This is a genomic window from Cellvibrio sp. PSBB023 (assembly GCF_002007605.1).
GTDB lineage: Bacteria > Pseudomonadota > Gammaproteobacteria > Pseudomonadales > Cellvibrionaceae > Cellvibrio.
Genome location: NZ_CP019799.1, coordinates 1384117 through 1441787 on the forward strand (window position 1 = coordinate 1384117; position 57671 = coordinate 1441787).

Annotated in this window: 59 protein-coding genes (2 of these 59 only partly in view); 25 read left to right on the top strand and 34 right to left on the bottom strand. The window is 49.2% G+C overall.

The annotated features are described in order from the left end of the window. The 3 genes in view from B0D95_RS06150 to B0D95_RS06160 are tightly spaced (at most 24 nt apart) and all read right to left on the bottom strand, a layout consistent with a single transcriptional unit that may run on beyond the window. A protein-coding gene (locus B0D95_RS06150; protein WP_078043075.1) for a DHA2 family efflux MFS transporter permease subunit crosses the window boundary here: on the bottom strand, position 1 shows a 1-nt sliver of it. The gene continues 1556 nt to the left of window position 1, outside the view; just 1 of its 1557 coding nucleotides falls inside the window; only part of the start codon is in view: it crosses the left edge, with 1 base visible at position 1; its stop codon lies beyond the left edge, outside the window. Between the two features lie 24 nt (positions 2–25). Continuing rightward, complete coding sequence (locus tag B0D95_RS06155) at positions 26–1057, bottom strand: HlyD family secretion protein (RefSeq protein WP_210403687.1); 1032 nt, start codon at positions 1055–1057, stop codon at positions 26–28. Further along, positions 1050–1601: a MarR family winged helix-turn-helix transcriptional regulator gene (locus tag B0D95_RS06160; RefSeq protein ID WP_078043077.1), complete on the bottom strand. Its 552-nt coding sequence runs from the start codon at positions 1599–1601 to the stop codon at positions 1050–1052. Before B0D95_RS06160 ends, B0D95_RS06155 begins: the two co-directional genes overlap by 8 nt. A 206-nt stretch (positions 1602–1807) precedes the next feature. Between B0D95_RS06160 and B0D95_RS06165 the strand changes: the two genes are divergently transcribed. Then, positions 1808–3172 (top strand): DEAD/DEAH box helicase, encoded by a 1365-nt coding sequence (locus tag B0D95_RS06165; protein ID WP_078043078.1) that lies wholly within the window; start codon positions 1808–1810, stop codon positions 3170–3172. 64 nt (positions 3173–3236) lie between these two features. On the opposite strand, the gene B0D95_RS06170 is transcribed toward B0D95_RS06165, so the two are convergent. Both B0D95_RS06170 and B0D95_RS06175 read right to left on the bottom strand, forming a co-directional pair. Continuing rightward, on the bottom strand, positions 3237–4073 hold the full coding sequence (locus B0D95_RS06170; protein WP_078043079.1) for a hypothetical protein: 837 nt from the start codon (positions 4071–4073) through the stop codon (positions 3237–3239). A gap of 129 nt (positions 4074–4202) precedes the next feature. Beyond that, positions 4203–4535 carry a DUF6172 family protein gene (locus tag B0D95_RS06175; protein ID WP_078043080.1) on the bottom strand — a complete coding sequence of 111 codons (333 nt, stop codon included), beginning with the start codon at positions 4533–4535 and terminating at the stop codon, positions 4203–4205. Between the two features lie 203 nt (positions 4536–4738). Here B0D95_RS06175 and miaB point away from each other — a divergent pair, with 203 nt between their 5' ends. Continuing rightward, positions 4739–6112 (top strand): tRNA (N6-isopentenyl adenosine(37)-C2)-methylthiotransferase MiaB, encoded by a 1374-nt coding sequence (gene miaB, locus B0D95_RS06180; protein ID WP_078043081.1) that lies wholly within the window; start codon positions 4739–4741, stop codon positions 6110–6112. 91 nt (positions 6113–6203) lie between these two features. On the opposite strand, the gene B0D95_RS06185 is transcribed toward miaB, so the two are convergent. The 12 genes from B0D95_RS06185 to B0D95_RS06235 all read right to left on the bottom strand — a co-directional run bounded on the left by B0D95_RS06185 (position 6204) and on the right by B0D95_RS06235 (position 14963). Continuing rightward, positions 6204–6410, bottom strand: coding sequence for a hypothetical protein (locus tag B0D95_RS06185; RefSeq protein WP_078043082.1), 207 nt, complete (start codon positions 6408–6410; stop codon positions 6204–6206). A 183-nt stretch (positions 6411–6593) separates the two neighbouring features. Then, on the bottom strand, positions 6594–8522 hold the full coding sequence (locus tag B0D95_RS06190) for a response regulator (RefSeq protein WP_078043083.1): 1929 nt from the start codon (positions 8520–8522) through the stop codon (positions 6594–6596). Between the two features lie 22 nt (positions 8523–8544). Continuing rightward, the gene (locus B0D95_RS06195) at positions 8545–8988 is read right to left on the bottom strand and encodes a response regulator (RefSeq protein ID WP_078043084.1); all 444 of its coding nucleotides are present in this window, start codon (positions 8986–8988) and stop codon (positions 8545–8547) included. Between the two features lie 36 nt (positions 8989–9024). After that, positions 9025–10554: a CHASE3 domain-containing protein gene (locus B0D95_RS06200; protein ID WP_078043085.1), complete on the bottom strand. Its 1530-nt coding sequence runs from the start codon at positions 10552–10554 to the stop codon at positions 9025–9027. Continuing rightward, positions 10551–10781, bottom strand: coding sequence for a histidine kinase dimerization/phospho-acceptor domain-containing protein (locus B0D95_RS06205; RefSeq protein ID WP_078043086.1), 231 nt, complete (start codon positions 10779–10781; stop codon positions 10551–10553). The genes B0D95_RS06200 and B0D95_RS06205 overlap by 4 nt, the downstream gene beginning before the upstream one ends. Before the next feature lie 10 nt (positions 10782–10791). Further along, on the bottom strand, positions 10792–11166 hold the full coding sequence (locus B0D95_RS20780; RefSeq protein ID WP_246841740.1) for a helix-turn-helix domain-containing protein: 375 nt from the start codon (positions 11164–11166) through the stop codon (positions 10792–10794). 11 nt (positions 11167–11177) lie between these two features. Further along, a complete protein-coding gene (locus B0D95_RS06210; protein WP_246841741.1) occupies positions 11178–12116 on the bottom strand; it encodes a sigma-54 dependent transcriptional regulator in 939 nt (312 codons plus the stop codon). 112 nt (positions 12117–12228) lie between these two features. Beyond that, the gene (locus tag B0D95_RS06215) at positions 12229–12471 is read right to left on the bottom strand and encodes a hypothetical protein (protein ID WP_078043087.1); all 243 of its coding nucleotides are present in this window, start codon (positions 12469–12471) and stop codon (positions 12229–12231) included. Continuing rightward, positions 12437–12919, bottom strand: a complete 483-nt coding sequence (locus tag B0D95_RS06220) for a hypothetical protein (RefSeq protein ID WP_078043088.1) — start codon at positions 12917–12919, stop codon at positions 12437–12439. Before B0D95_RS06220 ends, B0D95_RS06215 begins: the two co-directional genes overlap by 35 nt. A 10-nt stretch (positions 12920–12929) precedes the next feature. Then, on the bottom strand, positions 12930–13226 hold the full coding sequence (locus tag B0D95_RS06225; protein WP_078043089.1) for a hypothetical protein: 297 nt from the start codon (positions 13224–13226) through the stop codon (positions 12930–12932). A 108-nt stretch (positions 13227–13334) separates the two neighbouring features. After that, positions 13335–13496, bottom strand: coding sequence for a DUF1328 domain-containing protein (locus B0D95_RS06230; RefSeq protein WP_078043090.1), 162 nt, complete (start codon positions 13494–13496; stop codon positions 13335–13337). 348 nt (positions 13497–13844) lie between these two features. Further along, positions 13845–14963, bottom strand: coding sequence for an AI-2E family transporter (locus B0D95_RS06235; protein ID WP_246841742.1), 1119 nt, complete (start codon positions 14961–14963; stop codon positions 13845–13847). Between the two features lie 362 nt (positions 14964–15325). On the opposite strand from B0D95_RS06235, the gene B0D95_RS06245 reads away from it, so the two are divergent. The 11 genes from B0D95_RS06245 (at position 15326) to B0D95_RS06300 (ending at position 28326) form a co-directional block, all read left to right on the top strand. Further along, positions 15326–16003 carry a BON domain-containing protein gene (locus B0D95_RS06245; RefSeq protein ID WP_078043094.1) on the top strand — a complete coding sequence of 226 codons (678 nt, stop codon included), beginning with the start codon at positions 15326–15328 and terminating at the stop codon, positions 16001–16003. 321 nt (positions 16004–16324) lie between these two features. Further along, positions 16325–17395 (top strand): PhoH family protein, encoded by a 1071-nt coding sequence (locus B0D95_RS06250; protein ID WP_170941677.1) that lies wholly within the window; start codon positions 16325–16327, stop codon positions 17393–17395. Positions 17396–17397: 2 nt separating this feature from the next. Continuing rightward, positions 17398–17865 carry an rRNA maturation RNase YbeY gene (gene ybeY / locus B0D95_RS06255; RefSeq protein WP_078043096.1) on the top strand — a complete coding sequence of 156 codons (468 nt, stop codon included), beginning with the start codon at positions 17398–17400 and terminating at the stop codon, positions 17863–17865. Positions 17866–17885: 20 nt separating this feature from the next. Continuing rightward, positions 17886–18761, top strand: a complete 876-nt coding sequence (locus tag B0D95_RS06260) for an HlyC/CorC family transporter (RefSeq protein ID WP_170941593.1) — start codon at positions 17886–17888, stop codon at positions 18759–18761. An 84-nt stretch (positions 18762–18845) separates the two neighbouring features. Further along, positions 18846–20384: an apolipoprotein N-acyltransferase gene (gene lnt / locus B0D95_RS06265; RefSeq protein ID WP_078043098.1), complete on the top strand. Its 1539-nt coding sequence runs from the start codon at positions 18846–18848 to the stop codon at positions 20382–20384. A gap of 698 nt (positions 20385–21082) precedes the next feature. Next, a complete protein-coding gene (locus B0D95_RS06270) occupies positions 21083–24028 on the top strand; it encodes a ribonucleoside-diphosphate reductase subunit alpha (RefSeq protein WP_078043100.1) in 2946 nt (981 codons plus the stop codon). 130 nt (positions 24029–24158) lie between these two features. Beyond that, positions 24159–25469 (top strand): ribonucleotide-diphosphate reductase subunit beta, encoded by a 1311-nt coding sequence (locus B0D95_RS06275; RefSeq protein WP_078043103.1) that lies wholly within the window; start codon positions 24159–24161, stop codon positions 25467–25469. A gap of 303 nt (positions 25470–25772) precedes the next feature. After that, a complete protein-coding gene (locus B0D95_RS06280) occupies positions 25773–25958 on the top strand; it encodes a hypothetical protein (protein ID WP_078043105.1) in 186 nt (61 codons plus the stop codon). An 883-nt stretch (positions 25959–26841) separates the two neighbouring features. Continuing rightward, on the top strand, positions 26842–27303 hold the full coding sequence (locus B0D95_RS06290) for a transposase (protein ID WP_078043107.1): 462 nt from the start codon (positions 26842–26844) through the stop codon (positions 27301–27303). A 200-nt stretch (positions 27304–27503) separates the two neighbouring features. Further along, positions 27504–27923 carry a nucleotidyltransferase domain-containing protein gene (locus B0D95_RS06295; protein WP_078043108.1) on the top strand — a complete coding sequence of 140 codons (420 nt, stop codon included), beginning with the start codon at positions 27504–27506 and terminating at the stop codon, positions 27921–27923. Then, complete coding sequence (locus B0D95_RS06300) at positions 27913–28326, top strand: DUF86 domain-containing protein (protein WP_078043109.1); 414 nt, start codon at positions 27913–27915, stop codon at positions 28324–28326. The genes B0D95_RS06295 and B0D95_RS06300 overlap by 11 nt, the downstream gene beginning before the upstream one ends. A 129-nt stretch (positions 28327–28455) precedes the next feature. Here the strand turns inward: B0D95_RS06300 and B0D95_RS06305 are convergent, their stop codons facing one another. Continuing rightward, positions 28456–28758 carry a hypothetical protein gene (locus B0D95_RS06305; protein WP_078043110.1) on the bottom strand — a complete coding sequence of 101 codons (303 nt, stop codon included), beginning with the start codon at positions 28756–28758 and terminating at the stop codon, positions 28456–28458. Positions 28759–29251: 493 nt separating this feature from the next. On the opposite strand from B0D95_RS06305, the gene B0D95_RS06310 reads away from it, so the two are divergent. The 5 genes from B0D95_RS06310 (at position 29252) to B0D95_RS06330 (ending at position 33165) form a co-directional block, all read left to right on the top strand. Continuing rightward, entirely contained in the window at positions 29252–29515 is a 264-nt protein-coding gene (locus tag B0D95_RS06310) for a hypothetical protein (RefSeq protein WP_078043111.1), read from the top strand. A gap of 106 nt (positions 29516–29621) precedes the next feature. Continuing rightward, the gene (locus B0D95_RS06315; protein ID WP_078043112.1) at positions 29622–30365 is read left to right on the top strand and encodes a class I SAM-dependent methyltransferase; all 744 of its coding nucleotides are present in this window, start codon (positions 29622–29624) and stop codon (positions 30363–30365) included. A 32-nt stretch (positions 30366–30397) separates the two neighbouring features. After that, positions 30398–31045, top strand: coding sequence for a sulfotransferase family protein (locus B0D95_RS06320; protein ID WP_078043113.1), 648 nt, complete (start codon positions 30398–30400; stop codon positions 31043–31045). Between the two features lie 8 nt (positions 31046–31053). Continuing rightward, on the top strand, positions 31054–31437 hold the full coding sequence (locus B0D95_RS06325; protein ID WP_078043114.1) for an MmcQ/YjbR family DNA-binding protein: 384 nt from the start codon (positions 31054–31056) through the stop codon (positions 31435–31437). A gap of 90 nt (positions 31438–31527) precedes the next feature. Then, positions 31528–33165, top strand: coding sequence for a glycosyltransferase family 39 protein (locus B0D95_RS06330; RefSeq protein WP_078043115.1), 1638 nt, complete (start codon positions 31528–31530; stop codon positions 33163–33165). On the opposite strand, the gene glp is transcribed toward B0D95_RS06330, so the two are convergent. Next, a complete protein-coding gene (gene glp, locus B0D95_RS06335) occupies positions 33155–34378 on the bottom strand; it encodes a gephyrin-like molybdotransferase Glp (RefSeq protein ID WP_078043116.1) in 1224 nt (407 codons plus the stop codon). The two genes, B0D95_RS06330 and glp, sit on opposite strands and share 11 nt — an antisense overlap. A 171-nt stretch (positions 34379–34549) precedes the next feature. On the opposite strand from glp, the gene B0D95_RS06340 reads away from it, so the two are divergent. Both B0D95_RS06340 and B0D95_RS06345 read left to right on the top strand, forming a co-directional pair. Next, a complete protein-coding gene (locus tag B0D95_RS06340; RefSeq protein WP_078043117.1) occupies positions 34550–34939 on the top strand; it encodes a transmembrane 220 family protein in 390 nt (129 codons plus the stop codon). Positions 34940–35004: 65 nt separating this feature from the next. Next, complete coding sequence (locus tag B0D95_RS06345) at positions 35005–35238, top strand: hypothetical protein (RefSeq protein ID WP_078043118.1); 234 nt, start codon at positions 35005–35007, stop codon at positions 35236–35238. Between the two features lie 40 nt (positions 35239–35278). On the opposite strand, the gene B0D95_RS06350 is transcribed toward B0D95_RS06345, so the two are convergent. Beyond that, complete coding sequence (locus B0D95_RS06350) at positions 35279–37690, bottom strand: DNA internalization-related competence protein ComEC/Rec2 (RefSeq protein ID WP_078043119.1); 2412 nt, start codon at positions 37688–37690, stop codon at positions 35279–35281. 196 nt (positions 37691–37886) lie between these two features. Here B0D95_RS06350 and B0D95_RS06355 point away from each other — a divergent pair, with 196 nt between their 5' ends. Continuing rightward, entirely contained in the window at positions 37887–38426 is a 540-nt protein-coding gene (locus tag B0D95_RS06355; protein WP_078043120.1) for a DUF2062 domain-containing protein, read from the top strand. A 55-nt stretch (positions 38427–38481) separates the two neighbouring features. Here B0D95_RS06355 and B0D95_RS06360 read toward each other — a convergent pair whose 3' ends face one another. From B0D95_RS06360 to B0D95_RS06370, 3 genes are read right to left on the bottom strand one after another with little or no spacing between them, the layout of a single operon-like run. Next, positions 38482–39711: a lipoprotein-releasing ABC transporter permease subunit gene (locus B0D95_RS06360; protein ID WP_078043121.1), complete on the bottom strand. Its 1230-nt coding sequence runs from the start codon at positions 39709–39711 to the stop codon at positions 38482–38484. Beyond that, complete coding sequence (gene lolD, locus B0D95_RS06365) at positions 39711–40424, bottom strand: lipoprotein-releasing ABC transporter ATP-binding protein LolD (protein WP_078045643.1); 714 nt, start codon at positions 40422–40424, stop codon at positions 39711–39713. The genes B0D95_RS06360 and lolD overlap by 1 nt, the downstream gene beginning before the upstream one ends. Positions 40425–40458: 34 nt before the next feature. Then, entirely contained in the window at positions 40459–41700 is a 1242-nt protein-coding gene (locus tag B0D95_RS06370; RefSeq protein WP_078045644.1) for a lipoprotein-releasing ABC transporter permease subunit, read from the bottom strand. A 126-nt stretch (positions 41701–41826) separates the two neighbouring features. Between B0D95_RS06370 and B0D95_RS06375 the strand changes: the two genes are divergently transcribed. Continuing rightward, entirely contained in the window at positions 41827–42399 is a 573-nt protein-coding gene (locus B0D95_RS06375; protein WP_078043122.1) for a PilZ domain-containing protein, read from the top strand. Positions 42400–42435: 36 nt separating this feature from the next. Further along, positions 42436–42765 (top strand): hypothetical protein, encoded by a 330-nt coding sequence (locus B0D95_RS06380; RefSeq protein WP_210403688.1) that lies wholly within the window; start codon positions 42436–42438, stop codon positions 42763–42765. 67 nt (positions 42766–42832) lie between these two features. On the opposite strand, the gene sthA is transcribed toward B0D95_RS06380, so the two are convergent. From sthA to B0D95_RS06420, 8 genes are all read right to left on the bottom strand, one after another. Further along, positions 42833–44248 carry a Si-specific NAD(P)(+) transhydrogenase gene (gene sthA, locus B0D95_RS06385; protein ID WP_078043123.1) on the bottom strand — a complete coding sequence of 472 codons (1416 nt, stop codon included), beginning with the start codon at positions 44246–44248 and terminating at the stop codon, positions 42833–42835. Between the two features lie 57 nt (positions 44249–44305). After that, positions 44306–44557 (bottom strand): (Na+)-NQR maturation NqrM, encoded by a 252-nt coding sequence (gene nqrM / locus B0D95_RS06390; protein ID WP_168172411.1) that lies wholly within the window; start codon positions 44555–44557, stop codon positions 44306–44308. A 93-nt stretch (positions 44558–44650) separates the two neighbouring features. Beyond that, on the bottom strand, positions 44651–45874 hold the full coding sequence (nqrF, locus tag B0D95_RS06395) for an NADH:ubiquinone reductase (Na(+)-transporting) subunit F (protein ID WP_078043124.1): 1224 nt from the start codon (positions 45872–45874) through the stop codon (positions 44651–44653). 22 nt (positions 45875–45896) lie between these two features. Next, the gene (gene nqrE, locus B0D95_RS06400; RefSeq protein WP_078043125.1) at positions 45897–46505 is read right to left on the bottom strand and encodes an NADH:ubiquinone reductase (Na(+)-transporting) subunit E; all 609 of its coding nucleotides are present in this window, start codon (positions 46503–46505) and stop codon (positions 45897–45899) included. Beyond that, positions 46505–47173 carry an NADH:ubiquinone reductase (Na(+)-transporting) subunit D gene (locus tag B0D95_RS06405; protein WP_078043126.1) on the bottom strand — a complete coding sequence of 223 codons (669 nt, stop codon included), beginning with the start codon at positions 47171–47173 and terminating at the stop codon, positions 46505–46507. The genes nqrE and B0D95_RS06405 overlap by 1 nt, the downstream gene beginning before the upstream one ends. A gap of 2 nt (positions 47174–47175) precedes the next feature. After that, positions 47176–47955: a Na(+)-translocating NADH-quinone reductase subunit C gene (locus tag B0D95_RS06410; RefSeq protein ID WP_078043127.1), complete on the bottom strand. Its 780-nt coding sequence runs from the start codon at positions 47953–47955 to the stop codon at positions 47176–47178. Beyond that, on the bottom strand, positions 47948–49150 hold the full coding sequence (locus B0D95_RS06415) for an NADH:ubiquinone reductase (Na(+)-transporting) subunit B (protein ID WP_078043128.1): 1203 nt from the start codon (positions 49148–49150) through the stop codon (positions 47948–47950). The genes B0D95_RS06410 and B0D95_RS06415 overlap by 8 nt, the downstream gene beginning before the upstream one ends. Positions 49151–49153: 3 nt before the next feature. Next, entirely contained in the window at positions 49154–50497 is a 1344-nt protein-coding gene (locus B0D95_RS06420) for a Na(+)-translocating NADH-quinone reductase subunit A (RefSeq protein WP_078043129.1), read from the bottom strand. Between the two features lie 596 nt (positions 50498–51093). Between B0D95_RS06420 and mfd the strand changes: the two genes are divergently transcribed. Together mfd and B0D95_RS06430 are read left to right on the top strand one after the other, a co-directional pair. Continuing rightward, the gene (mfd, locus tag B0D95_RS06425) at positions 51094–54555 is read left to right on the top strand and encodes a transcription-repair coupling factor (RefSeq protein ID WP_078045647.1); all 3462 of its coding nucleotides are present in this window, start codon (positions 51094–51096) and stop codon (positions 54553–54555) included. Between the two features lie 35 nt (positions 54556–54590). Continuing rightward, positions 54591–55448 (top strand): CsiV family protein, encoded by an 858-nt coding sequence (locus tag B0D95_RS06430; RefSeq protein WP_078043130.1) that lies wholly within the window; start codon positions 54591–54593, stop codon positions 55446–55448. 68 nt (positions 55449–55516) lie between these two features. On the opposite strand, the gene B0D95_RS06435 is transcribed toward B0D95_RS06430, so the two are convergent. The 3 genes from B0D95_RS06435 to htpG all read right to left on the bottom strand — a co-directional run. Further along, positions 55517–55735, bottom strand: a complete 219-nt coding sequence (locus B0D95_RS06435; protein ID WP_078043131.1) for a cold-shock protein — start codon at positions 55733–55735, stop codon at positions 55517–55519. A gap of 177 nt (positions 55736–55912) precedes the next feature. Continuing rightward, entirely contained in the window at positions 55913–56380 is a 468-nt protein-coding gene (locus tag B0D95_RS06440; RefSeq protein WP_078043132.1) for a methylglyoxal synthase, read from the bottom strand. Between the two features lie 116 nt (positions 56381–56496). Continuing rightward, positions 56497–57671, bottom strand: partial view of a molecular chaperone HtpG gene (gene htpG, locus B0D95_RS06445; RefSeq protein ID WP_078043133.1) — the 3' portion only. It continues 730 nt past the right edge of the window; only the last 1175 of its 1905 coding nucleotides appear in the window; the start codon falls outside the window, past its right edge — the gene reads right to left on this strand; it ends in the stop codon at positions 56497–56499.

Sequence of the window (57671 nt, forward strand, 5' to 3'; positions counted from 1 at the left end):
TGAATCCCCCTCACCCCTTACCGGCTTAAATGGAAATACCGAACAGTGAACGTTTGTAATGGGTATCTATCGCCACATGGCTGCTCAGTCCAGCCTGTAAGGGTGGTGCATCATCCTGGGGCTGCAAGCGAATGCGGACTGGTACGCGCTGGGCGATTTTCACCCAATTGCCCGTGGCATTTTGCGCCGGAATAACCGAGAACTCGGCGCCCGTTGCGGGGCTGATACTTTGCACTTCGCCCTGCCAAACGCGCCCGGGGTAGATATCCAGGGTCACATCAACCACCTGCCCTACGCGCACATGGGTTAAATCGGTTTCAACAAAGTTGGCCTCTACCCACAGGTTATCGCTCGCTACCAGCGACATGGCTGCCGCGCCGACAGGTAAAAACTCGCCCACTTCTGGTGGTTTAGTGACAATACCGTCCCGCGCGGCCACCACGCGGGTGTAACCCAGATTCAATTGCGCCTGTTCAACCTCGGCAATGGCGGCGCGGTAACTGGGGTGTTGTTCCAGCGGCAAATCCACATCGCCCCCCAATGATTCGGCGATGCGCGCCAAATCGCGCTCCAGTGTGATGACCTGCTGCTCCGCGATACGGCGGTTATGACTGACTTCATCGTAGGCGGCTTTTGCCACCAGCTTGCGGCTGGCCAAATCGGCCTGACGCGCTTGCTCGCGGGTGGCATAGTCCTGATTCTCGCGGGCCAATTGCAATTCCGACTGTTTTTCACGATAGCTCGCTTGTAAGGCCGCCAGACTGGTACGCACTTCATCGAGCTTGGCCCCGGCCTTGGCGAGGGCGACCTGATAGGGAGCCGGGTCCACTACAAACAGCAGATCACCGGCGTTGACCTGATCGTTCTCTGCTACCCGTCGCTCGCTCACTACACCTGCCACCTGTGGCCGAACACTGATGACATCGGCCTTGGTATAGGCATTTTCAGTGGTGGCATAACGGCCACCGACCAGATAAATAATCAACCCTGCGAACAACGCCAGGGTGGGAATTACCACCAGCAGCAACAGGCGGCGCGATGGTTGTTTATCACTCATGATTGGATACCTCATTGGAATCTACTGATGTTTTGCTTGCTGTGCGATTAAGTACGGTCAGGTTGTCGCGCAATTGATTCATGCCTACAAACAGCGCTTCCACCTGTGCAGGCGAGAAACCTGCCAGCGCACGCTGCTGGAATTCACGGGTGGCGGCATTGATCAACCTAATCACCGGTGCCGCTGCCGGCGTTAAATAAAGCTGGAAAGCGCGACGATCCTTGGGGTCGGGGCGGCGCTCAATCAGCCCACTTGCCGCCAACTGATCCAGCAGGCGAGCCAGACTGATGGGTTGAATCTCCATAAAATCTGCCAAATCCACCTGCCGGATTCCCTGCCAGCGATAAACCCCTAAAAGCGCGCGCACTTGCGCCAGGGTCAGTTGGTGCTGCTCAAAGTAAGGCGCCGCAATGCGTCGCGTTAAACGCAGCGAATCTGCCAGTAAAAACGCCAGGCTTTCCTGTTCGGATAAGAGCGATGCTATCGATGATTCGGGAACGAGCGATGCGGTATCTGCATCCGGGGGATTGGTGGTCGGTTTCATAAGCCATCCTCATAACAAGCTAAAAATATAATATACATAGCTTACTAATTTACGAAGGAACCTTTAGTGCGGAAAAACGGCACCTAAAGCCACTTTTGGTTATAAAACACTCGTTATCTTGTGCCAGAGAGGCGACCATTCCCCCTGAGCGGAGCATTAACCGGTATACTGCGCGCCACTTTTTTACCTTTCCCAGTCGATTATTTATGAATTTTGCTTCGCTCGGTCTTGCCCAGGAACTGCTTCACGCCATTAAAGTCATCGGGTTTAAAACCCTAACTCCCATCCAGCAGGAGGCGATTCCCGCTGCCCGTCGCGGTATAGACCTGCTCGCGACCGCGCAAACCGGCACGGGTAAAACCGCCGCCTACAGCTTGCCGGTCTTGCAGCAAATGCTGGAGAAACCCAAACACACCGAAGCCGGTTTTGCACGCACCCTGATACTGGCGCCAACGCGCGAACTGGTAGAGCAAATTGCCGCCGCCATGCAGCAATTTGCCCAATTCACGCCCTACAAAATCGCTACTGTGTATGGCGGGGTCAAACTCACCGGCCAGAGCGCCAAACTGCGCGCAGGTGTGGATATTCTGGTCGCCACTCCCGGGCGCCTGAAGGAGCATGTGGAGCTAGGCAATATCAACCTCGCCAAAACCGAATTTGTGGTGTTGGACGAAGCTGACCGCATGATGGATATGGGGTTCGTGAACGATATGCACGGCATACTCACCAGTATTGTGCGCAAGCACCAAACCCTGTTTTTCTCGGCCACCAGCTCACCGCTGGTAACCAACCTTGCCAAGCAGGCAATGAATCGCCCTACCCTGATCTCCATCTCCAAGCGCAACTCGGTGGCTGAAACCGTGGATCACGTGCTCTACCCAGTGGACAGCACCCGCAAGTACGAGCTGTTCATCCATTTGCTGCGCGAGCAAAACTGGCATCAAGTCATGGTGTTTAGCAGTACCCGCGACGAAGCCGAAAACCTCTACAAAGCGTTGAAAGAAGATAAGGTGGATGCTGCGGTCATTCACAGCGAAAAGACCCAGGGCTCACGTCGCCGCGCCCTGCAGGAATTCAAAGAAGACAAGCTGCAAGTATTAGTGGCCACCGAAGTCGCCGCGCGCGGGTTGGATATCCAGGGGCTGGATTTTGTGGTCAACCTCGACTTGCCGTTCTTCACCGAAGACTATGTTCACCGCGTGGGACGCACTGGTCGCGCTGGTCAGAAAGGGGTGGCCATTTCATTGGTTACACCCGCTGAAGAACACAAAATCTCGCTCATTGAAGAAGTGATTGGCACCAAAATCCGGCGAGAAAAAATCAAAGGTTTTGAAGTGACTGAGCAGGTTGTAAAAACGGTTACCAAACCCAAAAGTGGCCTGTTGAAATTGACAGAGAAAAAGCCCGCCAAATCACGGGCAGGCGATCCGAAAAAATCAGCGTTTGCCAAACCGGGCAAGCCCGGCACAAACAGCAGTCGTACCGCCGCCAAAAAACCGGTACGCAAAGGTAGTAAAGATGCCCGCCCAGCCAGTAAATTGGGCTCATCCACCCGCCCCAAAAAGAAATAACCCGGCGGATGTGATGGCAATAAAAAAGCCGCAACTCTGTGCGGCTTTTTTATTGGAAAAAATTTTATATATGCTTGCGTCGTTGACGACAGACACCTAACCCTAGCAATCCTAAACCCATCAGCCACAAGCCCTGAGGTTCAGTTACGGTAACAGATGAGTTATCGTCAATGGTTATACTGACCTCATTCGCAGAAAAATAAAATTGCTGCATATTGAGTATCGTATCTGATTTCAAAATGAAACCATCCGCATCGAAATAGTTAGTTGTCAGATAATGCCCCTGGGCAAGCCATCCACCACCACCCAAAGTATTAAAACCTGTTACAAGTAAAGTGTCTTCAAATGAAGTGCGCGCTAAATCGCCTTCCAAAGAAAAAGAGGTATAAAAATAATCGTAAAAATCGGAATAACTACCATCTTCCCCGTAAGTTCTTACCGGGCTAGATCCATTCAATTGCAAATTCAACGAAAAGTTACTGCTGGTAGAGTCAAAGCTTGTATAGATACCTGGATCATTACTGCCACGATTAAATACTATGGGCGCCCCCAACTGCGTATTTTGAAAGTTCACCTGATTAGACAAAATATTATTTGGTGTGGTGCCATCAATGAACATAAAGAAGTCATTGATATCAGGGCTTCGATAGAATTTGGTCATTGACCCTAAATCGCTAGTATCAAGAGAAAAACTTGCACTACCTGATAGGCTGCCATATACGGCAGCATCTGATACTGTACTAGTGACGCCGGTACTTGCATCGTATGTTAATACGCTGAGCGTTTCTACTGAGCCTGGATTCGGGCTTGCGTTGACATTATAAGTAATCAACGCGGCATAACTGCTAATGCTAAAACAGCCCAATCCGATTGCGGTGAGCAATGAGAAGTATTTTTTCATAACCAATCTACCCTGTTTGGTGTTTAATATTTGATAGGTGTAACCACTAAAGCAATGCAAGTGCTTTGCATGCTGATCATATATTGAAATAGCAGTGTGTTACATCACCAAATTGGTTGGGTTTACCAATCACTCATCAAACCCATCATCGTCATTATCAGCGTATTCACCGTTTTCATCACGCGGCTTGCGAATACCCGGGGCGGCGATAATCTCCACATAAAAGCTTTCGCCACCTGCGGCTTTGACTTCATCCATCTTTTTGGTGATTTCACCCAAACGCACCACCTCGGCCTGCTCGGCGGTGACGCCGAACTTGCAATCAAACGCCCAGAAATCCACACCTTTTGGCAGGGTTTTGCGGCGCTCGCGCTTCACGTATTTACGCACTTCGTGCTTGATGGCCTCCAATAAACGATCGGGATGTTTACCTTCGACTTGGAGTTTGAACGTCTTTTTCATGATGTACCTGTAGTAAAGGAAGGCTGTAATAAAAATGCTGGTAATAAAAACCATGGCGGCAAGGCACTAAATTGGCGCGCATGGTAACACGGGCGCGATTGCCAAGGGGCTTTTGTGTAGGCTTTAGGCCCTAAGATAGCTATAATGCGCGCCTTCTTTTTTTGCATGTTTTTTAATCAGACTTTTTACCCAGGTAGTATTAGATGTCGACCACCGAAATGCCGATCAAAAAGCTCTATATCAAAACCCATGGCTGCCAGATGAATGAGTACGATTCTTCGCGCATGAAGGATTTGTTGGGTGAATCGCACAATATGGTGCCAACCGAGAACCCGGAAGAAGCCGACGTTATCCTGATTAATACCTGCTCAATCCGCGAAAAAGCCCAGGAAAAGCTCTTCCATGAACTGGGTCGCTGGAAAAACCTGAAAAAGAAAAATCCCGATTTGGTGATTGGCGTAGGCGGCTGTGTGGCCAGCCAGGAAGGTGATGCCATTGCCAAGCGAGCGCCCTATGTGGACCTGATTTTTGGCCCGCAAACCCTGCATCGCCTGCCGGAAATGATGGAAACCAAACGCGAAAATGGCGTAGTCGTGGTGGATGTCAGCTTCCCGGAGATCGAAAAGTTTGACCGCCTGCCCCAACCCGATGCCGATGGCGTAAGCGCCTTTGTATCGATTATGGAAGGCTGCTCTAAATACTGCACCTTCTGTGTAGTGCCCTACACTCGCGGCGAAGAAGTCAGCCGCCCGGTGGCAGACGTGATGGCGGAAATCCTCCACTTGGCGCAACAGGGTGTACGTGAAGTCAACCTGCTCGGCCAAAACGTAAACGCCTATCGCGGGGCAACGGCCGACGGCACCTTTATCGACCTCGCCGAATTGATTACCTATGTCGCCTCTATTGAGGGTATTGATCGCATTCGCTTCACAACGTCCCACCCCGTAGAATTTACCGATGCGCTGATTGAGGTATACAACCAGGTGCCCGAATTGGTGAGCCACTTGCACTTGCCAGTACAGAGCGGCTCCGACCGTATTTTGATGGCAATGAAGCGCGGCCATACCGCGCTGGAGTACAAATCCAAACTGCGCCGCATTAAAAAGAATCGCCCGAATATCAGCTTCTCTTCCGATTTTATTATTGGCTTCCCCGGCGAAACTGATGCCGATTTTGAAGCGACGATGAAACTGATCCACGATATGGATTTTGATACCTCTTACAGTTTCATCTACAGCCCGCGCCCCGGCACACCGGCGGCAGATTTGCCCGATGACACACCGGAAGAAGTGAAAAAACATCGCCTTGCAATCCTGCAGGATCGCCTGATCCAGCAAGCCATGGCGATCAGCCGCCGCATGGTGGGTAATACCGAACGTATTTTGGTGACCGGTTATTCGCGCAAAGACCCAGGTCAATTGTGTGGCCGAACGGAAAACAATCGCGTTGTTAATTTCCGTAGCGACAATGCCGATTTGATTGGCAAGTTCGCCGATATTTTGATTGAAGAGGCGCTGACCAATTCACTGCGCGGCACCTTGCTCAGTTCTGAATTGGATGCTGACTGGGTAAAATAACGCTCATCGCTCACCGTTAATTCCCACAACGAAAAACCCCGTGCTGGCATAGCCAACACGGGGTTTTGTTTGCCAAGACTGCCGATGAAGGCTAGCAGTTCTTGTCGGACGCTTTTTCGCAAGCATCCTCAATACCATCCTTGATCTCATCTGCCGCGTCATCCAATTTATCGCGGGTTTCATCAAGCGCTTTATCAACATCCTCGCCCAACTTTTCTGCCGGCCCGTCATTAGAGTCACAAGCGGCCAAGGGCACAGCTAACAAAGCGATGATAAATACACGTTGTAGTAAATTCATAAAAATACTCCCTATGCATTGTTGTAGTAACACTTAATACATTGCGTATTACGTGCCAACCTTGCAAAACCGCGCAATAGCAGGGTTTAACGCACAAAACCGGATATATCCATCGCCATGATACCGAGCCCGTATTGCAAATTTTACAAAACCCTGGCGATAGCTACAAAAAAACAAAACCACTCACGCCAAAATCGCCTCAAGCTGCGCCAGCGATACAGGCTTTAATAAACTCGCGGTTACACCCGCTGCTGCCGCGCGCTGCGCATCCACCGCTTCACCGCTGGCGATAATAATGCGCACATCGGCATTGCGCTCACGAATCTGGGCAGCGCACACATAGCCATTCATATCAGGCAAGTGCAAATCAATGAGTACACTGTGCAGGTCATGCTCATCCAACAGGCGCAAGGCAGCGGCGGCATATTGTGCACTGAATACCTGCCACCCCAATAAGCTCAACAAACCGGTCATAGCAGCCAGCGTATCCGCATCATCCTCAACCACTAAAATAGATTTTGCCTGCGATGTACCGGATACAGGATTAGGTGCAGGTGTTAAAAACCGGGCCAGACAATTGTAGAGCCGGGCCTGATCCAGTGGCTTGCCTAAATACGCCGTAAAACCCGAGGCAAAACAGCGATCCATATCGCCCTTCATGTGCGCAGCAGTCAATGCCACCAATGGCAAACTAAAGCCATCCCGTCGCAATTGTTGCGCTGCCTGATGGCCATCCATCACCGGCATATGAATATCCATTAACACCAAATCAACAGGATTAGCGGCGTTTTTTTCAGCATGCAGAATACGCACTGCATCTGCGCCGTCAGACGCATAGATCACCTCAGCCCCCGTTAACTGGACAAAATGGCCGATCAGTGTGCGAATATCGCGTAGGTCATCCACCACCAATACGCGCCCGCGAAAATTGGGAACACTCACTGTTTGCTCTGTTACCCTATCCACGTTTAATGACAAAGGCGCGGTTTCTGCCAAGTCCAGCTCATCTACCGCCAGGGTAAAACTGAATTCGCTGCCCAGACCAACCTGACTACTCACCTGAATATGCCCGCCCAAGCGTTCCACCAATTGTTTGCTGATGGTAAGTCCCAAACCTGTGCCTACACGCGGGTGTATTTGCGCATTTTTGGATTGCACAAAAGGTTCAAAAATCACCTTCTGTGTTTCTTCACAAATGCCAATGCCGGAATCTTTTACGGAAAAACGAATTTTATTGCTCTGGTCTTCATAAACCCAATCAATGGTTAACAACACCTCGCCTTGATGGGTAAATTTAATCGCATTCCCCATGAGGTTCAGCAGAATCTGGCGCAAGCGCATAGGGTCTGTCGTAATAGTGACGGGTAATGGTTGGGGCGCTTCTATACGCAGTTGTAAATTTTTATCGGCAGCAGCGCCCTGCATTAAAAAATAAATATCGGTAAGAAAGGCAGCAAACAATACCGGCTGTTTTTCCAGCTCTAACTTTCCGGCTTCAATTTTCGAGAGATCCAGAATATCGTTGAGCAAACCGAGTAAATGTTTACCGTTGCGATGCACTATTCGCAAATGCGCAGCATTGTCTGTATCTGTTGTTTTGGTTAACAGGAGTTCGGTAAACCCCAAAATAGCAGACAAAGGCGTGCGCAATTCATGGCTGAGGTGCGCGAGGAATTCACTTTTTGAGCGGTTCTCCGCCTCTGCTTTTAACCGCTCTACCCGCTCACGCTCCACGTCGCGGCGCGCCAAGGCATAACGAATGGCGCGAGCCAGTTGTTCGGCACTGAGTGTGGACTTCACCAGATAATCCACAGCCCCTGCTTGTAACGCTTGCCGATCCACTTCAATTTGATGCATGCCAGTTAAGAGAATAACCGGGCCGGAAAATCCCACTTCATGGGCAAACTTTAGCAACTCAATACCGTCGCGCGCGCCAAGTTTGTAATCCATCAAACACAAATCGTGTTGGTCTTGCTGCAATAATTGCTGGCCGACCTCATAAGTGGGCGCCCAATCCAATACACAAGTTTGGCTGATATCAGTCAACAAATCCTTGACGAGAAAAAAGTCATCTTCATCGTCATCAATCATTAACAGCTTTACATTTTGCATACCAACCTCGCACAGCAGGTGATTATGGCAACTCTACAAACTCCACCCAATATTTGCCCAAGGTGCGCATCAACTCCACCAGTGCATCAAATGTCACAGGTTTGGTGATATAAGAGGCAGCACCAAGGTCATAACCTTTCACCATGTCCTCTTCTGCTTTCGAGGTGGTCAGGATAACAACCGGAATACGGCGCAAACCGGGGTCAGCTTTTATTTCTGCCAAGGCTTCACGCCCATCCATTTTGGGCATATTCAAATCCAGCAAAATCAGCCCGGGCATTGGGTAGGTTGTGCGCTCAGCAAATTCACCCTCACCGCGCAAATAACGCAATAGCTGCACACCATCTTCCACAAAATACAATTCATTCAGCACCCGGCTTTCGTGCATGGCATCCTGCGCTAACAAGCGATCATCGGCATCGTCATCTGCCATTAAAATCACTAGCGTCTTTTTGGGAATATTCATGGGTAAATCCTTGATGTCTGAAACAACGATATAGCTCTACGGAGTATCTGCAAGCAGATCCTGCAGAGGTTCGATAATGGTTTGTGTCATAGGTAAAAAGAGTGTGAATACGGCACCTTCACCCGGCTCGCTCTGGGCCGTAATAGTGCCACCATGGCGCTCGACAATTTTGCGGCACAGTGCCAAACCGATACCCGTGCCTGAATATTCATCGCGCCCATGCAATCGCTGAAATAAACTGAATACCCGCTCGGCATACTGCGCCTCAAATCCGATGCCCTGATCAGCAAAACGCAAACGACACCAACACCGTTCATCGCCTTCCATTGGCGATTCCAAATTCGTTTCACTGGTTACCGTTACTATAGGGCGATGGCCCGGTGCATGGAATTTCAGGCTGTTTGCCATTAAATTCATAAACACTTGCGCTATTTGCGAGCCATCGGCATCAATGGTGGGCAAAGGGTCTATATGCACCTGGGCACTGCTCTCTTCAATCGCATAATCCAGGTCATCCAACACACTGTGCATGATCTTATTTAAATCCACCGGCACAAAGGGACGCTGCTTGGTGGTTACGCGGGAAAAGCTGAGCAAATCATCAATTAACGCTGACATACGCCCGGAAGCCGCCTGCATACGCAATACATAATCTGCCCCCGTTTCACCTAATTCGGCAGAAAATTTTTGTTGCAGGCGATCACCAAAGGCGCGAATTTTTCGCAGTGGCTCTTGTAAATCGTGCGAAGCCACAAATGCAAACTCTTCCAATTCGCGATTACTGCGTTGTAGCTCCTCCGAATATTGCAACAAGGCCTGGGTACGCATGCCCACTTTTTCTTCCAACTCGGCATTGGCAGCGGCCAGCGCGGAATTCAATTGCGCCACACGGGATGCATTGCGATACCATGTGTAAAAAACCCCCAGCGATAACAGCAACCCAATACCGTTGGCCAGCAATAAGGCCATGAGAATAAATTCGCGGTTGTCAGCGGCAACAGCTTTATTGCTTTCCAACAGCAACAGCTCTTCGCTTTCCATCTCTCCCAGTAGCTGGGAAATAGCGCGCATCAGTTCAATACCTTCGTCAGTTTTCACTTGCCGTATAGCTGCGCGAATTTCCTCGCGATTAGTCAACACCACAATCCGCTGCATTTCATCAATTTTATTACGCACATAATGACGCAGGGATTCAAAACGTTTTGTTTGCACCGGCGAGCGAGCTGTGGAGTCGCCTAACTGCGTTAACAAATCGTCCACCACCGAAAGAGTTTGATGATAAGGCTGCAAATACTCCGGGTCGCCCGTCAGTAAATAACCGCGCTGACTGGACTCCGCCGCCACGAGCTCCCGATTCAAGTCCTTAATCAGGTTAATGGTCTGTAAAGTGTTATTGATGCTGATATTGTTTTGCGTAATCACATCAATGGAGCGATAAGCCAAGACTGCGCTAACCGCAAAAAAGGTCACTGCCGCCGCCAGCGCCATCACCCAGACGGAATTAGGTAATTTGTTGGTAATAAACTGATTGAATGAACTCTTACCTTGGAGGGCGTCGTCGCTCATTCCTGCATCTCGCTATTATTTTCATCGCGCACAAAACGGGTATGTTGCAAGCCTTCCAACAACTGACTGCACTGACGGCATTCAGCCAGAATTGTGTCGAAGATACTAATGGCTTTGCGAATGTCCCCTGTGCGCTCCAGCGTTAATTTACCCAACTCAGCATTCACAGAAATAGTATTTAGCGGATTACGCAAATCATGTACAAAACGATTTTTTTCGCCATCCATATTTATGCCCTCACAGCTCAACATTGCCATAACTATTTAAACGGTTATATAAGGTTTTTAAACTGATTCCCAACATATCGGCGGCTTGCTTTTTATCACCATCAAAATGCTCCAGGGTAGACTCAATCAGTTCGCGCTCCACTTCCTCAACAGTTTTCCCGACCCGAATGCCGGCTTGAGGTTGCGCAGCGACTTTTGAAAATGGCGATGACAGGTTATCGGGTAACACTAATAATTTTTTCTGTTGATCTGCCATTATGTAAGCGCGATGAATCGCGTGGCGCAACTCGCGCACATTGCCCGGCCAATCATATTGCTGCAAACGCAGCAGTGATTCTTCACTAATGCCAATATCGCTCGAATATTCCTGATTAAATGCCGCCAAAAAATGTTCGACTAAAAGCGGTATATCTTCCTTGCGCGCACGCAAGGGGGAATATGGATAGGGAAGACCGCCAACCGGAAGTACAAATCTTCACGCAGGCAACCTTGCAAGGCCATATCCTGCTCGGTGCGATTGGTTGCCGATACCACACGCCCCTCAATATCCACACTGGAAGTAGCGCCCAGGCGAGTCACTTTTTGCGTTTCCAATACCCGCAACAGGTTGGGTTGCAAATCAATGGGCATCTCAGTTATTTCATCTAAAAAAAGTGTCCCTTTATTGGCTTGCTCAAACACACCTATTTTGCGATGTGTTGCCCCGGTAAACGCGCCCTTCTCATGACCGAACAATTCACTGTTAATCAACTCGCGTGAAAATGCCCCGCAGTTAGCGGCTACATAATCGCCCTCTGTTTTACTGGCATAGTGAATAGCCGCCGCTACCATTTCCTTACCTGCCCCGCTTTCCCCCAGAAGCATCACATTGGCTTTGGTGGTGGAGACACGCTCAATCATTTCGTACAGCTGTTGCATGGGTGCCGACTCGCCCACCAAATGATTAAAATGTAAACGGACCGATGAGGGTGATGTTGTCGAGGTTAATTTTTTATCGTCAAACAGGGATTCAAGTTGCTGTAAATCAATGGGCTTAATAAGGTAATTAATGTTGGAGCCGTAAAGATTCTTAACAATGGATTTAATGGAAGGATGGCCGGTGATGAGCGTAATTTTTATGGTGTGTTGTGCGGGCAAAGCTTCAAGTAAATGCAGCCCGCTGCCATCCGGTAATATCAAATCCAGAATCATGTGCGTGTATTGTTTACGCCCTATTAATTCGCGTGCCTGTGCCACAGAATCCGCTGTTGTTACACTGTGCCCCAACAATCCTAATAATTGTGCTGTTGCATCCAGAAAGCGCTTGTCATCGTCAACCAATAAAACCTCAGCCACGATCGATATCCTCATGTTAGCCAGTTAGCATCCAGGCTCATTCTAGCACCAGTCAGATAAAAGAACGCAGCACCCATCAACAACTTAGCGATGCAATTCACTTTTTAAACACTCAGGAAAATGGCCACAACCTCAAACCGGGAAAGGCAGCCCGGCACAATTTGTGTGATAGCGAATCCTTGGGTGCAAAAATAGCCCCAGCGACAACACCTGTCAGCAATGGCGCCACACCAAAGGTGATAAAAAAAGCACTGAATGTAGGTGCAGTAAGGCGCGCATGCAATTGTCGCTGTAACTCAGCCCCCTGCAACTGCAATTGTTCATTCTTTTGTTTTACTGCAACGGTTAAATTCATCTTGGGTACTCCGCACAAATTGGTCAATTTGCGCACGGGTATAAGGGAATGTCATGCGCGTGCGATATTTTACAAACAGCCAACGACACACGAATAGAAGTAAAACCTGCAATAGGAAAAATGTCAGCATCCCTAATCCGACTTGCCCACTGGCAGCCACGACTGACCAAGCCATTAACGCAGAAAATGCACACCAGGTTAACAAGATAATAGGCATCATCATCAACCATAGCATCATGAGTTTTGGCAAAGTACGCACAGCAAGCAGTGCTTCTACCCGAGCCAAATCCACGACACCGCCCACAAAACCAACAAGCTGTTCACCCAATTGCAAGGTTTGCGCTACGTCGGCTTCCCAATTAGCAGCAGGTTTATGACTTGACGGAGAAAAAGCATCCTGGGGCTGTGCAGCCCCAGGTGCATTTTCATTTCGCTCATGGGTATTCATGACTGAATACTCAGTGACGACGATGTAACAGATGGGATACCAACCAGCCCGCTGCAAACGCTACACCTACTGTTACCAAAGGCTTGGCTTTAACCACTTCTTCCGCTTTTTCCTCCAGCTCAATAGCACGCGCTTTTCCTTCGTTCAGGCGAACCTTGGCATTGGCAGCGGTAGCACTTCCAATTGAACCAACAGCATCGTAAATACTGGATGTTGCTTCCTTGAATTGGGCAATAGCTTCAGACATGGTGATGTCATCTACTGATTTACCGTTTGCATGGCTTTTTACTGATGTTTGAGTGCTCATGGGTATTACCTCTTGGTTGTTAACAATGACTTAAAAATGAATGTTAAAAATAACAGTTAAAATTCACTTCACAAAAACGAATAACCTTTACTGCAATCAACCGGCGAACTAAAGCCGACGTTTACCAAAGATAAGTGACAGTACAAACAACACCAGAAAAACAAAAAATAATATTTGCGCTATTCCTGTTGCTGCACCTGCTATACCACCAAAACCAAACAGACCTGCAATGATGGCAATAATAAAAAACACTACGGCGTAATAAAGCATGGGATTCTCCTTGTCATGTGTTCAATGTATTGAGGTCAATCACACACGTTCACTTAAACTAATTCAATGAACGTGCCAACTCCTTTTGTTTTTTATAAAGCCGCACTAAATGTGCTATTCGTTCACCCTTTTTATTCACCAGAAGTCTATTAACAGCAGCGGTTAGCGGAATCAGGAAGGGAATAAGCCAATAAACAGAGGATCACAAGAAAAAGCGGAAGACAAAGGACAACACCACTACGATGGCGTCACCCAAAGCTGTAAATTTCATTGAAATTTATGCAAAACCTACAAATCGGTGAAAAATTTACATTGCTCGATACGGTGGAAAGCAATGTACCCAACCAACTACTGGCGGGAAATATCACCATCCAGAATATTGATCCAGCAACCAATAAGATTGAGGTGTGACGCTAAAATCTTGAAGCAGACCAACAAGGGAATCGCGATTAATAAACCAACAACACCCCATAGCCAGCCCCATGCAAACATCCATAACACAACCAATAAAGGGTTCATATTAAAACGCTGACCTAATACTGTTGGCGTTACCAATTGCGATTCAATAAAGTTCAAAAACAGGAAACTTCCCGGCACCATTAGCGCCATACCCCAGGTGTTGTATTCCAAAAATCCTACCGCCGTCAGAATCACGCTCAACACCAAAGGCCCGATATAAGGTGCAAAATTCAATATCGCCGCCAGCGCGCCCCATAACAATGGATCTTCCACACCTAACACAGCCATAACGCAGGCTGTTGCCAATCCCAAACCAAGATTGATGATGGAGATCAGCAATGCGTAGCGGGATATATCATCGCGCACGGTTTGAAAAATAATCACCGCTTTTTTCTTCTCCGCAAAGGATGACTGGGCGCGAACAAAGTTGCGCATTAAATTATCGCCATATACCAGAAAAAAATACGTGATCACAAATACGGCAGCCACCTGTACCAATAGCATTGCTGTTGTACCCGCCACCAATGATAGTGCCGAAAAAATAATAGTTTCCAATGCACTGCCAATGGCATTACTGTCGCCATTGGCATCCGGCATGACCTGCGAGCGGAGCAATTTAAATTGATCAGACCAACCATTGATATGGGCGGTGAGCTTATCGCCAAGCGCGGGCAAACTATCCAACCAATGCGCCGCAGGTCCCACCAGAAATACACAGGTTAGCCCCAGCAACAATACCAACAAGATAACTACCAATGCCGCCGCCAGCGCATGCGGTATTTTAAAATCCGCCAGAAAACGCACCAGCGGACTTGAAAATAAAGCGATAAAACCCGCGACAAATATGGGCAATAACAAGGTGCGACAAAAATACACGCTATAGAGCACAGCAATAACCACCAGTATATTCAGTGCCACACTGGTCGCACGTGCACATCGATGCTGCTGTATTTCCGAATGATGTGGTGCACCTTCCCCACCGCGAAACATAAATGGATTGTTCATCATTATTCCCTGCCATTGTGATGCTGATCCTGAGCACTTGCCATTTTCATACCAGAACAACTCAGCCACGAGCTACAACTATTTTTTGTGAAACGCATCCATGTAGATTTAAATAAAATTTACATTTTTTTGTAGTTCTTGCAAAAAAGGCATTCTTACAACTTCACTCATGACACCGCCACAACCTGTGCTGCGCGCGTCAACACCAGAAAAATAAAGGCCTCCTCAGGATTCACACATAACTGGCATGAAATCAGCTTTAGCCTTTGTATGCGTTCTTTTTTGTTGATCGCATATTTTTCAATCAAGCTATTTTTTATTAGCTGAAAAATGGTTTGAAAAATAGTTATCAAAGGAGATAAACGATGAAAACCTCATTCTTACACAGCATTACTATTCCCTTGAGCGCCCTTGCACTCACCGCATCCTTGTCTGCCACTGCTGCGGGCGATAAGGAATCCAGCTCACAGACTGGCGCTTACACCGAAAAGAGAAGTGCCGCTGAATTCTGGGCGGACTTTAAACAAGACAGCAAACAAACCTGGAAGGACAGTAAAACGGCTTTTAAAGACGGCTGGATTGAAAGCAAACTGGCGACAGCACTGGTTCTTAATGAACACCTGAATGCGTTCAAGATTGATATCGACGTCGATAATGACATGGCCACCTTGAGTGGTGAGGTTCATTCCGACATCGAAAAAGAACTGGCTGAAAATATTGCACTAGGTGTTGAAGGTATCGATGCCGTCACCAACAACATCAAAGTCATTGAAAAACCTGCCAGAACCGCAGAGCCTGCCACGCCGAAAGGTCGCAACTTTGCGCAGTATGTGGCCGATGTTTCAACCACAGCATCAATTAAAACCGAACTGCTCGCCTCGCCCAATATCAAAGGCCTTGCGATTGATGTGGATACGCTCAATCACAAAGTGACATTGTCTGGACAGGTGGGTTCGCTGGAAGAAAAAGCGCTGGCGCAAGCGATTGCGGCTAAACATGAAAATGTGAAAGGCGTGGTGAATAACTTGCAAGTAAAATCCTGATGCCACACAAACAGGATTTGTGCGTAAAGATGTCTGCCGGGGTGCGTGCCACCCCGGTTCGGCGGCGACACATCAACAACCGCAAACTTCTATAACCCAAGGCTCTTTAACCGCAGCGACCACAAACGACAACCGTCACTTAAAACCAGGATTTGCCTGACAAAAATAACAACAAATACAACCAGTTACTGAATATACCTCATAAACCTGTGTAACTTTAACGCGCAATTTAGTGCACATTCAGCTGCAATTTAGGCTTTATCCCTCCCGCCGAATGGTTTAGTCTTGCTTTTAATTGAGTCACAAGAGCTTACCAACCACTTGAACACCCAGGTTATATCCCCCCCGGAAATTATTACCCAGCCGCTAACGCTGGAGCCCAGCGATAGTCGTCGCCTTGCCAACCTCAATGGTCTGCTCGGTCAACACCTGCGCCAAATCGAAGAGCGCCTCGATATCGAAATACGCAATCGTGGTTCGGAATTCCAACTGGTAGGCCCCGCCACAAAAACGCGTGCTGCCGCCGAATTACTGCGCAACCTCTACGAATTCACCGGGCACAGCGAACTCACCCCGGATGAAGTCCATCTCGCCCTGCAAACCTCAGGAATTGAACAGCTTATGCAACAACTCGATAACGCCGAGTCTCTTGTTGATGACACCAGCGCTACCGCACCCGCCGCCGACAATACTAGCGACGAAGGTGGAATTACCCTTATCCGCACCAAAAAATGCACCATCAAGCCTCGCGGCTTGAATCAGCAGCGCTATGTGCGCGCTGTGCAACGCCACGACATTAACTTTGGTATTGGCCCTGCTGGTACAGGCAAAACCTACCTCGCCGTTGCCTGCGCGGTAGAAGCCCTGCTGAAAAATGAAATCGAACGCATTCTACTGGTGCGTCCGGCGGTTGAAGCCGGTGAAAAACTCGGTTTCTTACCGGGCGATCTGGCCCAGAAAGTAGACCCTTATTTGCGCCCACTCTACGATGCCTTGTTTGAAATGCTGGGCTTTGACACTGTAGGCAAACTCATGGAACGCGGCGTGATTGAAGTAGCGCCCCTTGCGTTTATGCGTGGTCGCACCCTGAATAATTCCTTTGTGATTCTGGATGAAAGCCAAAACACCACCCGTGAACAAATGAAAATGTTCCTGACCCGTATCGGTTTTGGCACCACAGCCGTGATTACCGGCGACCCGACACAAATCGACCTGCCACGAGGTATGGCCTCTGGCCTGCGCCATGCGATTGAAGTGCTGGATAACGTCAATGGCATCAGCTTTACCCACTTCACCTCCAAAGATGTGGTGCGTCACCCGATTGTCCAGCGCATCGTAGAAGCCTATGACGCTTTTGAGCAAAAGAACCCAAAACCGGATGACGCGCGCTGATCATGGCCTATCAAATTGATATAGAAAGTAACAGCCAAAGCCAACAAATTCCTGCTCTGGCTGAACTGGAGCGCTGGGTTAGCGCCGCACTGCAAAGCCAAAAACTTGAAGACGCAGAAGTGAGCCTCTATATAGTCGACGAAGACGAAAGCCAGGAGCTCAACAATCAGTATCGCGGAAAAGATTACCCCACCAATGTGCTCTCCTTCCCGGCGGATATTCCCGAAGAAGTAGGCGTGCCGCTCTTGGGCGATTTGGTGGTCTGCGCTCCCGTTGTGGAACGCGAGGCACGGGAGCAAGGTAAAACACTGGCGGCGCACTGGGCCCATATGCTGGTGCACGGCAGCTTGCATTTGCTGGGTTTCGATCACATCGACGATGGTGAAGCCGAAGAAATGGAAGCGCTGGAAACTGAAATCATCACCGGGCTGGGTTATCCCGCTCCCTATCAAGAACTTACGGCAGAATAAAAACCTTGGGAACTACCATCATGTCGGACGACCATCCGAGTAGCACCACTACTGAAAAAAACGAACGCAGCGATAAACACGAGCGATCATGGCTGGATAAAGTACTTCACGCGTTTAGCGCGGAGCCCAAATCCCGCGACGAGCTGCTGGAAATTATTAAAGACGCTGCCGACAACCAATTGCTCGACCAGGAAGCCCTGAGCATCATCGAAGGCGCATTGGATGTATCCTCCCTGCAAGCGCGTGAAATTATGGTGCCGCGCTCACACATAGTCGCCATCCGCTTGGAAGACTCACCGCAGGAATACCTGCCACAAATTATTGAATCCGGCCATTCACGCTTTCCGGTGATTGGCGAAAACATCGACGATGTAAAAGGCATTTTGCTGGCCAAGGATCTACTGCCCCTCGCCCTGAAAGGCACCGATAACTTCAATTTGGAAACCATTCTTCGCCCCGCCAACATTGTGCCGGAGAGCAAGCGTGTCAACGTATTGCTGCGCGAATTCCGCGAAAACCGCTACCACATGGCGCTGGTCATGGACGAATACGGCGGTATTACCGGCCTACTCACGATCGAAGATATCCTTGAAGAAATTGTTGGCGAGATTGAAGATGAAACCGACGAAGAAGAGGAAGCCTCTGACTTTATCAAGCGCGTGAGCGAAACCGACTACATAGTCAAAGCGCTGACGCCGATTGAAGACTTCAACGAATTCTTCAACACCCAATTCAGCGACGAGGACTTCGATACCCTGGGCGGTATTTTGATGCAGGAGTTCGGTCACCTGCCCAAGCGCAATGAAGTCGTACAAATGAACAATATGCAATTCCGCGTACTTTACGCCGACAATCGCCAAATCCACTTATTGCGCTTAACGATCGCAAGCGATTAATCTTCACGCTTGCAACACACCACGCTCTGGAAATCCCGCCCACTGGCGGGATTTTTTTAACCGCCCACACAAGATTACTGATCCATGGCCGATACGTTTCGCAACCTGTCCACCCGCCTTGCCCTGCTGCTCGCACTCATTAGCGGCGCCCTGATTACCCTGAGCTTTGCGCCGTTCGACTTCTGGCCAATCAGCTTGCTGAGCTTGACGGTGTTCGCCTTACTCCTCAAAGAGCAAACCATGAAGCAGGTACTCTGGCGCAGCTTTGCCTTTGGCCTGGGGTTATACGGGGCAGGTATTCACTGGATTTACGTCAGCATCCACAACTTTGGCGGCGCTGCCCCCTTATTTGCTGCCTTTTTGGTGTTTGTATTCGCCTGTTTTATGGCGCTTGTTTTTGTACTGCCGTTTTATCTCTATGGCCGCTGGTTTAGCTTTCACCGCTATGCCCTATTAATCGCCCTGCCCACCTGCTGGCTATTGGGCGAGTGGTCGCGCACTTGGTTGCTCACCGGATTCCCCTGGCTATTTTTAGGTTACAGCCATTTGGATACCTGGCTAGCCGGCTGGGCGCCGATTGGCGGGGTTATGAGCATCGGACTTATTCTGACTGCCAACGCCGGGCTGATTGCTGAGCTGGTCTGGCAAGGCCAGTCAGCACGCACACAAAAACCGCTAATGATCAGCGCCATTGCGCTCAACCTTGTATTTTGGGTTGCAGGTGCCGTTTTAAACACCATCACTTGGGCCGAACCTGAGGCAACCCCCATCCGCATTGGCATGGTGCAACCCAACGTGGATCAAGGCACCAAGCTGACCTTCAACGAGACCACCACCATCGCCGCATTGGACCAATTGCGCGAACTCAGCACCGATCTGTGGGATAACGACTGGGTCGTTTGGCCAGAAGCCGCCATTCCTACCACCTTGACCTTCCATGAGGCGCTGCCATTCCTGGAGGAGATGAACAGCAAAGCCTCCGCCGCCAATGCCGCGCTTTTTACCGGCGTCATCTACGAAGACCGCGACAAACATAAGTTCTACAACTCGGTGGTTGGCCTGGGAGAAGGCTATGGCTTCTACCACAAGCGACGCCTGGTTCCCTTTGGTGAATACGTGCCATTGGAAGACCAACTGCGCGGACTGATTGAATTCTTTAACCTGCCAACCTCGTTTATCCACATTGGCCCGCAGGATCAACATGGGCTAATCGCCAAAGGCGTGCGCATTACCCCGGCGATTTGCTATGAAATTGTCTACCCGGATCTCGTCGCCCAAGCGGCCAAAGAAACACAGGTGCTGCTCAGCGTGAACAACCTTGGCTGGTTCCTGAATTCGATCCAGGCCAAACAATTTATGCAGATGGCACAGATGCGCGCCCTGGAAACCGGCCGCTACCTGGTGTACAGCACTAACAACGGCCCCAGCGCGATTATCGACAACAAAGGCAAGATCATCAGCCAGAGCGATTCATTCCGCGCCCAGACCTTTACTGGCGTTATTCATGCGGTGAAAGCGTGGACACCCTTTATGGTAAGCAGTAGCGGGCCATTGGTGATTATCGCCGCCCTACTCTTATTGGCCCTGCAGGCGCCCGCTTTGTATCGCAAACAACCAGACTGATCGCCGGGGCAACAACAGTGAGCAGCGGGTAACCATCGCCACCATACGCTGCTCACCGCCCCCTCGGCACCAACACTAGCGCTCTATAAACTACAAACACTATATGTAGTCATAAATCAACAATAGAACTATTAGAAAAAAGTCTAAGTCTCGCGACAAATAGTCACAATTCGCATAGATGGCCCATTCCATGGCGTTTGCGGCGCAATGCCTGAGGATTACTGACTTGCCCCCAGTTTGTACCCCTGTCACCCACACCTTATCCACAGCTTTTCAAGCTTGCATAAAACCCGCAATCGCATTATCTTGTAGCCCATTCACGATTTACCCCTAGATATAGGTGTTGGGCGCGCCAAATGCACTAGCAGCGCCTAACCTTGCAGAGCTAAATCGTCAAGCAGAATTTTGACCCAATTGAACGCTAATTCACTATTTTGCTACATAGGTAGCAGTGATTAGCGGCTGGCGACACGCTCCACGCGTGTTTGCCTGGCATCAGCGGTATGGGCACAAGGCGTGATTGCGTCTACCACAATATCTTGTGGTCAGACAAAACACGCAACATGGTGTTGTAGACCCTGATTTTAATAACAACGGCCGCGCCCAAGTATCGCGCCCGGGTCATCCGACACAGGCTTTATCACAACTTTTACCAACCAGTCATTTCAACCAGGAAAGACCTCACGCGGGAGACGTCTATGCAAACTGACATTGAAACCACCACCGGTACACGCAACGTGCAACAGGACATTCACGGCGGCGCAGCCACACTCACAGCCACGGCACCGGGCCAATTACGCGTGATCAAGCGCAACGGAACGGTGGTTCCCTTCGATGCCAGCAAAATTGCCATCGCCATGACCAAAGCCTTTCTGGCCGTAGAGGGCGGCACTGCTGCGGCCTCCACGCGCGTGCATGAAACGGTCAATAACCTCACCCAACAAATTACTGCCACCTTCAAACGCCGCATGCCATCCGGCGGCACTATTCATATTGAAGAGATTCAGGATCAGGTTGAACTGATCCTGATGCGCTCCGGCGAACAAAAAGTGGCCCGCGACTACGTGCTCTACCGCGAAGAGCATGCTCGTCTGCGCGCCCAGAAGCAGCCCACGACCTCCCATGAGCCAGACCCGGACTACCCCAGCCTGAATGTGATTCTGGCCGATGGCAGCCGTGCTCCCCTGGACATTGGCCGTATGCGCACCATTGTGCGTGAAGCCTGTGCTGGCTTGGCCGGTGTAGCAGAGAAAGCCATTCTCGACGAAGCCATGCGCAACCTCTATGACGGTGTAGCGGAAAAGGACGTAAACACCTCATTGGTGATTACCGCCCGTACACTGGTAGAGAAAGAACCTAACTACTCTTTTGTAACCGCTCGTCTGCTGATGGACAAACTGCGCGCTGAAGCCCTGAGCTTCTTCGGTGTGGCCACCTCTGCCACCCAGGCTGACATGGAAACCCTCTACGCCCAAACCCTGCCGCTCTATATCAAGAAAGGCGTTGAGCTGGAGCTGATCTCTCCCGAGCTGCAAAACTTTGACCTGGAAAAACTGGGCAAAGCCCTGATCGCCGAGCGCGACTTGCAGTTCACCTACCTCGGCCTGCAAACCCTGTATGACCGCTACTTCATTCACAGCAATGACACCCGCATCGAACTGCCGCAAATATTCTTTATGCGCGTAGCCATGGGCTTGGCGATCCAGGAAGACAACCGTGAAGATCGCGCGATTGAGTTCTATCGTCTCTTGTCATCCTTTGACTACATGAGCTCCACCCCAACCCTGTTCAACTCCGGCACCTTACGCCCGCAGTTATCCTCTTGCTACCTGACCACCGTGCCGGACGACCTTCACGGCATTTACGGTGCGATTCAAGACAACGCCATGCTCAGCAAATTTGCAGGCGGCCTGGGTAATGACTGGACCCCGGTGCGCGCATTGGGCGCCTACATCAAAGGCACCAACGGCAAGTCACAGGGTGTAGTTCCCTTCCTGAAAGTAGCCAACGACACCGCTGTGGCGGTAAACCAGGGCGGCAAGCGCAAAGGCGCCGTCTGTGCGTACCTGGAAACCTGGCACCTGGATACCGAAGAATTCCTTGAGCTGCGCAAGAACACCGGCGATGACCGCCGCCGCACCCACGATATGAACACCGCCAACTGGGTGCCCGACCTGTTCATGAAGCGCGTATTTGACGATAAAGAGTGGACCCTCTTCTCGCCGAACGACGTTCCCGACCTGCACGATTTGTACGGCAAAGCTTTTGAAGAGCGTTACGCGTTCTACGAAGCCGAAGCCGCTGCTGGTCGCATCAAAGTCTTCAAAACCGTACGCGCATTAGACCTGTGGCGCAAAATGCTGGGCATGCTGTTTGAAACCGGCCACCCATGGATCACCTTCAAAGACCCATGCAACCTGCGCAGCCCGCAACAGCATGCCGGTGTGGTTCACTCATCCAACCTGTGTACTGAAATCACCTTGAATACCAAGGCGAACGATGAAATCGCGGTGTGTAACCTCGGTTCTATCAACCTTGCGCAACACATTGTGGATGGCAAACTCGATCAGGCAAAACTGGAGCGCACCGTTAAAACTGCGATCCGTATGCTCGATAACGTGATCGATATTAACTACTACGCCGTGGCGACCTCCAAACAGTCCAACCTGCGTCACCGCCCTATCGGCCTTGGCATCATGGGCTTCCAGGATGCGCTCTATGAACAACGTATCGCCTACAGCTCACAACAAGCCGTAGATTTTGCCGACACCTCCATGGAAGCCGTGAGCTACTACGCCATCAAAGCCTCCAGCGAACTGGCGGCCGAGCGTGGCAAGTACTCGACCTTTGAAGGTTCTTTGTGGAGCAAAGGCATTCTGCCTATCGACTCTATTGAAATCCTCGCGCAAAACCGTGGTGAGAATTACATCAAAGTCGACCGCAGCCAAACCTTCGACTGGGCAACCCTGCGCGAGCAAGTGAAAACCCAGGGTATGCGCAACTCCAACGTGATGGCGATTGCCCCAACGGCAACCATCTCCAACATAACTGGCGTAACCCAGTCGATTGAACCGACTTACCAAAACCTCTACGTGAAATCCAACCTCTCAGGCGAATTCACCGTGGTTAACCCGCACTTGGTACACGACCTGAAAGCCCGTGGCCTGTGGGATGCGGTAATGGTTAACGATTTGAAATACTACGAAGGCTCACTGCAAAAGATCGACCGCATCCCGGCCGACCTCAAAGCCATCTACTCCACCGCGTTTGAAGTAGAACCCAAGTGGATCGTAGAAGCCGCCAGCCGTCGCCAAAAGTGGATTGACCAAGCACAGAGCTTGAACCTCTACATCGCGGGCGCTAACGGTAAAAAATTAGACATTACTTACCGCATGGCGTGGTTCTCCGGCTTAAAGACTACGTATTACCTGCGTGCCTTGGCAGCAACCACCACCGAGAAATCCACCATCAATACCGGCGCCTTGAACGCGGTATCCGCTGGCGGTGCAAACGGTGGACTGGCAGCAGCCCCTGCCGCCGCAAAACCGGCAGTCGCCGAGGTAGAAGAAGCGAGCTTTGCCCAAGCGGCGCCAGTGCCACTGGCCTGTTCGATTGATAATCCGGATTGCGAAGCTTGCCAATAAACCTCAGTGTTGGGGTTCGCTTCGCTCACCACCAACCTACAGAGTGCTTCGTAGGTTGGTGGTGAGGAACGAACCCCAACAAATATGCAGAATACGCGATACACGCACACAGAATTAAACGAGGAACACCATGCTAAGTTGGGATGAATTCGATACCGAAGAAGCGGTAAAAGAAACAGCACGTCAAGACGCCATCAGCGCCGCGCAAACCAAAGCCGCCGCGCCCGTAGCGCAACCGACCCAAGCGCAAGTGGCGCAAGCACAGGCCGCACAAGTAAGCGCCGCTGCTGATGCCCAAGCCGTTAACACCGCCTTTGCTGCTGCCGCCAAAGAAGCAGGCATTAGCCCTGAACTGGCCAAAGCGCGCGCCAGCCTCGCCGCACTTGACCCGGCTCCCGGTTTGCAAGAATTGGAAATGGGTGCCGCCCGTATCCAGGTTGATGAAAAGCGCATGATCAACTGCCGCGCAGACTTGAACCAACTGGTTCCCTTCAAATACGACTGGGCATGGCAAAAATACCTTGATGGCTGCTCCAACCACTGGATGCCACAAGAAGTAAATATGACCGCCGACATCGCCACCTGGAAAAGCAAAGACGGCCTGACCGATGACGAGCGCCGCATCGTTATGCGCAGCCTCGGTTACTTCTCTACTGCTGACTCATTGGTAGCGAACAACCTCGTCCTCGCGATTTACCGTTTGATCACCAACCCCGAATGCCGCCAATACATTTTGCGTCAATCATTCGAAGAAGCGATCCACACCCACGCTTATCAATACTGCATTGAATCGCTGGGTATGGATGAAGGCGAAATCTTCAACATGTACCGCGAATTGCCAAGCGTTGCGAACAAAGCCGCATGGAGTTTGAAGCACACCCAAACCCTGGGTGACCCAACCTTCACTACCGGCACACCAGAAACTGATCAGGAATTGCTGCGCAACCTTGTCGCGTTTTATGTAGTGACCGAAGGTATTTTCTTCTACTGCGGATTCAGCCAAATCCTCAGCATGGGACGCCGCAACAAAATGACCGGCGTTGCCGAGCAGTTCCAATACATCCTGCGCGATGAATCCATGCATTTGAACTTTGGTATCGATGTCATTAACCAAATCAAATTGGAAAACCCGCACTTGTGGACTGCAGAATTCCAACAAGAAGTTATCCAAATGATTCTGGAAGGCACCGAGCTGGAAATTCAATATGCCCGCGACTCCATGCCACGCGGCGTACTCGGCATGAATGCCGCGATGATGGAAGAATACCTCCACTTCATCGCCAACCGCCGCTGCGCACAAGTCGGCCTGAAAGAACAATTCCCCGGCGCACAGAATCCATTCCCATGGATGAGTGAGATTATGGATTTGCGTAAGGAGAAGAATTTCTTTGAGACGCGCGTGATTGAGTATCAGACTGGTGGGGCTTTGAGCTGGGATTGATTTAAAAAATTTAATTATTAGCAAGGATGCTAAGAAATTATTTTGAAGAATTATTGCGAAATTATTTATTTCGCTAAAAACAAGAAACCCCTGCAATCGCGCAAACGATATACAGGGGTCTTGACTGTAGCAAAACTGAATCAGACTACAGGTTGCAATTGAAATTCATCAATCACACAGTGCTTTTTGGTCGAAGCGGGGGCGATTATGATGATTTCCTTAGCAATGTGTCAACACTCAAATTGTTATTAAAAAATTTGAGTGTTGAGCTGATTCACATTGTAGCCAAATAGGAACCATACTATGTCTATTAAAAAACGCCCCGGTCAGAGCACCGGAAAAAGCGGTGGAATTTTTCAAGAAATAGGACCAAAAGGTGGCTTAAAACCTAATTTTGCAACTGTTTCCGATAACAAACCGCTCCCGCCGACGAGCAAACCAAAAAGCTACTGGACACCAGTAGAAACAACGCCCAACAGTAACCGCTAATTTGAGGTGAACTGATGGCTATCACTAAGTACAGAAACTTAAATGGTAACTCCAGCGTAGCTGGATATGAAATCACTCCATACCACATCGATATTGTGTTCAATGACAATTCACTATATCGATACGATTATGGAGTTACTGGCCAATCGCATGTTGAAACAATGAAATCTCTTGCATTAAGAGGCTGGGGACTTTGTAGTTACATACAACGATTTGTTAAAAAGAAATATGCAGCGAAATCCAAATATCTTAGCATCTAATCGCTAGATAGAAGCACAAGGAAGTGCATTTTCCGCATCGATACAATTTTATATTTAATCCGCGAAAAACTGGGGCCACATCTATACGATTAAGCTGGTCGAGCTGAAAAATCCTCTACAAAAATAACACGAAACCTGGATAGATTGGTTACAGGCACGGCGAGAAATATTGTTTTCGCACAAGCACACCACAATGACTTATTGAATCACCCCATCAAAAAGGCAATACCTGCATGTATGGTTGGCGGTGAAATTGCGAACCCCAACATTCGTAATCGCAATGGCACATTGCTTTGGAAATGCGAAAACCAATTAACGGTACACGGATTTTGGTTTTGATGGTTGCGGATACATGGTCATGTTGGGGTTCGTTCCTCACCGCCAACCTACGCCCCCTGAATTGAATTACGCGCGAACCGTAGGTTGGTGGTGAGCTTGCGAACCCCAACATTCGTAATCGCAAATGGCACATTGTTTTGCGAATGCGAAAAACCAATCAACAGTGCACGAATTTTGGTTTTGGTGGTTGCGGATACATGGTCATGTTGGGGTTCGTTCCTCACCGCCAACCTACGGGTGCGATGAAATAATTTGGGAATGGTTTTTTATGACAAGGAGTGGTTATGCAATACCGGCGGGTTTATGTTGAGGGTGGGTGTTATTTTTTCACCTTGGCATTGGCGGATCGCAAGAGCGATTTATTGGTGCGGGAAATTGATTGTTTGCGGGCAGCGGTAAAAAGGGTAAAACAAAACCATCCATTTGAGATTAATGCGATGGTGGTTATGCCCGATCATTTGCATTGCTTGTGGACATTACCGCGCAATGACTTTGATTACTCTACCCGCTGGGCGTTGATTAAAGCTAACTTCTCCCGCCGCATTGCAAAGGATGAATTAATAAAAACCACGCGGTTAAAAAAGGGCGAACGTGGAATCTGGCAACGCCGCTTTTGGGAACACACCATCCGCGACGAGCGGGATTTTTACAACCACATTGAATACATACATTACAATCCCGTAAAACACGGTTACGTAAGCAACGCACAAGACTGGCCATATTCAAGCATCCACCAGTTCGCGTAGGTTGGTGGTGAGGAACGAACCCCAACATTCGTAATCGTAAATCGCACATTGTTTTGGAAATACGAAAAACCAATTTATGGCGCACGCATTTTGGTTTTGGTAGTTGCGGATACATGGTCATGTTGGGGTTCGCAAGCTCACCACCAACCTACCCGTCTCATCAAATTTGGTTTAAGGTGTTGAGATATTTTGGAGTTTTTATGAGCGATTATTCTTTAACACCCAAAGCCGAATCCCTAATCTGCACCGAACTGCAAAAAGCCTTCTCCAATGCACTCGGTATTTACGCCTTCGGCAGCCGCATACAAGGCACGGCCAATGCACAAAGCGATTTGGATTTGGCGGTATTGGTCGCCGGTTATGCCGCCCCATTGCAGCTATTTGAAATGGCCAACCAATTGGCCGACAAGTTCGGTTACGAGGTAGACTTGCTCGACCTGCGTGCTGCATCTACTGTGATGCAACACCAAGTTATCACTACAGGCCGCCGCTTGTGGGCGAAAGATATGCAGGCCGATTTATTCGATGTATTTGTATTGAATGAAAAAATGGCTTTAGACGAACTGCGCGCTGAACAACTCAATGAAATCCGCGAGACCGGACGTATTTATGGCAAATGATATTCTGATTAACAAAGCCGCCAGCATAGAGCGCTGCATTAACCGTGTGCGCGAGGAATACACCAAGGCCGGTGCCGACTTTGCGACCGACTACAGCCGACAAGACGCCGCAATTCTAAATATTCAACGCGCCTGCGAAGCCGCCCTAGATATGGGGCAACATATCATCCGCACAAAACAACTCGGCGTAACGCAAAGTGCACGTGACGTATTTACCCTGCTCGCCCAAGCAAAGCTAATCGACAGCACCCTTGCTGAAACAATGAAACGCATGATCGGCTTTCGCAATATTGCCGTTCACGATTACCAAGCGCCGCTATTGCCTATCGTGGAAAACATCATCACAAATCACTTGGATGATTTCGTTAATTTTTCAAAACAACTTTTGCAACATAATAATTAGCCCACAAAGTTCGCAGTTGCAATTTGCCCATTGTTTTGTGAATACGAAAAACCAATTAACGGCACATGCATTTTGGTTTGGGGGTTACGGATGTATGGTCATGTTGCGGTTCGCAAGCTCACCAGCAACCTACATGTGCTTCTGCATCCGTAAAAAAATATCTGCCAAACCTGCAATTGCCTGCGGTGGCAACTCCACTTCTTGATCAATCTTGTTGCACAAGGCTTGCAACAGGAATACCTGTTCTCGCAACCGACAAATATTATTTTCATCGATATCTTTTTGTACAGAATGACCAACAAGCTCCAAAAATTGACCATCTGGTGATTGGAGTTCAATGCAACTTTGTTGGTAAAACGCGTATTGGAATGGATCGAGAGTAATAACGCAGGAGGATTTGGTGTCGGGCACCAAGGGAGTGATATTGTCCATAATTCGTACTCATAGTCTTGATTGCAAAACCCGCCCCATGAGGTTGCAATTCATGGAGGCGGACTGGACAAGGTTGCAACCACCGGCTCAAGACCAACACCGGCCCGCCCGAGAGCGGCCTCGCCCAGCCGCCATAACAACAGGCAAAGCTGTACGAGGACACAAAAACTCACGTTTTTGCGCCGGTCTTGAAATTGTCGGGGGTTGCAATCCCGGCAGCGGATTTACGCTGCGTGAGCAGGGTAGAAGATGGGGTTTTGACTGTCAATCAATGAATAGCGCTTTAGACATTTGCCAGGTGGCTACTTACACCCAATAACACCTTAATTGAGCGCGCAAAATAAAAGTGATCAGGATATGGACATTGTTTCAATGCCAATTACACATCGGCATAATATGCCCCAAAAGAATTGACGCGCTGACAATAGATATAATCACAACATAGCAACACAAATCGCCCAAAAAACTGAACAAATAACAAGGAGCAACATCAGTGGTAAGAGTATTTTTTATCGTAGTAATAGCAAGTTTTCTAACGGCCTGTACAAGCCAACAAGCATGGAATACAGCTCAGGTCATTAAGGATTTGGACTGCAACTATAACAGCAGTATTGTCTATAAACGCTGCGACACGAGACTAGAAGAGGAGTTTCAAAGAGAACAGGAGCAAAAACGCTACCTGAAAGAACAAGATGAAAAAGAGCGAGCTATTCAAGCGGCGCTAGAGCGCAGCGCGCCCAAGAAGGAAACCAAATAACACAAAGATGGCAACAACTAAAAATTGTGCCTGCAATACAACCATTTACACCGCAATAGCTGACCCAGCGTATACTAGGTGGCCCTCATCAGGATGCTCCAGCACCATGCCCTCCACCGCCCTTTACACTGATCTTTCCAGCTATTACGACTTGATGTGCGCCGACATCAACTATCAGGAACAGAGCGCTTATGTACGCAGGCTTCATGATTTATTGGGCAATAAAGGAAAAGACTATCTGGATTTAGCCTGTGGCACCGGGCCGCATTTGCGGCATTTTATCGATTTTGGCTATACCGCCACTGGTGTAGATATTAACCAGCCCATGCTCGATATTGCGCAACTGCGCTGCCCCGAGGCGCAATTTACCCAACAGGATATGAGCCACCTGAATATGGTGACGCAAATGGATTTAATCAGCTGTTTTTTATACTCAATCCACTATAACCAAAGCATTGCCGCACTCACCGAATGCATTACCAGTGTTCACCGCGCACTCAAACCCGGCGGGCTGTTTTGTTTTAACGCCGTGGATAAAAGCACTATTGATAACCGTGATGGTATTAAACGCCAGCTCACGCATGACGACAGCGACTTTAGCTTTCAGTCCAATTGGTATTATTGCGGTGAAGGCGACCTGCAACAATTACAACTGAGCATTGAGCGAACCACCAATGGTATAACCGAACAGTGGCGCGATCATCACCCGATGGTCGCCCTCACCTTTGCGCAGTTGCAACAATTGCTTGAACCCTATTTTGAAGTGCATATTTTTGCACATGATTACCAGCGGATTACGCCATGGGAAAATAGTGCGGGAAATGCTTTTTTTGTAGGGATAAAACATTAACCCTTCGCTATTCACTACTGCCATACAACCTTATGAACAAACTTTTCATCATCGGCCTACCCCGCACAGGTACTACCAGCATTAGTGTGGCGCTGCTGGATTGCGGTTTTAAGGTTGCTCATACCGCTTATACCAAGCGTGCATTTGAGTTGGCAGATGTAGTGTCTGATGCGCCGTGTTTTTGTGACTACAAAGAATTGGACCAACTCTTTCCCCGTTCAAAATTTGTGTATCTGGAACGCAGCCTTGAGCACTGGGTGCCGTCCATGCAAATGCTATTAGGTAAAATGCTGCCCGAACTTGCGCCCAAAACCGGTTATTTAAACCCGGTATTAAAACGAGTGATGAATCAAACCTTTGCGCCTTTTAGTACCAATAATCCCTTAAGCAAAGAACATCTGGAAGCCTGTTATATGCGTCACGAGCAACAAGTGATGGATTTTTTCGCGCAGCGAGAGGATTTTTTACGCATTGATATTAGCCACAGTAATAGCCTGCAAGCATTATTGCGCTTTATAGGTATTGAACCGCTAGCCACCAACCTATTTCCGCATTTAAATAGCGGCAAACAAGTCGACAGTTGGAAAGCCATAAAACACCCGAATAAAATTAATTCGCTCAGTGCAGGCACAGAACATCGCCAATTTTTGGATTACCGACAACTCGGACTGAACAGGTAATTTAGGTTATGAACCCTAATAAAGCGTTGCATCAGTATTTAATCAATTTGCCAGCGGTTTTGCTGGACTACCCTTTTGGTGATGACATCCATGTATACAAAGTGGAAGGGAAAGTGTTTGCGATTTATTTTCAGGATGCAAATAGCAGGCGACTGAACCTGAAGTGTGACCCGGTACTGGCAGAACAACTGCGCAGCGTGTTCAGTGAGGTAACACCCGGCTATCACATGAATAAAAAGCACTGGAATACATTGGACTTAACCGGTGACTTACCGCAAAGCGAGGTGTTCAAGCAAATAGATCACTCCTATGCACTCATCGTAAAAAAACTCCCCAAGGCAGTGAAGCAGCGTTTGCGTATTCAGCATGAAAGCTTGGCTTGGTTAAGCTAGAACTTCATACACCTGAGTTAACTGCTGCGCCCGATTGCAAAAGCCCTCATAATAGCGCCCGTTACTGCCACTAAGCCCCCTGATGTACTTATGGAAAACCTAGCGATTATTCGTCCGTTATTTAATCACCGCTATTTATTGCTGTTGCTGTTATTGACCGGCGCTATTTTTTTAAAGGGCATGACGCCCTCTTTCTCTTCCGATGACTTTGTACATTTGGAAAACAATATTCATTTCCAGAATCTGGCAGAGGCATCCGAGGTTTTTATCAAACCTTATGGTCGAGAGTACCGGCCTTTGGTACGTCTGTCTCTGTGGCTGAACCATCAAATGGGTGATACGGCACTGGCCTACAAGCTCAGCAATTTATTTATGCATTTGCTGTGTGTCGCCTTACTTTACGGGGTGATGTTGCGTGTAGGGGTGACCAAAACCACAGCATTAATTGCCGCCAGCCTTTTTGCTTTCCACCCGATTCACACCACCAGCGTACATTTTATTTTGGGGCGTACTGATTTGGTGGCAGCCGTGTTTTATTTGGCCACGCTCTATTGCGTGGCAGGCTGGAAGCAATCGCCTCGCCTTGGGCAACAGGCCATCACACTGGTTTGGTTTGTTGCGGCGCTCCTGTCCAAAGAGCTGTCCATCACCCTGCCCGCCATGATGCTTGCTATTTTGCTTGTGCAGCGCAAAAACTTCGCACTTCCTCACATAGTGCGAACCGCCCTATCACTCTGGCCCTATGCACTTCTGGCACTGATTTATTTACTCGCACGCCTTTATCAATGGAAATCCATGGATGCTGCTGTTGCGGTGTATACCGACTTTTCGCTGCGCAATATTGTCACCAATTATGCCGAATGGGCCTTTGCACTGCTCTACCCGTTTGACCTTTACGTCGCCCGTGAATGGCAGCTTTTGCACACAAACTTATTCATTGCGTTATCGATAATGGCGAGCCTGTCGGCAGCAGTTGTTGCTGTGTATATTTGGCGCCCCGCCACTGCCAGGCTGATGCGCTCACCACTCTTCTGGCTCGGGTTATTCTGGATTCTGGTGACACTGATTCCGATGATGGGAGGCAATTCGCATCGCTGGTATTTGTATTTACCCAGCGCTGGTTTGAGTTTGATGATGGCGGCTGCATGGCCCGAGACCAGTGGACACAGACGCACGCTGTTAAACCTGCTGCTCGCTGTCACCCTGTTGGTTTATAGCGGCGAAACATGGCGCCAATCACTCATTTGGCACACACAAAGCCAAATGACTGAACGCCTGCTATCTGAAGCAGAAACCATAGAATTGCGCCAATACCCTGAAATCGCTATTGCCAATATGCCTTTCGGTTATCAGAGTGCGTTTCTGTTTACCCACAGTGCATTTGAAGAGGCGCTGCGGGTTCGCTACGGCAGCAGCCCGCGTATTAAGGTGCTGAGCTACATGAATTTGGATGTGCAAAATCCAGTTAAACTCAGCCGCTCAGCGCATGAAGTGAGCTTTACGATTTCACCTAATGCATTCCGCTACTTTCGCTTGCCCAACCAACAGATCTTTTTTACCAAGCCCGATGTTTACCCTCAAGGTGATATGACTTTACGCATAGACCAACTTGATGCCGCTGGGCGCATCAGCGCATACAGCCTGCTGCTTCCGGTTAATGATGTAGTGCCGCTGTATTATTTTGATGGTGAGCGCTTCATTCGCCTGCCCTCTACCACTAGCGAATAAAGCGATCAAACGGGATAACACTGACCCATTCGCCTGCGGCCACTGGGCCGCGTTCGCGCTCCAGGCAGATGTAGCAATTCGCTTTCGCCATGCCGCTGAGTACGCCGGAGCTTTGTAAACCTGCGCTCACAACACGGTTCTGCCCTTCAGGGCAGCTGAGCACGCCGCGCTGGAAATCCATGCGCCCCGGTTGTTTTTTTAAGGGGCTGAGCACCTGCGCGATGATGGTTTCTGCCGGGGAAAACACCTCCCCCGCCAAATGCCGCAACGCAGGAACAACCAGTTGGTGATAAGTCACAGCGGTGGAGACCGGATTGCCCGGCAAACCAAAAAACCAGCTCTGCCCCAAGCGCCCAAAGGCGAAAGGTTTACCTGGCTTCATGGCGATTTTCCAGAAATCGATAGCACCCAATTCCGCCAATATGGTTTTGGTGTAATCCGCATCGCCCACCGACACACCGCCAGTAGAAATCACCACATCAGCCCACTCGCTGGCGCGAATAAAGGCGCGACGCAGCGCCAGGGGATCATCAGGGATAATCCCTATATCAAGCAATTCAACCGGTAACCGCTGCAACAGCGCTGCAAGTAAAGGGCGATTGCTGTCATAGATTTTCCCCTGCACTGGCGCTGCGCCGGGCACCAGCAGCTCATCGCCCGTGGTGAGCAGCGCGATGCGCACTTTGCGAATCAAGGGGAGACTGGCGCAGCCTACTGAGGCCAATAATCCAATATCCAGCGCATTGATCATTTTACCGGCGGACAATAATTGGGTGCCTAGCGCAATATCTTCACCGGCGCGACGAATATTCTCGCCTATCCGCGGTATTGCGTTAATGGTGACAAGGTCGCCCGAGCGCTGGGTATTCTCTTGCATTACTACCGCATCAGCACCAGCGGGAATCAGGCCGCCCGTCATAATACGCACAGCTTCGCCTGCCGCTAATGCGCCCGCAAAAGGGCGACCGGCAAACACATCGCCGATCACACGCAATGGCGATGTGCAATCTGCCGCACGCAGTGCGTAACCGTCCATGGCGGAGTTATCGCCAGAGGGAACATTAACGGGGGCAACAACCGCACTGGCCAGTACGCGATCCAATCCATCTGCAAGGGCAAGTGTTTCATGATCGGCAAGCGGCACTAACTGGTTGAGGATGCGCTCGAGGGCAAGCTCAACCGGCAGCAAATCAGGTTGTGAACAAGGATCCATGGGGTGGTTTCCGCTGGGTAAAAGTGCTGTGCAGTTTAGCGCTTTAGGCTCGGATCGTGGCAGACAATTACACGACAGGAAACAGACCCTTAACGCGTACTTGGCGACAAGCTGAATGACTTGTTACTATCGCGCCCTACTCGCCTGCCCGCGTTGCCATGAGAATAACCTATGCGCTATTTAAGTAATGCTGTATTGAGCATCAACCTGCTATTGCTGCTCGCTTTTTCTGCCGTGCAATGGAACGATCCTGATCCCTTGTTGTGGATTGCCTTTTATTTGCTCTGCGCGGCGGTACCGCTATTGGTACTACTCAATAAGCCCAAGCCGGTAAAAATTCTGGTTGTACTTGCGCTGATTGCCTGTGCACTTGAAATGACCCGAACCGCAGCCGGTGCCTACAACTATTACCTGCACATGACGGAAGAAGCGCTTATGCAAGGGATGAATCCCAATAAACCTTATATTGAAGAAGCCCGCGAATTTTTGGGCGCGTTGCTGGCGGCACTCATGGTCGTTATCAGTCAGTGGCTTGCACGATTCCGGTTAAACAACCGATAATTTTTACTTTCAGATTTAATCACACGATTAATTCCACATTTCATAACAACAGGAGTGAACTCGCGATGCATTTTCAAAAGAAATTGGGCATAGGTTTTATTGTCTTTGGCGCCTTGGTGATTGCCCTTGCGTTTTTAATGACCAGTAGCGGCGGCTTTGTATTTTCCGCGCTGATCGGGTTGATGGCGGTCTTGTTTGGCGCCTTTCAGATCATGCTATCCAAGCTGGCAGTACAGTCTAAAGCCGCAGGTAAACATCACTCCGCCAAACCCATCAAAACCAGAAAGGTTCGCCGTTAAGTATTTCTGATTGTCCCTCCGGTGCTGGCGGTTATCGCGATTAAAAGCCATACCAATAGCGCCGCGCTTGTTCGCGATACCGTTCAACTGCCTGTAATTCCCCATGGCGCCAACGAAACACCACCGCGCCGGCCAGTGCTGTATTAATCGCCTGACTTCCCACCGCCTCATAGCGTGCTTGTACCTGCGGATGCGGATGACCGTGTTGACTGCGATACCCTGCTGAATAGACCACGTAACGCGGCCGCGTTCGCTGCACCCACAAGGTACCGGATGAGGTGCGACTGCCGTGGTGAGCGGCAACCACCAGAGCCAAGCCTTCAGGTACCTGATCCGTATAAAGCAATTGATGTTCGATACGGGTTTCTATATCGCCCGGTAATACTATGTGCTGATCGCCATAGCTGATTAACAACACGCACGAGCGATTATTGGCATTATTGCGCGCGGTTTCCGGTACGACTAAAAACCGGAATTGCACCGCCTGCCACTGCCAGGCAGGAAAGCTGTGACACGCCTGTGAAGACGGAGCGTTGTTATTGGACGATACTACAGGCACAGGTTCACCCATTAACAACTGCCCTACCTCTACCCTCTCCAATAATCCATTCATGCCACCGGCATGGTCCATGTCGCGGTGGCTCACTACCAAATAATCAATGGCGCGAATTCCTTGGGCAAATAAATAAGGAGCGACTATGGCGCTGCCTGCATCAAAACTGTGGGTGTATTGCGGCCCGGTATCGTACACCAGGGTACTAGCGCCCACCTGTACAACAATCGCCGTCCCTTGGCCAACATCCAACAGGGTGACTTTTAAATCCTCCTTGATCGGCGCAGGGACCAGAAATGCCAGCACCGCTCCAATCCCTAAGCCAGCAATACCAAGGTATCGGGGTAAGAATCCACGGGGCAATATCAACACCACTACGCTGAGGCTGAGCAGTAATAAAAGACTGGGCGAGAAGGCAACAACCGGGCTCGCCCAGGATCCGGCGGCAGCCAGCAGTCCATCCAAAAACACAGCGAGCAACTCCATGGCCTTGGCTGCGGCAGCCAGCAGTAACTCGCTCAACCCGAGCCATGCATCACCTACGGCAGCGCCCATAAGCAACAAGGGCACAACAAAAAAGGTGATTAACGGAATGGCAATCGCATTGGCGATGGGCGCCACCAAAGACACTGTGCTGACCAGCAAACTGAGCGGCAAAATGAGCCCGATAAACATCACCCACTGGGAGCGAATAAAACCGATGACCATGTCCTTCAGCGTGAAGCCAGACCAGGGAGCCGATGAAGGTTTAACCACAAGGCGGCCGGAAAAATAGACTAGCAGCAACCCTACAGCACCAAACGACAACCAAAAACCCATGTCGTAGGCCGCCAAAGGGTCCAGCATGACCACCAGTACCAGTGCCCAACAAAAAATATCGATAACCCGTAGATTACGGCGCAATAAGCAAGAGGCATAAAACACACTGAGCATGATCAATGTGCGCACCGTGGGAATATTAAAACCGGCCAGGGCAGCATAAAACGCAGCGCATGCAATCGCACTGGCCCAAGCGATCATCAACGCCGGGCAACGATGCCACAGCAATTGCACACACTTGCCCAGTAACAAACCAACGTAAAACCCAAAAAGCGCGAGAAAACCGACATGCAAACCGGAGATCGCAATCAAATGACTGGTGCCTGTTTGCTGCATACGCTGCCATTGGACTTTTTCCACCAGCGCGGAGTCACCAATAAGCAGCGCCACTAAAATACCGCGCTCGCTGCTGTCGGTGTGTTGCACTACCCATTGCTGCAGGTTGTGGCGCCGCTGGTTAATCCAATCTTCCCAGTGAAATGAAGTGACTGCGGGTGTTATTGGACGATTATCTTTTTTGGCTACCACATAGCCGGTAGCACCAACGCCCTGTCGTAACAGCCAGGCCTGATAATCAAAACCGGCCGGATTCACAAACCCGCGCGGTTGTTTTAAACGTAGGGTCAATTGCCAATAATCACCGATAACCAATGATGGCAATTCAGTTTTATCACTGGTATCCCGAGAGCCATAGGTACGTGGGCGATACCAACTCAATTGCAAAACCTGCGGAAAATGATCAACGGCAACTGGCTCACCACTACTGGTGCTAACCGACTGGACACGAAAATCAAAACGCACGCGCTGGCTATCGCGCTCGGGTAAGCCACTGATTTGACCAGTCACCACCATATCGCGCCCGACAAACTCTGCAGGCAACTGCTGTTGCTGGAGTTGATGCCCTGCCACAATCCCCCAGGCGACACCTGCCACCAAGGCAGCGCCATACCAAAGGCGCGGCCAATACCAGCAGCACAAGAACAGCGGCAACAAACACAAGATCCACCACTGGGAAGGTAAATAGGGCGAGTATCCAAAGGCGATAACACCTAAGGCAAACAGCAGCATTTTTAGCGGCACAAACAGAATCCTTTCATGGGTAATAGAGGTCTGAACGAGTTCCCTGTCATCAGATTGCAGCGAAGCTTATGTTAGGGTTTGCCATGCAACAAGTAGTGCGCAGGCAAAGCTCTTGGGCAAGTAAGATATTGTATAGGCATTGCAACTATTCATAGGCATAATGCCTTCTCATTTTTGCTTTACTCTGGTTTTTTGCATGGCACGAAATCTACTCAAGCGATTTATCCCGACCCCAGCCGCAATCAAAAACACCCCAGGGCTGCATTTTCTCGGCGATCTGCTGCACGACCCCAACCTGTTTCACTTGAACCGCCATTCAGTGTCTGTTGCCATGTTTTGGGGGTTATTTGTCGCCCTGCTTCCCATACCTGGCCAAATGCCAGTAGCTGCCGCTGCCGCACTGATATTTCGCTGCAACCTGCCACTCAGCGTTGCGCTGACCTGGATTACCAACCCGGTGACCATGCCATTTTTCTTTTTTATCACCTATCAAATGGGCAGGTTGATACTTCAAACAGACCCTATCAACCTCACCACGCCGGAGTTAAGTTGGGATTGGCTTGCCAATGAATTTGGCCATTTATGGAAACCCTTATTAGCGGGTTCAGTCATCACCGGTTTATTATTTGGCGCCTTGGGCTATGGAGTCATGCAGCTTTACTGGCGCTGGCATGTAAATAACAACTGGAAGAAACGCAAGAAAATGCGCGCACAGAAAGCAGGACAAGCACTATAGAAAAAGCCCGCAGTTGCGGGCTTTTTGTTGGGCGAAGATTTGATTTGTGGGCAAACTATTCGTAGCGCAACGCATCGGCAGGTTGAATACGTGCGGCGCGCCATGCCGGGTAGAGGGTGACAAAAAAGCTGATCACCAGTGCCGTAATCACCACTTTGGCAACATCCGCTATCACCAGTTCGGAAGGTAAATAAGTAATCGGGTAGACATCCGAGTGTAAAAACTGGACACCAAACGTGCGCTCAATCCATTGCACCATGGGTGTAACCCAATGCGATAACAAAATCCCCAGCACTAATCCAATCGATGTACCAATCAAGCCAATCAAGCCACCCTGCACCATAAAGATCGCCATAATTTCATAAGTCGAGGCACCCATAGTGCGCAGGATCGCAATATCGCCCTGCTTGTCTACTACCACCATAATCAGCGTAGAAACCAGATTAAACGCGGCAATCGCAATGATCAAAAACAGCAACATGCTCACCATGTTTTTTGACATCTGGATGGATTGGTAAACACTGCCGTGAGTGCGCATCCAACTGACCCCATAATAATCCGCTGGCAAATTCTGCATTAGCTCGCGCACAATTTGCGGGGCGGCAAATAGATCATCCACTTTCAGCCGTATACCTGTCACCTGCCCAGGATGTCCGGACAGCTCGGCCGCGCTTTCAATATCCATCAATGCCAATGCATTATCGACGTCGGTATGAGTATCCAGAATCGCCAATACCTTCAGTACCTTTACCTTGGGCGCCGTATTACCTTCAGTGGGCAGAATCAGGCTCAGGCTATCGTCTTTATTGAGGTTCAATTTTTCAGCGACACCGCGACCAATCACAATCGCGGATTTATCGCCAGCCAGATGCTCCAGTGTACCCGGAGACAAAAATGTCGGCAGTTTGGAGGTAGTGTGTTCCACCTTGGCATCTATGCCAAAAATAACGACCGGGGCAACACGCTTTTGCTGGCTCAACAACCCTTGCAATTGCACAAAAGGGGTTGCTGCCAATACCCGCGGGTGGCGCTTTAACTCCGCCATTAATGCCTGAGGGTCTTCAATTGCCTGGCGGTGATACACCATTGCCTGCGGCATCACGCCCAAAATATTCTCGCGCAGTTCTTTTTCAAAACCGCTCATGATCGACATCACCAGAATAAGTAATGCCACCCCAATCACCAAGCCGGCAGTTGATAGGCGCGAAATAAATGACACCAAATGACTTTGGCCACGCGCAATACCGTAGCGAGTACCAATCAAAAAAATCGTGCGGCTTAACATCAGTAAGCACCGGTCACAGCAGAGGCATCTGTATCGCGAACCAAAGCGCCATCCACCAAACGCAAGGTGCGATCCATGCGAGCCGCCAGCCGTGGGTCATGAGTGACCACCACAAAACTGGTGCCAATTGATTGGTTTAACTCCAGCATCAAAGCCTGGATAGCATCAGCCGCCTGGCTGTCCAGATTACCTGTCGGTTCATCCATCAACACACACGCCGGATTAGTCACCAAAGCACGAGCAATCGCCACTCGTTGACGCTCGCCACCGGAAAGCTCTGAAGGCTTGTGATCAACCCGCTGTGCCAAGCCCACACGCGCCAATAAATCCAGTGCACGCGCCTTGGCTTGAGCCGGTGCACAATTGCCAATCAATAATGGCATGGTCACATTTTCCAGCGCGGTGAATTCCGGCAGTAGGTGATGGAATTGGTACACAAATCCCAAGCTGCGATTGCGCAAACGGCCGCGCGCATCTGCGCTTAAGCGCGACAACTGTTCACCGGCAACAATTACCTCGCCACTGTCAGGCACATCCAATCCACCCAGAATGTTCAGCAATGTTGATTTGCCCGAGCCGGATGCCCCCACTATGGCAACACGCTCACCCTTATTGATCTGAAAATCCACACTGTGCAGCACATCAACCGCCAGTGAACCCTGGCGATAGGATTTACTCACCTGACGACAAATCAATACGGCAGCATCATTCATAACGGTTTTTGGATTACTCATAACAGCCTTCGGATTATTCATAACGCAGCGCTTCGGCCGGTTCAATTTGAGCCGCGCGATAGGCGGGGTACAGGGTGGCGATAAAACTCAACAAGAGCGCTACAGTGCAAATAAAAGCCACATCCTGCCAAAGCAGTAATGAGGGCAACTGAGTGATGAAATAGACTTCAGGGTCAAATACCTCTAAACCGAGCAGGCTTTCAAAAAAGCCCATAATGGGTGTCAGTGACAATGCGACCATACAACCCAGCAGGGCGCCAATCAACGTACCAATCAACCCCACCGCACTGCCCTGCACGATAAAAATGGCCATCACCTGCCGTGCACTCACGCCCATGGTGCGCAGTACAGCAATATCAGAACGCTTGTCAGCCACCATCAATACCAAGCTGGAAACAATATTGAATGCCGCCACCGCAATGATGATCATCAACAGCGAACCAATAACGATTTTTTCCATTTTCACCGCTTGAAACAAACTGCCCTGGGTTTGGCTCCAATCCTTCACTTGAAATGTTTGCTCACCCAATTGCTGACGCAACTCAGCCATAACACGCCCCGCGCTGTACAGGTCTGTCGTTTTCACATGCAAACCTTGCACACCCGGCTGGCGGAGGAACTTTTGGGCATCACTCAAATGAATCAGGGCAAGGGTTGAATCCACCTGCGCCTTCACCTCAAATACCCCAACCAAGGTAAAACTGCGTGACCGGGTAAAGGCTCCCATAGGAGTCATATTGATCTCCGGCGAGGTGACACGCACCTTGTCGCCAGGGGTTAGCATTAAACGGCTTGCCAGCAAACGCCCCATCACAATGCCGTATTCCCCCGGCTGTAACGCGGCCATATCGCCCACCAACATACGCTGGTTCACAATAGATACTCGCGCCTCAGCCTCTGGCAATACGCCTTGCAGCTCAATCGCCTCAAAGCCGCCGGCGTAACTCACCATGGCACTGCTGGCGATATAAGGTGCAGAGGCAACAACGTCTGGATGCTGCTCAACACGCGCTGCCAAAGCCTGCCAGTCTTTAAGTGCGGGTACCTCATCAATGTAGCCATGGGGAATCACACTGAGAATGCGCTCTTTCATTTCACGATCAAAGCCATTCATCACCGACATAACAATGATGAGTGCCATTACACCCAGCGCCATGCCGACCAATGAAAAGGCACTAATGAAAGAAATAAATTGATTGCGGCGTTTGGCGCGGGTGTAGCGCAAACCGATATAGAGGGGGATATTTTTTAGCATAGGCGCATTAAACCCAATTGCCTTGCTTTGCTCAAGTAAAACCACTGTCGCCCCCCGATAAATCGGCGCCGGCAAGATCAGCTTGTGCTATGTTTACTCAATCGTCATAGCGGGAAGATTTATGTCATGAGTGAACGTCGCAGTTACTTTCGCATCGATGAAAGTATCGCCATTGAATTTAAAGAGGTGGAAGAGATCACCGCCAACACGGCTGCGCCTGAGCTGCAGTTTCCTGATACCTTGTCATTAAAGTTTTTTGCCGAGCTGCGCAAGATCGACAATGACAATGCCCACCTCTTTCACCAGATCAAAGAAACAAGCCGTGCTCTGGGCGAATACCTGCAAAACCTCAATCGTAAAATCGAGATAATTAGCCAGCAGCTGATGATTGACTCCAAGCCCCTACCCCCCTCAAAAACCATCAAACAGGTCAACCTGAGCGAAGGCGGTGTGGCATTTGGTAGCTCGCGCCTGGTGAATACGGGTTCGTTTATTGCCATGCGCTTAATTTTTTTACCCAGCAATGCGGGGATAGTGCTATTTGCCAAAGTGATTCGCTGTGAACCCAATAACAGTGGTGAATATCAGATTGCGGCAAAATTTCATCGCGCTACTGAAGCACAGCAACAATTGATTGGCCAGCAAATCATGCGCGCCCAAATGGCTGAGCGCCGCAAAAGCCAACATTACCTGCAATAACCAGATGTTTAATCACCGGAGAATCCAATGGTGAGTATGACCAACTCTCTACATAAGGCTATCGCCGCCGCCGGACTACTACTTTGTACTACGGGTATAGCGACATACGCCAATGCCGAGCAAATCAAAATTCCTATTGGACAACAAACAGCGGCACAGTCGGCTCAAATGCCAGCCAAAGGTATGACAAAAGCGCGCGTACAAGCAGTGTTTGGTGAGCCACTGGAAATCACTCCCGCCAAAGGCCAACCACCCATCTCTAGTTGGAAATACAGTGAATTCGTGGTGTATTTTGAAAATGACCATGTCATTCACAGTGTGGCGATATTCAAACCACAACAGGATCAAGCAGCACCTACGGAATAAACTTTCGCCCCACTAATAAATAAGGGCGCCTGAGCGCCCTTATTGACTATCCATCAAACATCATCACTTAACGACGGCTGATACGGTTAATACCATCCAATGCCGCAACACGGTAGGCTTCTGCCATGGTTGGGTAGTTAAAGATATTGTTCAGGAAATAATGAATACTATTGCCCTCGCCTTTTTGCGTCATGATCGCCTGACCGATATGAACAATTTCTGCGGCCTCAGCACCAAAGCAATGAACGCCCAAAATCTCATGGGTATCAACATGGAACAGCAGTTTTAGCATACCTACATCTTCGCCGCTAATTTGGCCGCGTGCAGTATTTTTAAATAGTGCACGCCCTACTTCATAAGGCACTTTAGCTTGCGTCAGCTCCGTCTCGGTTTTGCCGACTGAACTAATTTCCGGCAGAGTGTAAATGCCTGTTGGAACATCCTGCACCGGGCGACATTCATCACCAAAAATACCACCAGATACCGCGCGCCCCTGCCCATAAGAGGAACTCGCCAAACTCGGCCAACCAATCACATCACCCACAGCGTAAATATTTTCTACTTGGGTACGATAGCTTTGGTCCACTTGCAGATTACCGCGATGATCCGCTTCAAGCCCAACAGCAGCCAAATTCAGTTGGTCGGTGTTACCACTGCGACCGTTACACCACAAAATAGCATCAGCCTTCAGTCGCTTTCCGGATTTCAAAAAGAGGGTAACGCTACTGTCGCTCGCCTCTATGGCTTCATACTCTTCACCGTGACGCACGGTTACGCCGCTGTCACGCAGGTGATAGCTGAGCGCATCAGAGATTTCATCGTCCAAAAATGACAATAACCGCTCGCGGTTATTAATCAAATCAACACGCATACCCAAGCCCGAAAAAATGGATGCGTATTCACAACCAATAACACCCGCACCGTAAATAATGATGTGGCGCGGTGTGTGCTGCATATCCAGAATAGTATCGCTGTCATAAATACGTGGATGGTTAAAGTCCACATCAACCGGACGATAAGGGCGCGAACCGGTTGCGATCACAATATTGTCAGCATGGATTGTTTCAATACCGCCATCGAGCATAGCCAGGTTGATCATATTGGCATTGATAAAGGATGCTTGCCCCATGTGCACAGTCACGCGATTACGCACGTAAAAACTGGTGTGCATCTCGACTTGCTTGGGAATCACTTTCGCTGCGGATTGCAACACCCGCGGAAATGTCAGGCGACGGCTATCGCCAATCTCACGAAACAGGCTATTGCCCTTAAATTGCAGAATTTGCTTAACCACATGACGCAAGGATTTAGAAGGAATCGTGCCCTTGTGTGTGCACCCGCCTCCAACCAACGCCCTGTTTTCTACCACACCAACACGCTTGCCCGCTTTAGCGGCTGCTATAGCAGCACTTTCTCCCGCAGGGCCAGAACCGATTACCAAAAGATCGTAGCTGTGATCTGCCGATTTTTTACGACCAGTCAATTTATTCCCCTCAAATCATCAAATGAGACATGCAAGACTCGCTAAGTCTAGCAACAATTATTCCTTCTTCTTACTCGCATCGTACGAAAGGTCATCTGCCTTTAACTCACGGCGAGCAGGCTTGGCTTTTTCTTCTGCACATTTAGCCTCATCACCACCGCAAAGTTCGCACACATAGTTGGGATCACCCAAGGCTTTACCAACACCACCGCATGAACCTGACACAGGCTTGCGGCCAGCCAACACGCTAATTGAAAGCGCCAATGCAACAAACAACATCACTATTAATGTCACCACAAGTACAGCCATGATAGACCTCCAGGCTTTACTGCTTTTCTTAAAGCAAATGAACTATCGTTAAAAAAAAACGAGGCGGGTTTCCCTGCCTCGTTTTCCTTTTCATTAACCGCCGAAGTCGTCGAGCAAAATATTGTCGTCTTCTACACCAAGACTTTTCAACATTTTAATCACGGCGGCATTCATCATTGGTGGGCCGCACATGTAGAACTCACAATCTTCTGGCGCCGGGTGATCTTTCAAATAGTTCTCATAAAGAACATTGTGAATAAAACCCGTCAACCCGTTCCAGTTATCCTCTGGTTGAGGATCGGACAAGGCAACATGCCATTTAAAGTTCTCATTCTCTGCCTGCAGCATATCGTAATCTTCTTTGTAGAAGAGTTCGCGCAAGGAACGAGCACCATACCAGAAGGACATTTTACGATCGGTTTTCAAGCGACGCAGCTGATCAAAAATATGTGAGCGCATGGGCGCCATACCAGCACCACCGCCGATAAATACCATTTCAGCATTGGTCTTTTTAGCGAAGAACTCACCAAATGGACCGTATACGGTAATTTTATCGCCCGGCTTCAAGCTGAATACATAAGATGACATCTGGCCTGGCGGAATACCCTGGGATTTTGGCGGAGGTGTTGCAATACGAATATTGAACTTAACCACACCTTTCTCTTCAGGATAGTTAGCCATGGAGTAAGCGCGAATCACCGGCTCATCCACTTTTGACTCAAGGTTGAAGAAGCCAAAACGCTCCCAGTCACCGCGGTACTCTGGCTCAATATCAAAATCAGAAAATTTCACGTGATGAGGTGGACACTCCAACTGCACATAACCACCTGCACGGAAATCAACGCTTTCACCTTCCGGCAAACGCAGCGTTAATTCCTTAATGAAAGTAGCAACATTGGGGTTGGATTCAACAGTAGTAACCCACTGCTTCACACCAAACACTTCTTCCGGCACATGGATTTTCATGTTTTGTTTTACCGGAACCTGACAGCTCAAACGCCAGCCTTCGTTTTGCTCACGACGATTAAAGTGCGGCTCTTCGGTTGGCAAAATAGAACCGCCACCTTCATTCACCACACATTTACATTGCGCACAACTACCACCACCACCACAAGCTGATGCCAGGAAAACATTATTGGCCGCCAATGTTTGCAGTAATTTGCCGCCCGCTGGCACAGTGATGGTTTTCTCATCGTTGATGAGAATTTGCACATCACCGCTATTCACTAATTTAGCCTTGGCCACCAGAATCACCACCACTAACGCGATGACGATTGCGGTGAACATGACAACGCCTAATACGATCTCGATATTCATTGAATTTTATTCCTCGTCTCGCTTAGAGAGAAATGCCGCCAAAAGACATAAAGCCTAATGACATCAATCCCACGGTGATAAAGGTAATACCCAAGCCACGCAGGCCTTCGGGTACGTCGGAATATTTCATTTTTTCGAGAATACCGGCAAGCAGGACAATCGCAATAGCCCAACCTGTGCCCGACCCCAGACCATAGACCACACTTTCAACAAAGTGGTAGTCACGCTCAACCATGAACAGAGAACCGCCCATAATCACACAGTTCACAGTAATCAATGGCAGGAACACACCAAGTGCGTTGTACAACGCAGGCATGAACTTATCCATCACCATTTCCATGATTTGTACGATCGCGGCAATTACACCGATGAACGAAATGAAGCTAAGGAAGGTAAGGTCGACACCGGTAACACCGGCCCATGCCAAGGCATCTTCTTTTAACAGGTAGGTCAAAATCAGATTGTTAGCAGGAACGGTAACGGTTTGCACCACAATAACGGCAATACCCAAACCGATAGCTGCATTAATCTTCTTGGACATCGCCAGGAAAGAACACATTCCAAGGAAGAAGGCTAATGCCATGTTCTCGATAAAAACTGAACGCACAAACAGACTTAATAAGTGTTCCATTATGCGATCTCCTGAGTGCTAACTGAGTTGGGCGCTATCTTGAACGACTCTTTCTCTACCTGATTTTTCTTCCAGGTACGCATAGCCCAAATAATGATACCAATGATGAAGAACGCACTTGGTGGCAGCAAAAGCAAGCCATTAGGTACGTACCAACCACCTTCTGATACGGTTGGCAGGATTTGAATACCAAACCACTTACCAGCACCCAGCAACTCACGGAAAGTAGCAATAACAATCAGCAATGCTGAGTAACCAAGACCATGACCAATACCATCAAGGAAGCTGGGGACTGGTGGATTTTTCAGGGCAAATGCTTCTGTACGGCCCATGACGATACAGTTGGTAATAATCAAACCAACAAATACCGATAGTTGCTTGCTGATGTCGTAAGCAACGGCTTTCAGCACCTGATCCACAACAATTACCAACGCAGAGATAATAATCATCTGCGCAATAATACGGACGCTGCTTGGCAAGTAATTACGCACCATCGACACAAACAAGTTGGAGAAAGCTGACACCAAGGTCAAGCCTATCGCCATTACCAAACTCACTTTCACGCTGGACGTTACTGCCAGCGCTGAACAAATACCCAAAATCTGCAAAATAACAGGGTTATTTTCCAAAATAGGTTTGATGAGGAGATCTTTTGCTTTAACGCTCATGATTAGGCCTCTCCATTTTTCAGATTGGTCAGGAAAGGCTTGAATCCGTTGTCACCCATCCAGAATTTCATCAGTTGACCAACACCGTTACTGGTTAAGGTAGCGCCGGCCAAACCATCAACTTTATGCTCCGCATCAGGCGTTGATTCATCAACATGCCCTTTGACTACATTGACCAAAACCTCACCGGACTCGGAGTAGATTTTTTTACCAACCCACAATTGTTTCCACTTGGGATTATCAACTTCGCCGCCAAGACCCGGAGTTTCTTTTTGATCATAAAAACCGAACCCGAGAATAGTATTAAGGTCTTTGTCCAGTGCAACAAAACCAGACATGGTTGACCAGAGGCCGTAACCACGAACAGGTAGAATCACCTTGGAAAGATTGCCGCTTTCATCATTCACCAAAAACACTTTGGCGTATTTTTCACGACGAATGATCTTGGCAATATCCAACTCCGGAGCCAATTTGTCGGACAGCTCCGGTTTTTTAGCTGAGACTGTTTGATCAAACTTCTCAACATCCGTAACTGCGTCAGTAAATTTGCCAGTTTGCAGATCGATAATCTTTACATCTACTTTTTCAAACTGTGCATCAACTGACAAGGACGCATCGTAGATGCCGGCAATTTTCAAAACGTTCGTTTTAAAGTCCAAAGCTTTGTTTGCAGCTTGCGTAGGCTTTAAAAGCACTGCAGAACCTGCCACCAAAACCGATGCCACAAGGCACATAATTAATGTGACTGTGATGGTGTATTTTGCTGTTTGTTGGTTAGCCACGCGCCAGTCTCCGCTTAATGTTGGATTGAACGACGAAGTAGTCGATGGTCGGTGCAAACATGTTCGCAAACAGAATTGCCAACATCATGCCCTCTGGATAAGCAGGGTTGACTACACGAATAGTAATCACCATAAATCCGATCAGCGCACCGTAGATCCACTTGCCTGCATCAGTCATGGATGCTGAAACCGGATCGGTAGCCATAAAGAACAGGCCAAACGCAAAACCGCCAATAACAAAATGCCACCAGAACGGCATTTGGAACATTGGGTTACTGCTGTCTGCACCAGCCCAGTTGTACAACAAGGTTGTCAGGGTCGCACCAATCAATACACCTAATACAATGCGAGTAGAAGCAATACCCATAATCAGCAGCGCAACGCCACCAATCATCAGTGCCAATGCCGATGTCTCACCAATTGAGCCTTGTTCAAAACCAATAAAGGCATCCAACCAACTTACATGGTTGACCACAGCATCCATACCTTGCTGGGCAGCAATAGATAAGGTGGTAGCACCAGTGTAGCCGTCCACAGCAGTCCATACCGCATCGCCTGACATTTCTGCAGGGTAGGCGAAGAACAGGAATGCGCGACCAGTCAGTGCGGGGTTCAAAAAGTTTTTGCCGGTTCCGCCAAATACCTCTTTACCGATAACCACACCAAAGCTGATCCCCAAGGCTGCTTGCCACAAGGGCAAATCAGGAGGACAGGTCAAGGCAAACAGGATAGAAGTTACAAAGAAACCCTCGTTAACTTCATGACCGCGCGTTGTGGCAAACAACACTTCCCAAAAACCACCGACGATAAACACCGTGGCATAAATAGGCAGGAAGTAAGCAGCACCTAATACAAAGTTGTCCCAGATGCTGTCAGGGTTGTGACCCGCAAACATAGCGGCGAGCGCACCGTGCCAGTTATCGATGCCAGTAGCACCGGTAGCTGCCAGAATGGTATTGGCTTGTAAACCAACGTTGTACATACCAAAAATCATGGCAGGCCATGCACACAGCCATACCGTAATCATGATGCGCTTCAGGTCGATGCCGTCGCGTACATGAGAGGTAGACTTGGTGACATCTGCCGGTTTAAACAAACCGGTATCGATGGCCTCGTAGAGCGAGTACCATTTTTCGTATTTGCCGCCTTTGTGGAAATGCGGCTCCATGCTGTCGAGTAAACTTCTCAGACTCATTAATTAGCCCTCATTCTCAATGCGAGTAAGGTTATTGCGCAGGATTGGGCCGTATTCATATTTGCCGGGGCACACAAAGGTGCACAGCGCCAAATCGTCTTCGTCCAACTCCAGGCAACCCAGTTTTTGTGCTGTTTCTGTATCACCAACAATCAGTGAGCGCAGCAGTTGTGTTGGCAGGATATCGAGAGGCATCACCTTCTCGTAAGAACCTACCGGCACCATCGCACGTTCTGAACCATTGGTTGAAGTGGTAAAGGCAAACTTTTTACCGCCCAACAGCTTGGATAAATAAATACCCATCACCGAGAACTTGTTAGCACCTGCGCGCAAGTAATGCAGCATTTCACGCTCGCGTCCTTCAAGCAGGACACTGACCTGATTGTGGAAACGTCCGAGGAATGTGAGGTTGCCATGTGAACGACGACCACCAAACACCGAGCCGGAGATAACACGGTTTTCACCGGCTTTAAGCTGTCCATCAACCAAGGCAGTCAAATTGGCACCCAAGCGAGTACGCACCAAACGCGGGCGCTCAACTTGAGGACCTGCCAAAGCAATAACACGCTCGGTATTCAACTGACCGGTCACAAACAGCTCACCAATAGCAATCACGTCTTGATAGCCAATAGTCCATACGGTTTTACGCGCATTGACTGGATCGAGGAAGTGAATATGAGTCCCGGGATTGCCCGCTGGATGAACGCCAGCGAAAGTTTCAACCAGTATATTGGCGCCTTGACCTTTTGGCAGCTCAACAGCGGGAGCCTGGCAGACAAAGACTTTACCTTCGGTCAGACGCGCAATTACCGTTAAACCATTGGCAAAAGCGTCTTTCTTGGCCGCAATAACAACGGCAGGATCAGCAGCCAGAGGATTGGTATCGATAGCCTGTACAAAAATGGAGCTTGGCTTGGAGTCCAATGCAGGAGCTTTACTGTATGGACGAGTGCGCAATGCAGTCCACAAGCCGGATTGAACCAGATTTTGCTGTACGTTTTCACGGGATAAAGCAGCAAGTTCCGACACAGGGTACTTGGCGAATTCAACCGCCTCGTTACCTTCCACATCAATGACTAATGAGTGGAATACACGCTGATCACCGCGATGAATCGCGCTAACCGTACCTGATGCTGGCGCTGTGTAGATAACACCGGGGGTTTTCTTGTCAGAAAATAGCTCCTGACCAAGTTTAACTTTATCACCAACCTGTACCGCCATAGTGGGCTTCATACCATGGTAATCAAACCCGATTAAAGCTACCTGGCGAACCTGCGGGCCATCCTCAATAGATTGATTGGGGCTGCCGGTAATGGGCAAATCCAATCCTCGACGAATCTTTATCATACGTCTCTGCCTAGTCGTTCGTGTGGATGTAGACCTGGATAACCAGGCCGCGGGGGATGCAGTTAACAAGCCTTATGCCAGCTATCGAAATCCGGTTACTTCCTGGCGGGAACCGGGCACGATTTCGGGAGACGCTTGAACTGCGAGCACTCCGCGCATAGTTACTAGTACACTCATAGTCACTAATGGGTACGTAGTAATTAAGCGAACGGAGCATTTGGGCCAGTAACTTTCACGACATCGCCCTGCCCGACTCTGTTAATAGCCCAAAGAACGCGCACAAGAGATTGATTTTTGAGAAGTTTTAATTAGCCCAAGTAAAACGCGGGAATTATAAACGTGCCCTCCCCCCAGCACCATAGCCATGCATCGATTTGAATCAGGTTTTATTCAGCTTTTCCTCGAATTAGATTTATTTTTACGCAGAACTTTCTCGCACCCGACACTTAATAAAAATTATTCTCATTAATCAATTGAGTCCGTCACTCAGCTATTACCTATTCTTTACCGCTTTATTTGCAATCCATACACCCCGCACAGCAGCCAACACAGGTAAAATGCCCGGCATCTTTGAAGGCGACCTCGACTATCGATTTATGACGTATCAGTTACCAAGCAATCCACCCATCTCGGACAAAACTGGCAACCGCCAATACTGGGGACAACTTTACGGTAGTGCACAAGCACTGACGATTGTAAATGCCGCCAGAGCCCATAAAGGCCTCAGCCTGGTCGTCACCTCTGACACCAATACCGCAATCCGCCTGGAATCCGAACTCTCGTTTTTTGCCAAAGGCTCGGAGCCGCTGCCGGTATTACATCTGGCCGACTGGGAAACCTTGCCTTATGACTCCATATCGCCCCACCAAGACATCATCTCCGAGCGCCTGAGCACGCTGTATAAGCTGCCTGGCGTAAAACAGGGCATCCTGGTAGTGCCGGTAACCACCTTGCTGCAGCGGCTGATGCCGCAATCCTATTTGATTGGCAATAGTTTGATGGTGTCGGTAGGCGAGAAGTTTGATGCCAATGAACTGCGCCAGAACCTTGAGCGTGCCGGGTATCACTGTGTCGACACAGTGTATGAACACGGTGAGTTCGCGGTGCGCGGCTCGCTCATGGACATTTTCCCCATGGGCAGTGATGTGCCCTATCGCATCGACCTGTTTGATGACGAAATTGAAAGCCTGCGCACCTTTGATCCGGAAACACAGATGACGGTAGACAAGGTTGAAAAAATTCAACTGCTACCCGCCAAAGAATTTCCGCTCAATAAACAAGGTATCAACCTGTTCAAACAACAATGGTTGGAACGCTTTGATGTAAACCACAAGGCCTGCCCGGTATTCCAGGATGTCAGCGCCGGTATTTCACCGCCCGGTATCGAATATTATTTGCCACTTTTTTTTGAAAGCTGCAGCACGCTATTTGATTATCTCCCCACCAATACCTTGGTCTATGCACTGGGTGATATTGAGAAATCTGCTGAAAACTTTTGGCTGGAATTATTGCGCCGCTATGAAAGTCGCCGCGTAGATCCGCTGCGCCCACTGCTTGAGCCTCGCACTATTTATTTGGCAATTGATGAATTTTTTGGCCAATTGAAAAAATATTCGCGCACATTTATAGAATCGGCCCCGCTGGATGAAAAACAGGGCAACTACAATTTTGCATCCATCGCCACACCATCATTGCCCATTCGCGCACAGGCCGAAAACCCATTGGCCGCCATTCAGGCATTTTTGTTGGAATTTGATGGACGTATTTTATTTTGCGCAGAATCTGCCGGCAGACGTGAAACTTTGCTGGAACTGCTGGGACGAATTCGCGTTCGCCCCACTACTGTCGACACATGGACTGACTTTTTACATCACGCCGACAAACTTGCCATTACTATCGCTCCCCTTGAGCAAGGCCTGTTATTAACCGAGCCGAAAATTGCGTTAATTTCTGAGTCGCAATTATTTGGCGAGCGCATCCAGCAACAACGCCGCCGTAAACAAACCCAGGACAATGCAGACCTGGTTGTCAAAAATCTCACTGAATTAAAAATTGGCGCATCTGTTGTTCATATTGACCACGGTGTTGGGCGTTATCGCGGACTGGAAACCATTACCATCGATAACCAAACCAATGAATTCCTGACATTGGAATATGCTGACGAAGCCAAGCTCTATGTGCCGGTTACCAGTTTGCATTTGATCAGCCGCTATAGCGGTGCCGATGATGACCTTGCGCCATTGCACAGATTGGGCAGTGAATCCTGGCAGAAGGCCAGACGCAAAGCCGCCGAACAAATTCGCGATACCGCGGCTGAATTATTGGAAGTCTATGCGCGCCGCGCCGCGCGTAAAGGTTATGCATTTCCAGATCCCAAAACGGCCTATGATGCTTTTGCGGCAAGCTTTCCATTTGAGGAAACAGCCGATCAGCAGCGCGCCATTGAGGCAGTTATCAACGACATGCTCTCCAACAAGCCAATGGATAGATTGGTTTGTGGCGATGTGGGTTTTGGCAAAACAGAAGTGGCGATGCGCGCTGCCTTTATTGCCAGCCACGGCGGCAAACAAGTAGTGATCCTGGCGCCCACAACCCTGTTGGCACAGCAGCATTACGAATCGCTCAAGGATCGCTTTGCCGATTGGCCAATTACGGTTGAAGTATTATCGCGCTTCCGTACCACCAAAGAAGTGAATCAAGTGCTGGAACGCATTGCCGAAGGTAAGGTGGATATTGTCGTAGGCACGCACAAATTATTATCGCCTGATATTAAATTCAAAAACTTGGGCTTATTGATTATCGACGAGGAACACCGCTTTGGTGTGCGCCAAAAAGATCAAATTAAAGCACTGCGCGCCGAGATCGATATTCTTACACTCACCGCCACGCCTATCCCGCGTACACTCAATATGTCTATGGCGGGCATTCGCGATTTATCCATTATCGCTACACCACCGGCGCGCCGACTGTCCGTAAAAACATTTGTTCGCACCTATGACGAAGCCGTGATCAAGGAAGCCATACTGCGTGAAATTTTACGTGGTGGTCAGGTCTATTATTTACACAACGAAGTAGACACCATAGAAAAAGTAGCACGCGACATACAAGAACTGATTCCGGAAGCTCGCATCGGTATAGGTCATGGGCAAATGCGTGAGCGCGACCTGGAACGGGTGATGTCCGACTTTTATCACAAGCGTTTCAATATAATGGTGTGCACCACTATTATCGAAACCGGTATCGATATTCCCAGCGCCAATACCATTATTATTAATCGCGCCGATAAATTTGGCTTGGCACAATTGCACCAATTACGTGGTCGTGTTGGCCGCTCACATCACCAGGCTTATGCATATTTATTAACGCCAGATCGCCGCTCAATGACCGACGATGCACAAAAACGACTGGAAGCCATTAGCGCTGCAGAAGATTTGGGCGCGGGCTTTACGCTGGCCACCTACGACATGGAAATTCGCGGCGCCGGTGAATTATTGGGTGATGAACAAAGCGGACAAATTCAAACCATTGGTTTTTCGCTCTATATGGATATGCTTGACCGCGCCGTTAAGGCTATACGCCAGGGCAAGCAGGCGGACCTGGAAAAAGCCATGAGCGAAGCCATTGAGATCAACCTTCGCATTCCTGCGCTGATTCCGGCAGATTATTTGCCTGATGTCCATACCCGTCTGGTAATGTACAAACGCTTGGCCAATGCCGAAAATGAAGAGGCTCTGCGCGATTTACAGGTAGAGATGATAGACCGGTTTGGTTTACTGCCCGAACAAATTAAAAACCTGTTCCGTGTCACCCAAGTTAAAATCACCGCCGAAACCATTGGCATTACCAAGTTGGAAGCCAATGCCCGTGGCGGAAAAATTGAATTCTCCAGCGATACGCGGGTAGATCCATTAAAAATAGTAAAATTGGTACAAAGCCAGCCACGTATCTACAAGCTGGAGGGTGCAAACCAACTGAAATTTACGATGGATTTGGAGTCAACAGAAAAACGCATTCAAACCGTCGTTGACCTGCTCGATCATTTAATGACAGATAAATAACACAGATCCTTATCACCCATTGGTGGAATCAATTTATGGCTTATCGATCATTTAAACACCTGACAACCGCACTCGGAATCACCACACTGCTTGCCAGTATGCTGGTTACACAACTGAGCCATGCACAGGCGAAACCGGCTGGCCATGAAGGCTGGTATCAGGTCGAGCTTATTGTGTTTGCACGGAAAAATGACACCAGCCAAGAACATTGGCCCAGCAATATCAAGCTGCGCTACCCGAGCGATTGGGTGGAATTAAAAGAGATTACTACTGCAGAAAATAGCAGTATTGATCTCACCAAAGAGGCCTTCTATCGCCTGCCAGAGAGCGAGCGTCAACTCAATGCCCAGGCACAGAAACTGGAGCGCAACTCACGCTTTCAGGTGCTATTTCACAATGCCTGGCGACAAGTCATCACCAATGAAAAGGCTGCTAAATCCATATTGATACAAGGTGGCCAAACCTTTGGGCAACACCAGGAGCTGGAGGGCAGTATTCGCCTGAGCGTCGCAACTTATTTAAAATTGCAGACCAACCTGTGGTATTCGCAATTTGATCTGAATGTAGGGCAGGAACAAACTCGACAATGGCCGGAACTACCGAAACAACCCAACTTCCTGGCAACCCCCATCGCAGGCCTATCACTCGATTCCTCACTGGAGTTGGAGCAAGCGCTGGCGGTGGAAAACCAACAGTGGGACAACACACTCGCCACACCAGATAACAGCAACGACCCAGCGAATAGCGACAATTATCTGACGCGGCAAATTATCCTGCTGCAACAATCACGGGATATGCGCAGCAGCGAAATTCACTATATTGACCACCCCGTAGTCGGCATTATTGTGCAAGTAACGCCCTACCCGGCACAGGGCGTGCAACCTGCCCCCTAAACCCACCAACAAAAACACCAGCCGAAGCTGGTGTTTTTGTTGGTCATCCCCAAGGGACTGGGGCAGCGTTAACTCAACAACAGTACAACATCTTCAGCTTGTAAGCCTTTATCGCCCTGCTGTAACTGAAACTCAACACTCTGCCCTTCTGCCAGAGAACGGTACCCCTCGGCACGAATATTTCGGTAATGCACAAAAATATCCTCGCCACCTTCACCACGGGTAATAAAACCGTATCCGCGCACGTTGTTAAACCATTTAACAGTACCAATCTCACGTTCTGACATATGAAACACCTCTAAAGCCTTGATGCTTATTGTTATTTGCCCGGTTTGCTTCACCCAATGATCGCCAGCAAGACTGGCTGCTATCCACAATAACCCGGTTTTTTGGCTCTCAGGATTAGAACCAAAAACCTGAAGTTAACAGATATTAACAAAACTTGGGAATAAGGAGGGATTTTTTTATAGTTGTTTTTGTGAGCGGCTAGCGATGTAGGCCTCATAATCAGGAACCACATGGGATGATTCGCCATTAAACAAAGGCGAGCTGACTATGAAATCAGCAGAACTCTGATTACAAGCAACCGGAATATTCCATACCGCCGCAATACGCAGCAGCGCTTTTACATCCGGGTCATGGGGCATGGGCTCAAAGGGATCCCAAAAAAATATCAGCATATCAACCTTGCCCTCGGTGATCAGAGCACCAATTTGCTGATCGCCGCCCAGTGGGCCAGATATAAGCTTGGTAATGTCCAGCCCGGTCTCACCAGCAATCAAGCTGCCCGTTGTGCCGGTTGCATAGAGTTTGTGTGAAGCCAGGGTGTCACGGTGCGTATTGCACCATGCCAGAAGGTCCTGCTTTTTATTATCGTGTGCGACCAAGGCGATGGACTTCTTTGCCGGTAACACAATGTTTTTGTACTCCATAATCAACACACCTGTATGAGAGGTAAAAAAAATGACCTTGTCCGATTATAGACAAGGTCATTTTGAATGACATTAGCGACAAATCGAATTTATCGCCACTGCTGCCACCTTGAGTATCAGTGACTCAATTCCAACAATAATTTGTTCAAGCGTTGAACGTAGGCAGCAGGGTCCTGCAAATGTGCCCCTTCTGCCAGGTTAGCCTGATCAAACAAAATATGCGCCAAATCACCAAAGCGCTCGTCGTTTGCCTCTGCTTCCAACTTTTTAACCAGTGGATGCTCGGGATTCAGCTCGAAAATCGGCTTGGATTCAGGCACTTTTTGGCCCGCCGATTCAAGCAAGCGACGCATTTGTGCCCCCATATCAAACTGCCCCACTACGACACACGCCGGTGAATCCGTCAGACGATGAGTAATACGCACTTCAGATACCTGAGCATCCAATGCAGTTTGAACACGCTCCAGCAAGGGCTTCAATTGTTCAGCCACTTTTTCCTGCGCTTGTTTTTCCTCTTCTGTATCTAACTTGCCTAAATCAAGCTCGCCTTTACCCACATCCTGGAAATGCTTGCCTTCAAACTCTTGCAGATGGCTCATCAACCACTCATCTACTCGATCAGACAAGAGCAATACCTCGATGCCTTTTTTGCGGAACACTTCAAGATGAGGACTGTTTTTTGCGGTGTTAAAATTATCCGCCGCGATGTAATAAATTTTTTCTTGCCCTTCTTTCATGCGCGCCACATAGTCATCTAACGACTGATCTTGGTCGGCACTACCGGTATGGGTCGATGCAAAACGCAACAGCTTGGCGATTTTGTCACGGTTAGCAAAATCTTCTGCCGGCCCCTCTTTCATGACCTGACCAAATTCTTTCCAGAAAGTGGTGTAATTCTCTGGCTCGCTCTTTGCCATTTTGCTTAGCATGTCCAGGACACGCTTGGTCAAGGCAGAGCGCATTGAATCAATATTAGGGTCTTTCTGCAGGATTTCACGCGATACGTTGAGGCTCAAATCATTTGAGTCCACTACACCTTTGATAAAACGCAAATACAGCGGCAAGAATTGTTCAGCGTCATCCATAATAAACGTGCGCTGTACATACAACTTCACACCGCGCGATGCATCGCGGTTATATAAATCAAAGGGCGCACGCGCTGGAATAAACAACAGGCTGGTGTAATCGAGATTACCTTCTACGCGGTTGTGGCTCCAACTTAATGGATCAGTAAAATCATGGCTGACATGCTTGTAAAATTCTTTGTATTCATCGTCGCTCACCTCGGAGC

Bases quoted from the DNA above. Each gene is read 5' to 3' on its own strand.
- miaB (WP_078043081.1), top strand. From the start codon at position 4,739: ATGTCGACCACCGAAATGCCGATCAAAAAGCTCTATATCAAAACCCAT.
- B0D95_RS06215 (WP_078043087.1), bottom strand. From the start codon at position 12,471: ATGAATTTAACCGTTGCAGTAAAACAAAAGAATGAACAATTGCAGTTG.
- B0D95_RS06275 (WP_078043103.1), top strand. From the start codon at position 24,159: ATGCTAAGTTGGGATGAATTCGATACCGAAGAAGCGGTAAAAGAAACA.
- B0D95_RS06235 (WP_246841742.1), bottom strand. From the start codon at position 14,963: ATGATGAACAATCCATTTATGTTTCGCGGTGGGGAAGGTGCACCACAT.
- B0D95_RS06360 (WP_078043121.1), bottom strand. From the start codon at position 39,711: ATGTTAAGCCGCACGATTTTTTTGATTGGTACTCGCTACGGTATTGCG.
- B0D95_RS06375 (WP_078043122.1), top strand. From the start codon at position 41,827: ATGAGTGAACGTCGCAGTTACTTTCGCATCGATGAAAGTATCGCCATT.
- B0D95_RS06245 (WP_078043094.1), top strand. From the start codon at position 15,326: ATGAAAACCTCATTCTTACACAGCATTACTATTCCCTTGAGCGCCCTT.
- B0D95_RS06440 (WP_078043132.1), bottom strand. From the start codon at position 56,380: ATGGAGTACAAAAACATTGTGTTACCGGCAAAGAAGTCCATCGCCTTG.
- B0D95_RS06355 (WP_078043120.1), top strand. From the start codon at position 37,887: ATGGCACGAAATCTACTCAAGCGATTTATCCCGACCCCAGCCGCAATC.
- B0D95_RS06380 (WP_210403688.1), top strand. From the start codon at position 42,436: ATGACCAACTCTCTACATAAGGCTATCGCCGCCGCCGGACTACTACTT.
- B0D95_RS06305 (WP_078043110.1), bottom strand. From the start codon at position 28,758: ATGGACAATATCACTCCCTTGGTGCCCGACACCAAATCCTCCTGCGTT.
- B0D95_RS06225 (WP_078043089.1), bottom strand. From the start codon at position 13,226: ATGAGCACTCAAACATCAGTAAAAAGCCATGCAAACGGTAAATCAGTA.
- lnt (WP_078043098.1), top strand. From the start codon at position 18,846: ATGGCCGATACGTTTCGCAACCTGTCCACCCGCCTTGCCCTGCTGCTC.
- B0D95_RS06370 (WP_078045644.1), bottom strand. From the start codon at position 41,700: ATGCTAAAAAATATCCCCCTCTATATCGGTTTGCGCTACACCCGCGCC.
- B0D95_RS06170 (WP_078043079.1), bottom strand. From the start codon at position 4,073: ATGAAAAAATACTTCTCATTGCTCACCGCAATCGGATTGGGCTGTTTT.
- lolD (WP_078045643.1), bottom strand. From the start codon at position 40,424: ATGAATGATGCTGCCGTATTGATTTGTCGTCAGGTGAGTAAATCCTAT.
- B0D95_RS06300 (WP_078043109.1), top strand. From the start codon at position 27,913: ATGGCAAATGATATTCTGATTAACAAAGCCGCCAGCATAGAGCGCTGC.
- B0D95_RS06415 (WP_078043128.1), bottom strand. From the start codon at position 49,150: ATGAGTCTGAGAAGTTTACTCGACAGCATGGAGCCGCATTTCCACAAA.
- B0D95_RS06315 (WP_078043112.1), top strand. From the start codon at position 29,622: ATGCCCTCCACCGCCCTTTACACTGATCTTTCCAGCTATTACGACTTG.
- ybeY (WP_078043096.1), top strand. From the start codon at position 17,398: ATGGCCTATCAAATTGATATAGAAAGTAACAGCCAAAGCCAACAAATT.
- B0D95_RS06435 (WP_078043131.1), bottom strand. From the start codon at position 55,735: ATGTCAGAACGTGAGATTGGTACTGTTAAATGGTTTAACAACGTGCGC.
- B0D95_RS06165 (WP_078043078.1), top strand. From the start codon at position 1,808: ATGAATTTTGCTTCGCTCGGTCTTGCCCAGGAACTGCTTCACGCCATT.
- B0D95_RS06260 (WP_170941593.1), top strand. From the start codon at position 17,886: ATGTCGGACGACCATCCGAGTAGCACCACTACTGAAAAAAACGAACGC.
- nqrF (WP_078043124.1), bottom strand. From the start codon at position 45,874: ATGAATATCGAGATCGTATTAGGCGTTGTCATGTTCACCGCAATCGTC.
- glp (WP_078043116.1), bottom strand. From the start codon at position 34,378: ATGGATCCTTGTTCACAACCTGATTTGCTGCCGGTTGAGCTTGCCCTC.
- B0D95_RS06320 (WP_078043113.1), top strand. From the start codon at position 30,398: ATGAACAAACTTTTCATCATCGGCCTACCCCGCACAGGTACTACCAGC.
- B0D95_RS06220 (WP_078043088.1), bottom strand. From the start codon at position 12,919: ATGAATACCCATGAGCGAAATGAAAATGCACCTGGGGCTGCACAGCCC.
- B0D95_RS06160 (WP_078043077.1), bottom strand. From the start codon at position 1,601: ATGAAACCGACCACCAATCCCCCGGATGCAGATACCGCATCGCTCGTT.
- B0D95_RS06325 (WP_078043114.1), top strand. From the start codon at position 31,054: ATGAACCCTAATAAAGCGTTGCATCAGTATTTAATCAATTTGCCAGCG.
- B0D95_RS06295 (WP_078043108.1), top strand. From the start codon at position 27,504: ATGAGCGATTATTCTTTAACACCCAAAGCCGAATCCCTAATCTGCACC.
- B0D95_RS06175 (WP_078043080.1), bottom strand. From the start codon at position 4,535: ATGAAAAAGACGTTCAAACTCCAAGTCGAAGGTAAACATCCCGATCGT.
- B0D95_RS06430 (WP_078043130.1), top strand. From the start codon at position 54,591: ATGGCTTATCGATCATTTAAACACCTGACAACCGCACTCGGAATCACC.
- B0D95_RS06405 (WP_078043126.1), bottom strand. From the start codon at position 47,173: ATGAGCGTTAAAGCAAAAGATCTCCTCATCAAACCTATTTTGGAAAAT.
- B0D95_RS06330 (WP_078043115.1), top strand. From the start codon at position 31,528: ATGGAAAACCTAGCGATTATTCGTCCGTTATTTAATCACCGCTATTTA.
- B0D95_RS06185 (WP_078043082.1), bottom strand. From the start codon at position 6,410: ATGAATTTACTACAACGTGTATTTATCATCGCTTTGTTAGCTGTGCCC.
- B0D95_RS06230 (WP_078043090.1), bottom strand. From the start codon at position 13,496: ATGCTTTATTACGCCGTAGTGTTTTTTATTATTGCCATCATTGCAGGT.
- B0D95_RS06270 (WP_078043100.1), top strand. From the start codon at position 21,083: ATGCAAACTGACATTGAAACCACCACCGGTACACGCAACGTGCAACAG.
- B0D95_RS06290 (WP_078043107.1), top strand. From the start codon at position 26,842: ATGCAATACCGGCGGGTTTATGTTGAGGGTGGGTGTTATTTTTTCACC.
- B0D95_RS06280 (WP_078043105.1), top strand. From the start codon at position 25,773: ATGTCTATTAAAAAACGCCCCGGTCAGAGCACCGGAAAAAGCGGTGGA.
- B0D95_RS06195 (WP_078043084.1), bottom strand. From the start codon at position 8,988: ATGAATATTCCCAAAAAGACGCTAGTGATTTTAATGGCAGATGACGAT.
- B0D95_RS06420 (WP_078043129.1), bottom strand. From the start codon at position 50,497: ATGATAAAGATTCGTCGAGGATTGGATTTGCCCATTACCGGCAGCCCC.
- nqrM (WP_168172411.1), bottom strand. From the start codon at position 44,557: ATGGCTGTACTTGTGGTGACATTAATAGTGATGTTGTTTGTTGCATTG.
- nqrE (WP_078043125.1), bottom strand. From the start codon at position 46,505: ATGGAACACTTATTAAGTCTGTTTGTGCGTTCAGTTTTTATCGAGAAC.
- mfd (WP_078045647.1), top strand. From the start codon at position 51,094: ATGACGTATCAGTTACCAAGCAATCCACCCATCTCGGACAAAACTGGC.
- B0D95_RS06340 (WP_078043117.1), top strand. From the start codon at position 34,550: ATGCGCTATTTAAGTAATGCTGTATTGAGCATCAACCTGCTATTGCTG.
- B0D95_RS06200 (WP_078043085.1), bottom strand. From the start codon at position 10,554: ATGAGCGACGACGCCCTCCAAGGTAAGAGTTCATTCAATCAGTTTATT.
- B0D95_RS06155 (WP_210403687.1), bottom strand. From the start codon at position 1,057: ATGAGTGATAAACAACCATCGCGCCGCCTGTTGCTGCTGGTGGTAATT.
- B0D95_RS06190 (WP_078043083.1), bottom strand. From the start codon at position 8,522: ATGCAAAATGTAAAGCTGTTAATGATTGATGACGATGAAGATGACTTT.
- B0D95_RS06205 (WP_078043086.1), bottom strand. From the start codon at position 10,781: ATGGATGGCGAAAAAAATCGTTTTGTACATGATTTGCGTAATCCGCTA.
- B0D95_RS06345 (WP_078043118.1), top strand. From the start codon at position 35,005: ATGCATTTTCAAAAGAAATTGGGCATAGGTTTTATTGTCTTTGGCGCC.